General features: G+C 42.2%; 53 protein-coding genes, 4 tRNA genes and 1 pseudogene (1 of these 58 only partly in view). 19 read left to right on the top strand and 39 right to left on the bottom strand.

Annotation, left to right across the window (positions count from 1 at the left end; all coding sequences use genetic code 11):
- On the top strand, positions 1 to 12 hold the final stretch of the coding sequence (panC, locus tag BCU94_RS06450; protein ID WP_102475920.1) for a pantoate--beta-alanine ligase. The gene continues 834 nt to the left of window position 1, outside the view; 12 of the gene's 846 nt are visible here — the last part of the coding sequence; its start codon lies off the left edge, out of view; the stop codon is at positions 10 to 12.
- A 630-nt stretch (positions 13 to 642) separates the two neighbouring features.
- Positions 643 to 1179 (top strand): DUF4124 domain-containing protein, encoded by a 537-nt coding sequence (locus BCU94_RS06445; RefSeq protein WP_102475919.1) that lies wholly within the window; start codon positions 643 to 645, stop codon positions 1177 to 1179.
- Positions 1180 to 1330: 151 nt separating this feature from the next.
- On the opposite strand, the gene BCU94_RS06440 is transcribed toward BCU94_RS06445, so the two are convergent.
- Positions 1331 to 1528, bottom strand: a complete 198-nt coding sequence (locus BCU94_RS06440; RefSeq protein ID WP_198589351.1) for a YheV family putative zinc ribbon protein — start codon at positions 1526 to 1528, stop codon at positions 1331 to 1333.
- Between the two features lie 164 nt (positions 1529 to 1692).
- On the opposite strand from BCU94_RS06440, the gene BCU94_RS06435 reads away from it, so the two are divergent.
- Both BCU94_RS06435 and BCU94_RS06430 read left to right on the top strand, forming a co-directional pair.
- Positions 1693 to 3603 carry an ABC transporter ATP-binding protein gene (locus BCU94_RS06435; RefSeq protein ID WP_102439909.1) on the top strand — a complete coding sequence of 637 codons (1911 nt, stop codon included), beginning with the start codon at positions 1693 to 1695 and terminating at the stop codon, positions 3601 to 3603.
- A gap of 31 nt (positions 3604 to 3634) precedes the next feature.
- Positions 3635 to 4084 (top strand): TIGR02444 family protein, encoded by a 450-nt coding sequence (locus tag BCU94_RS06430; protein ID WP_241901101.1) that lies wholly within the window; start codon positions 3635 to 3637, stop codon positions 4082 to 4084.
- A gap of 31 nt (positions 4085 to 4115) precedes the next feature.
- On the opposite strand, the gene BCU94_RS06425 is transcribed toward BCU94_RS06430, so the two are convergent.
- Together BCU94_RS06425 and BCU94_RS06420 are read right to left on the bottom strand one after the other, a co-directional pair.
- A complete protein-coding gene (locus BCU94_RS06425) occupies positions 4116 to 5711 on the bottom strand; it encodes a GMC family oxidoreductase (protein WP_102475918.1) in 1596 nt (531 codons plus the stop codon).
- Between the two features lie 35 nt (positions 5712 to 5746).
- Positions 5747 to 6247, bottom strand: coding sequence for a TAT leader-containing periplasmic protein (locus BCU94_RS06420; RefSeq protein ID WP_102439912.1), 501 nt, complete (start codon positions 6245 to 6247; stop codon positions 5747 to 5749).
- A gap of 98 nt (positions 6248 to 6345) precedes the next feature.
- Here BCU94_RS06420 and BCU94_RS06415 point away from each other — a divergent pair, with 98 nt between their 5' ends.
- From BCU94_RS06415 to BCU94_RS06405, 3 genes are all read left to right on the top strand, one after another.
- Entirely contained in the window at positions 6346 to 7308 is a 963-nt protein-coding gene (locus tag BCU94_RS06415) for a hydrolase (protein ID WP_102439913.1), read from the top strand.
- 2 nt (positions 7309 to 7310) lie between these two features.
- Positions 7311 to 7577 (top strand): YheU family protein, encoded by a 267-nt coding sequence (locus BCU94_RS06410; protein ID WP_102439914.1) that lies wholly within the window; start codon positions 7311 to 7313, stop codon positions 7575 to 7577.
- Positions 7578 to 7725: 148 nt separating this feature from the next.
- The gene (locus BCU94_RS06405) at positions 7726 to 8634 is read left to right on the top strand and encodes a phosphoribulokinase (protein ID WP_102475917.1); all 909 of its coding nucleotides are present in this window, start codon (positions 7726 to 7728) and stop codon (positions 8632 to 8634) included.
- 275 nt (positions 8635 to 8909) lie between these two features.
- Here BCU94_RS06405 and BCU94_RS06400 read toward each other — a convergent pair whose 3' ends face one another.
- Positions 8910 to 9341 carry a hypothetical protein gene (locus tag BCU94_RS06400; RefSeq protein WP_102475916.1) on the bottom strand — a complete coding sequence of 144 codons (432 nt, stop codon included), beginning with the start codon at positions 9339 to 9341 and terminating at the stop codon, positions 8910 to 8912.
- Between the two features lie 134 nt (positions 9342 to 9475).
- Positions 9476 to 10267 (bottom strand): tetratricopeptide repeat protein, encoded by a 792-nt coding sequence (locus BCU94_RS06395; RefSeq protein ID WP_102439961.1) that lies wholly within the window; start codon positions 10265 to 10267, stop codon positions 9476 to 9478.
- A gap of 375 nt (positions 10268 to 10642) precedes the next feature.
- On the opposite strand from BCU94_RS06395, the gene crp reads away from it, so the two are divergent.
- The 4 genes from crp (at position 10643) to BCU94_RS06375 (ending at position 13719) form a co-directional block, all read left to right on the top strand.
- Positions 10643 to 11278 (top strand): cAMP-activated global transcriptional regulator CRP, encoded by a 636-nt coding sequence (crp, locus tag BCU94_RS06390; protein WP_076538973.1) that lies wholly within the window; start codon positions 10643 to 10645, stop codon positions 11276 to 11278.
- Between the two features lie 86 nt (positions 11279 to 11364).
- Complete coding sequence (locus BCU94_RS06385) at positions 11365 to 11709, top strand: hypothetical protein (protein WP_076538976.1); 345 nt, start codon at positions 11365 to 11367, stop codon at positions 11707 to 11709.
- The gene (locus tag BCU94_RS06380) at positions 11690 to 12364 is read left to right on the top strand and encodes a response regulator transcription factor (protein WP_102439917.1); all 675 of its coding nucleotides are present in this window, start codon (positions 11690 to 11692) and stop codon (positions 12362 to 12364) included. Before BCU94_RS06385 ends, BCU94_RS06380 begins: the two co-directional genes overlap by 20 nt.
- A complete protein-coding gene (locus BCU94_RS06375) occupies positions 12361 to 13719 on the top strand; it encodes an ATP-binding protein (RefSeq protein WP_102475915.1) in 1359 nt (452 codons plus the stop codon). The genes BCU94_RS06380 and BCU94_RS06375 overlap by 4 nt, the downstream gene beginning before the upstream one ends.
- Before the next feature lie 120 nt (positions 13720 to 13839).
- On the opposite strand, the gene BCU94_RS06370 is transcribed toward BCU94_RS06375, so the two are convergent.
- From BCU94_RS06370 to BCU94_RS06340, 7 genes are all read right to left on the bottom strand, one after another.
- The gene (locus BCU94_RS06370) at positions 13840 to 14640 is read right to left on the bottom strand and encodes a DUF1338 domain-containing protein (RefSeq protein WP_102475914.1); all 801 of its coding nucleotides are present in this window, start codon (positions 14638 to 14640) and stop codon (positions 13840 to 13842) included.
- 66 nt (positions 14641 to 14706) lie between these two features.
- Positions 14707 to 16167, bottom strand: coding sequence for a succinylglutamate-semialdehyde dehydrogenase (gene astD, locus BCU94_RS06365; protein ID WP_102475913.1), 1461 nt, complete (start codon positions 16165 to 16167; stop codon positions 14707 to 14709).
- A gap of 10 nt (positions 16168 to 16177) precedes the next feature.
- On the bottom strand, positions 16178 to 17197 hold the full coding sequence (gene astA / locus BCU94_RS06360) for an arginine N-succinyltransferase (RefSeq protein ID WP_102439921.1): 1020 nt from the start codon (positions 17195 to 17197) through the stop codon (positions 16178 to 16180).
- 110 nt (positions 17198 to 17307) lie between these two features.
- A complete protein-coding gene (locus BCU94_RS06355) occupies positions 17308 to 18525 on the bottom strand; it encodes an aspartate aminotransferase family protein (RefSeq protein ID WP_102475912.1) in 1218 nt (405 codons plus the stop codon).
- 338 nt (positions 18526 to 18863) lie between these two features.
- Positions 18864 to 20006 carry an HDOD domain-containing protein gene (locus BCU94_RS06350; protein ID WP_102439923.1) on the bottom strand — a complete coding sequence of 381 codons (1143 nt, stop codon included), beginning with the start codon at positions 20004 to 20006 and terminating at the stop codon, positions 18864 to 18866.
- Between the two features lie 125 nt (positions 20007 to 20131).
- The gene (locus BCU94_RS06345; RefSeq protein ID WP_102439924.1) at positions 20132 to 22618 is read right to left on the bottom strand and encodes a S9 family peptidase; all 2487 of its coding nucleotides are present in this window, start codon (positions 22616 to 22618) and stop codon (positions 20132 to 20134) included.
- Positions 22619 to 22851: 233 nt separating this feature from the next.
- Complete coding sequence (locus BCU94_RS06340; protein ID WP_102475911.1) at positions 22852 to 23421, bottom strand: aminodeoxychorismate/anthranilate synthase component II; 570 nt, start codon at positions 23419 to 23421, stop codon at positions 22852 to 22854.
- 206 nt (positions 23422 to 23627) lie between these two features.
- On the opposite strand from BCU94_RS06340, the gene BCU94_RS06335 reads away from it, so the two are divergent.
- On the top strand, positions 23628 to 24911 hold the full coding sequence (locus BCU94_RS06335) for a hypothetical protein (RefSeq protein ID WP_102475910.1): 1284 nt from the start codon (positions 23628 to 23630) through the stop codon (positions 24909 to 24911).
- 157 nt (positions 24912 to 25068) lie between these two features.
- Here the strand turns inward: BCU94_RS06335 and BCU94_RS06330 are convergent, their stop codons facing one another.
- The 19 genes and pseudogenes from BCU94_RS06330 to orn all read right to left on the bottom strand — a co-directional run bounded on the left by BCU94_RS06330 (position 25069) and on the right by orn (position 40190).
- On the bottom strand, positions 25069 to 25557 hold the full coding sequence (locus BCU94_RS06330) for a ClpXP protease specificity-enhancing factor (RefSeq protein ID WP_102439927.1): 489 nt from the start codon (positions 25555 to 25557) through the stop codon (positions 25069 to 25071).
- Complete coding sequence (gene sspA, locus BCU94_RS06325; protein WP_102475909.1) at positions 25557 to 26186, bottom strand: stringent starvation protein SspA; 630 nt, start codon at positions 26184 to 26186, stop codon at positions 25557 to 25559. Before sspA ends, BCU94_RS06330 begins: the two co-directional genes overlap by 1 nt.
- A gap of 94 nt (positions 26187 to 26280) precedes the next feature.
- Complete coding sequence (locus BCU94_RS06320) at positions 26281 to 26985, bottom strand: cytochrome c1 (RefSeq protein WP_102439928.1); 705 nt, start codon at positions 26983 to 26985, stop codon at positions 26281 to 26283.
- The gene (locus tag BCU94_RS06315; protein ID WP_102439929.1) at positions 26985 to 28199 is read right to left on the bottom strand and encodes a cytochrome bc complex cytochrome b subunit; all 1215 of its coding nucleotides are present in this window, start codon (positions 28197 to 28199) and stop codon (positions 26985 to 26987) included. The genes BCU94_RS06320 and BCU94_RS06315 overlap by 1 nt, the downstream gene beginning before the upstream one ends.
- The gene (petA, locus tag BCU94_RS06310; RefSeq protein ID WP_076539021.1) at positions 28199 to 28789 is read right to left on the bottom strand and encodes a ubiquinol-cytochrome c reductase iron-sulfur subunit; all 591 of its coding nucleotides are present in this window, start codon (positions 28787 to 28789) and stop codon (positions 28199 to 28201) included. Before petA ends, BCU94_RS06315 begins: the two co-directional genes overlap by 1 nt.
- A 415-nt stretch (positions 28790 to 29204) precedes the next feature.
- A complete protein-coding gene (gene hflC / locus BCU94_RS06305) occupies positions 29205 to 30095 on the bottom strand; it encodes a protease modulator HflC (RefSeq protein WP_102439930.1) in 891 nt (296 codons plus the stop codon).
- A gap of 3 nt (positions 30096 to 30098) precedes the next feature.
- The gene (gene hflK, locus BCU94_RS06300) at positions 30099 to 31250 is read right to left on the bottom strand and encodes an FtsH protease activity modulator HflK (protein ID WP_102439931.1); all 1152 of its coding nucleotides are present in this window, start codon (positions 31248 to 31250) and stop codon (positions 30099 to 30101) included.
- Positions 31251 to 31283: 33 nt separating this feature from the next.
- A pseudogene (gene hflX / locus BCU94_RS06295) lies at positions 31284 to 32602 on the bottom strand (ribosome rescue GTPase HflX).
- Between the two features lie 19 nt (positions 32603 to 32621).
- Complete coding sequence (gene hfq, locus BCU94_RS06290; RefSeq protein ID WP_102439933.1) at positions 32622 to 32888, bottom strand: RNA chaperone Hfq; 267 nt, start codon at positions 32886 to 32888, stop codon at positions 32622 to 32624.
- Positions 32889 to 32984: 96 nt separating this feature from the next.
- Positions 32985 to 33911: a tRNA (adenosine(37)-N6)-dimethylallyltransferase MiaA gene (miaA, locus tag BCU94_RS06285; protein ID WP_102475908.1), complete on the bottom strand. Its 927-nt coding sequence runs from the start codon at positions 33909 to 33911 to the stop codon at positions 32985 to 32987.
- 1 nt (position 33912) lies between these two features.
- Positions 33913 to 35838: a DNA mismatch repair endonuclease MutL gene (mutL, locus tag BCU94_RS06280; protein WP_102475907.1), complete on the bottom strand. Its 1926-nt coding sequence runs from the start codon at positions 35836 to 35838 to the stop codon at positions 33913 to 33915.
- 3 nt (positions 35839 to 35841) lie between these two features.
- Positions 35842 to 37146, bottom strand: coding sequence for an N-acetylmuramoyl-L-alanine amidase (locus tag BCU94_RS06275; protein ID WP_102475939.1), 1305 nt, complete (start codon positions 37144 to 37146; stop codon positions 35842 to 35844).
- A 78-nt stretch (positions 37147 to 37224) separates the two neighbouring features.
- Positions 37225 to 37686 carry a tRNA (adenosine(37)-N6)-threonylcarbamoyltransferase complex ATPase subunit type 1 TsaE gene (tsaE, locus tag BCU94_RS06270; protein ID WP_102439936.1) on the bottom strand — a complete coding sequence of 154 codons (462 nt, stop codon included), beginning with the start codon at positions 37684 to 37686 and terminating at the stop codon, positions 37225 to 37227.
- Between the two features lie 168 nt (positions 37687 to 37854).
- Complete coding sequence (locus tag BCU94_RS06265; RefSeq protein ID WP_102439937.1) at positions 37855 to 38310, bottom strand: hypothetical protein; 456 nt, start codon at positions 38308 to 38310, stop codon at positions 37855 to 37857.
- 690 nt (positions 38311 to 39000) lie between these two features.
- Positions 39001 to 39076: transfer RNA gene (locus BCU94_RS06260), tRNA-Gly, on the bottom strand.
- 30 nt (positions 39077 to 39106) lie between these two features.
- Positions 39107 to 39182, bottom strand: a tRNA-Gly gene (locus BCU94_RS06255).
- Between the two features lie 90 nt (positions 39183 to 39272).
- Positions 39273 to 39348, bottom strand: a tRNA-Gly gene (locus BCU94_RS06250).
- A gap of 92 nt (positions 39349 to 39440) precedes the next feature.
- Positions 39441 to 39516, bottom strand: a tRNA-Gly gene (locus BCU94_RS06245).
- A gap of 128 nt (positions 39517 to 39644) precedes the next feature.
- Positions 39645 to 40190, bottom strand: coding sequence for an oligoribonuclease (orn, locus tag BCU94_RS06240; protein WP_102439938.1), 546 nt, complete (start codon positions 40188 to 40190; stop codon positions 39645 to 39647).
- A 113-nt stretch (positions 40191 to 40303) separates the two neighbouring features.
- Here orn and rsgA point away from each other — a divergent pair, with 113 nt between their 5' ends.
- The 5 genes from rsgA to BCU94_RS06215 all read left to right on the top strand — a co-directional run bounded on the left by rsgA (position 40304) and on the right by BCU94_RS06215 (position 47216).
- Positions 40304 to 41359, top strand: coding sequence for a small ribosomal subunit biogenesis GTPase RsgA (gene rsgA / locus BCU94_RS06235; protein ID WP_102439939.1), 1056 nt, complete (start codon positions 40304 to 40306; stop codon positions 41357 to 41359).
- 66 nt (positions 41360 to 41425) lie between these two features.
- Complete coding sequence (gene asd / locus BCU94_RS06230; protein ID WP_102439940.1) at positions 41426 to 42286, top strand: archaetidylserine decarboxylase; 861 nt, start codon at positions 41426 to 41428, stop codon at positions 42284 to 42286.
- Positions 42287 to 42321: 35 nt separating this feature from the next.
- Positions 42322 to 43212 (top strand): DMT family transporter, encoded by an 891-nt coding sequence (locus tag BCU94_RS06225; RefSeq protein ID WP_241904962.1) that lies wholly within the window; start codon positions 42322 to 42324, stop codon positions 43210 to 43212.
- 52 nt (positions 43213 to 43264) lie between these two features.
- Positions 43265 to 46468, top strand: a complete 3204-nt coding sequence (locus BCU94_RS06220; RefSeq protein WP_102475906.1) for a mechanosensitive ion channel domain-containing protein — start codon at positions 43265 to 43267, stop codon at positions 46466 to 46468.
- Positions 46469 to 46472: 4 nt separating this feature from the next.
- Entirely contained in the window at positions 46473 to 47216 is a 744-nt protein-coding gene (locus BCU94_RS06215; RefSeq protein WP_102439942.1) for a glycerophosphodiester phosphodiesterase, read from the top strand.
- Between the two features lie 32 nt (positions 47217 to 47248).
- On the opposite strand, the gene BCU94_RS06210 is transcribed toward BCU94_RS06215, so the two are convergent.
- A complete protein-coding gene (locus BCU94_RS06210; RefSeq protein WP_102475905.1) occupies positions 47249 to 47581 on the bottom strand; it encodes a DUF3392 domain-containing protein in 333 nt (110 codons plus the stop codon).
- Between the two features lie 35 nt (positions 47582 to 47616).
- On the opposite strand from BCU94_RS06210, the gene BCU94_RS06205 reads away from it, so the two are divergent.
- Positions 47617 to 48543 (top strand): D-2-hydroxyacid dehydrogenase, encoded by a 927-nt coding sequence (locus BCU94_RS06205; protein WP_102475904.1) that lies wholly within the window; start codon positions 47617 to 47619, stop codon positions 48541 to 48543.
- A 379-nt stretch (positions 48544 to 48922) separates the two neighbouring features.
- The gene (locus tag BCU94_RS06200; protein WP_076539068.1) at positions 48923 to 49117 is read left to right on the top strand and encodes a bacterioferritin-associated ferredoxin; all 195 of its coding nucleotides are present in this window, start codon (positions 48923 to 48925) and stop codon (positions 49115 to 49117) included.
- Between the two features lie 130 nt (positions 49118 to 49247).
- Here BCU94_RS06200 and parC read toward each other — a convergent pair whose 3' ends face one another.
- From parC to nudF, 7 genes are all read right to left on the bottom strand, one after another.
- Positions 49248 to 51539 (bottom strand): DNA topoisomerase IV subunit A, encoded by a 2292-nt coding sequence (parC, locus tag BCU94_RS06195; RefSeq protein ID WP_102475903.1) that lies wholly within the window; start codon positions 51537 to 51539, stop codon positions 49248 to 49250.
- A gap of 18 nt (positions 51540 to 51557) precedes the next feature.
- A complete protein-coding gene (locus tag BCU94_RS06190) occupies positions 51558 to 52613 on the bottom strand; it encodes a PQQ-dependent sugar dehydrogenase (RefSeq protein ID WP_241901088.1) in 1056 nt (351 codons plus the stop codon).
- Positions 52614 to 52782: 169 nt separating this feature from the next.
- Positions 52783 to 54669: a DNA topoisomerase IV subunit B gene (gene parE, locus BCU94_RS06185; protein ID WP_102439947.1), complete on the bottom strand. Its 1887-nt coding sequence runs from the start codon at positions 54667 to 54669 to the stop codon at positions 52783 to 52785.
- 56 nt (positions 54670 to 54725) lie between these two features.
- Complete coding sequence (locus BCU94_RS06180) at positions 54726 to 55301, bottom strand: YqiA/YcfP family alpha/beta fold hydrolase (RefSeq protein ID WP_102439948.1); 576 nt, start codon at positions 55299 to 55301, stop codon at positions 54726 to 54728.
- 75 nt (positions 55302 to 55376) lie between these two features.
- On the bottom strand, positions 55377 to 56216 hold the full coding sequence (cpdA, locus tag BCU94_RS06175) for a 3',5'-cyclic-AMP phosphodiesterase (protein ID WP_102475902.1): 840 nt from the start codon (positions 56214 to 56216) through the stop codon (positions 55377 to 55379).
- 39 nt (positions 56217 to 56255) lie between these two features.
- The gene (locus BCU94_RS06170; RefSeq protein WP_102439950.1) at positions 56256 to 56690 is read right to left on the bottom strand and encodes a DUF1249 domain-containing protein; all 435 of its coding nucleotides are present in this window, start codon (positions 56688 to 56690) and stop codon (positions 56256 to 56258) included.
- Between the two features lie 78 nt (positions 56691 to 56768).
- A complete protein-coding gene (gene nudF, locus BCU94_RS06165) occupies positions 56769 to 57389 on the bottom strand; it encodes an ADP-ribose diphosphatase (protein WP_102475901.1) in 621 nt (206 codons plus the stop codon).
- Positions 57390 to 57671 lie beyond the last annotated feature (282 nt).

The raw sequence follows: 57671 nt of genomic DNA, 5'->3' as shown, positions 1-57671 counted from the left end.
TTTAGTCGTTAAACCATTGGCTTGTTCGTTAGTAAGACTTAGAAGAGAATTCACTAAGTCTTACTAGTCTAATTGCTGACTCTGATTATGATTATGATTTTTAATCCAAATAGATAGTTATTTTGAAATTCGCTTTACTGCCCTTTTTAGCCAATATTCGCCTAATCGACAACCTGAGTTTTAGCCGTTAAGTCATTCGCTAGTTGGCTTGTTCGATAGTAATACTTAGAAGAGGATTCACTAAGCCTTACGATCGTAATTGCTAAATCAGAAACATATCATCACTTTGTAATACTTATTACTGAATTTTGGCGAAAACCTCACCGAATCAATAACCTTACTTTTAGTCGTTAAGCCATTCGCCATTGACAGTGTAAGACTTAACCCACTGTCCACTAAGTATTACAAATTTATAGTGATTTTTTACTATTACATTATAAAACCAGCGTCAAAAAACTGGCATTCTCACCAAAATTAAGCCATAGTTAAAAAGTATGCTAAAGCATTACAGCAATAACCGACTATAATAATTAACAACCAGCGGAACTCAATGGATATTGAGCCTCCAAGCGGTAACCTTCTGATATAAACCCAACACCTAAGTTGATACGATATCGGTTAGACAAAAGGATCTGTGGCCGCATGCCAAGTAGACTATTACAAACATTCATTTTGCTAGCGTTGATTGCAAGCCCTATCGCATCAGCCAATGGCATTTATAAGTGCATGAAAGATGAACGCGTCGTCTTTAGTCAAACTGTCTGCCCGAAAGAGTATCGTCAGCACAAAATCGAATTTCAATTAGGGATCACTACCGAAATCGACTCTGATAAAGTTGTCCTTAAAGAAGACCCGCTCAAAGCCCTACTGAAGAAAAAAACCATTTCAAAAGAGAAGTTAATTCAGCTGCTTGATAGTGAAGTGTATCGATTGAAGCAAGAAAACAGCTACTTCGAAATTCTGCGCGCCAGTGAAATCCAAAAACTTGATCGTAATCGCTATTGGCATAAAAAAGAAAAAGATGACCCTGATTACATTAAAGATTTGAAAGAAATCAATTCACGCTTTGACGAGCTTATGAGCAATAATCGTCAAGTTATCATCGTATTAACTGATCATAAAAAGAAAATCATCGAAGAAAGTGATGCGCCAACATCACTGGCACAAAAAGAAGGCTAGCCGCGACTAAAAGTGATTTTTAGTCGCTTTCATTTTAGCTAAGTACTGATTATCGACCTCACCAGCTAGCCTCAACTTAAACAGCCAGTATCAACTTAAACACTAGGCCAAACTCAATATTCTTGAGAAGCAAAGCCAGTTACTCCAGCCGCTAATCTGGCTTAAATACTCCGATCATATTGCCATTGGCTTTTTCAGCCACTTTAGCTTCCGTTTGTTGCTCTCGGTAATCACAATCAGTACATTCCACAGTTTCAATACCATTTTCTTTGAATAATACGATACTGTCTTGGGCGTGACATTTAGGACATTTTGCTCCTGCAACGAAGCGCTTTTTAATTTTTGGCATAATGTTGTTATTTTTCTAATGTAATTGTGCAATTCCTGTGACGCTATTTTGCCATGATTTCAGCCAAAGCGTCTCACTATTTCACAGAAATAAAATGTCATTCAGCATTGGGATACGTTATTATCACTGCACTTTACGTATTCACTCCAATCAAGTTGCTATTCATGATCAACATCAGCCAAGCTCAGCTCATTCGCGGAACTAAAACCTTACTCGATGATGCCAACCTTACCGTTTACCCGGGCCATAAAGTGGGACTGGTCGGGGCCAATGGAACCGGAAAATCAACCCTGTTAGCGTTGATTTTGGGGCAGTTACAACTTGACAAGGGTGAGTTTAGCCTTCCTGCTGGTTGGCAAATAGCCACTGTAGCCCAAGAAACGCCTGCGCTAGAGGTGTCTGCACTGGAATATGTGCTTGATGGTGATAGTGAATTTCGAGAGCTTGAAGTTCAATTAAACAAAGCTCAAGATGAAGATGACGGCCATAAAATTGCCCTCATCCACGGTAAAATTGATGCGATTGGCGGCTATGCGATTAAATCTCGCGCCGGCTCATTGTTGGCAGGCCTAGGCTTTAGCGAAGCGGAGCAAAGCAATCCTGTAAAGAGCTTTTCAGGTGGTTGGCGAATGCGACTCAACCTTGCTCAAGCACTGTTGTGCCGCTCAGACTTACTGCTGCTGGATGAGCCCACCAACCATTTAGATTTAGACACCATGTACTGGCTAGAAGGCTGGATTAAGGCCTATCAAGGTACCCTGATCTTAATCAGCCATGACCGCGATTTTATTGATGGTATCGTGGATGAAATTGTTCACGTTGAACATACTAAGCTTAATTACTACAAAGGCAACTACAGCTCCTTTGAGCGGATCCGCGCCGAACGTATGGCGCAGCAGCAAGTGGCCTATGAGCGTCAACAAAAAGAACGGGCACATATGCAGAGCTTTGTTGACCGCTTCCGCTACAAAGCCAGTAAAGCTAAACAAGCCCAAAGCCGCTTAAAAGCGCTGGAGAAAATGGCTAACTTACTGCCATCCCATGCAGACAGTCCATTTCACATGGCATTTCGTGAGCCTGAAGCCTTGCCTAACCCATTAGTGACTATGGAGAAAGTCTCTATTGGCTATGATGATAAAACCATCCTTAGCGAAGTGGAGCTTAACTTAGTACCAGGTGCACGTATTGGCTTGCTGGGCCGAAATGGCGCGGGTAAATCAACCTTAATTAAGTTGCTATCGGGTCAATTACAACCCAAAACGGGTAGATACCAACCTAATCCAGGAATGAATATTGGTTATTTTGCTCAGCATCAAATTGAATTTTTAAGTCTTGATGATACCCCGTTACAGCACATGGTGCGATTAGCGCCTAACGCAAAAGAGCTAGAACTTAGAAACTTTCTCGGCGGTTTTGGTTTTAATGGCGATATGGCACTTGCCCCCGTTAGACCGTTCTCTGGTGGCGAAAAAGCGCGCTTAGTGTTGGCGCTATTAGTTTGGCAGCGTCCTAACGTACTGTTACTCGATGAGCCCACCAACCACTTGGATTTAGAAATGCGTCACGCATTGACCATGGCGCTGCAAACATTTGAAGGTGCGATGGTGATTGTGTCACATGATCGACATCTTTTACGTTTAAGCTGTAGCGATTACTACTTAGTAGACCAAGGCGCTGTTAAACCATTCCAAGGTGATTTAGATGACTATCATCAATGGTTATTAGATGCGGCTAAAGCGGCTCAGTCCAATAGCAGTAAAGATAGCTCGGCAACTCCAAGTATTGATAAAAAGCAGCAAAAACGCATTGAAGCAGAGCTAAGACAAAAAGTATCGCCACTGCGTAAAAAACAAATAAAATTAGAAACTGAGCAACAAAAAATCACTGCCAGATTAGCAGAATTAGAAATAGAGTTAGCTGATGGTTCACTTTATGAAGCTGAAAATAAAGCTAAAATGACCAAAGTACTCAATGAAAGAACCACGCTCACCCAATCAATGGACGAAAGTGAAATGAACTGGTTTGAGCTACAAGAAGAAATTGAAATCATCGAACAAGAGTTTGGTATCGGTTAATTCATAATGCAGATAACAAGGGATAGGATCAGTGCAGCAGTTTAATTCATTACTATGGCGAGAATGTGAAAGCCAATACGCTATTGAACCTAAGCGCTACATCAGCCTTCAGGATGCTTACCAAGTGAATGTTAACATGCTGCTACTGGCGCAATACCTTGATAAAAAAGGCTATCTACTGCCCTTAGTCCAATGGCAAGCGTTAGCGGCTACCATAAACGATTGGGACACCAAGGTCGTTAACCCTTATCGCACCTTGCGCCGTTTAGCGAAAGAGCATATTAAAGCTAATGAATATCAGCAGATGCTCGACATTGAGTTAATGCTGGAACGTAAATCCCAGCAAATGCTACTAACAAAACTCAACACTGTTACCCCAGAGATTAAAGCGAATCAGCATTGCGCAAATGAAAATACCGATAACTACTTATCATTATTCGGGATTAACCATGATGATTTTAAAAATTTACACGCAATTTAATACCGCTGCAGACTAACAAAATCACATAGCATTAAACCTTAACTGACGGCTTTAAACGCTCTGCCAATAAGGTCGCATTTCGGGCTACAATCGCGTAAATCGATAGCTGCGGATTAGCACCTAAACTAGTTGGAAACATGGAGCCATCCATAACTGACAAGTTTTCAAAATAATGGGAGCTCCCCTCACTATTGACCATCGATAGGGTTTTATCTTCTCCCATAGCGCAACCGCCCATTACATGGGCAGAGGCTACAATGGTTTTTAATAAACCAATATCCATAGTGGCAATGGTTTGCTTGGCTTGTTGCCAGTTAAGCTGCTTGCCAACACCATCATTAATGGGCAACACGGCATTAGCACCTGCAGCAAATTGCAGCTCTGCCATAGTGGCAAACGCCCTTCTCGCCGCATCCCAAAAAGGTTTTTGTAGCGGATAATCTAACGCAAAGCCGGTATCAGTTAAGCGTACTTGCCCACCTGGAGACTGAGCCGAATAGCCATCACGCACTAAGGCAATCATCACCTGTAAATTGTTAAACTGGGTCATTAACTCGGCATGACTACGACCATAACCAATGGTTTTTGATGCGATTAATACTGGATGGATCGGGGGCACTTCTAATTTATAACCCAGCTCTCCAGCAGCGCCATCACGCCATACAAATTCATCGGAATATATCGATTGCGGCGCGCCGCTATGGCCATCAATTTGCTTATCAAAAATGCTGCCTGATAACAAAGTAGGATGAAGAAAAGTTTTACCTAAAAGCTGATAAGGATCTGGGGTATTAGCACGCATTAAAATCGTCGGCGTATGAAGAGCACCCGCACTAAGAATATAGTGCTTCGCCTTAAAAGTCAGAGTCGCGCCATGGCCTGAAGCAAGAGGCGCTCTGGCGGTTAAACCAGTCACTTTATCGGCTTTATGCTGTAGATCAGTAATTTTAGCGTTTGATATTAACTGAGCGCCTTGCTTTAAGGCACTCGGTATGGTGGTGACCAGCATAGACTGCTTAGCGTTGACCGGGCACCCCATACCGCAATAACCTGTATTCCAGCAACCTTTAACATTACGTTTGATCACCGTATATTCCCAACCGAGTTTTTCACAGCCTTCTTTTAAGGCCGCATTATTACGGTTAGGTTGAAATTGCCACTCGCTGATATTTAGCCGCGTTTCCATTTTTTCAAACCATGGCAATAAGCTTTCTGACGATAGGCCTTTAACTGACTTTTCTTGGGCCCAAAATGCTAAGGCTTGCTCAGGTGTACGAATTGAGGTGGTCCAATTAACCGTCGTTGAGCCGCCCACACTGCGACCTTGAAAAATACCAATACCTTTGTCAGCGGTTTTCATCGCTGCTGCTTGCTGATATAGATCAGGGTAAGCACGGCGCTCTTCCATATTAAAATCACTGGACGATTTAAGTGGTCCAGCTTCAACCATGATGACCTTAAGACCCGCTTGAGTGAGGATTTCAGCTGCCGTTCCGCCCCCCGCGCCCGTGCCGACAATCACTACGTCTGCTTCAAAATGCTGATCGTTTTCAAGTTTACTCGCATCAATATGTTGCCAGCCGGCTTTTAAACCTTCTGTAATGGGGTCAATAATATTAGCGGCCACGTCTCACTCCTAAACACGGTTTACATCAAAGAAAATTAGGCGGTCAAAAAAGTGGGTTTAGCGTAATGTAACCGTCCCCAATGCTCTGGGCAGGCATAATAACTGGATAGCACTAATTCCCGTAAGCCAAGATAGGCAGTTTGCAGCATTTGCAGAAAATGATGGCGCCACTCTTCTAGCATCAACACTAACTCATCAGCAGAGCGAAGCATCAATGGCGTCAGGCTACTCGTTAGCAGCAATAAACCCATCCGGCTCTCAAGTAGATTTAATAGCTGATTAATCTCGCTTTTTTGATCATCAGGCAGCACACTGATGGTTTGATTAATCGCGACTATGGTACGATTAATAAAGGCTTCGCGATAATTAGCAACTTCTGGCAAAGTGCCATCCATAAAAATAGGGATTAGCACATTAAAAAGTAAACGATGATTTTCATCAGGATGATCGGTAATGTCTGGGGTGTATAAACTCACACCCAAGGCCAGCGCAGCGGTACCGGTAAAGGCGCCAGCCAAAAAGGTTCTTCGTTTCATAGTTATCCCTTGCTGCAAACATCTGTGATAAAGTGGTCGCTAACAACATTTAAACATACGTTTGAACATTCACAAACTATTGCACTATACATACCCTTATGAAAAAGATTTTCACTCCACCATGGTGGGCAGTAAGTCCTCATATTCAAACGATTTTACCTGTTTTATTTAAGGTGGCCAAACCAGACACCCACAGACAGCGCCAAGAGCTGACTGACGGTGATTTTATTGATTTGGATTGGTTAGGCAAGCCGCAAAATGGCCAGCCAATTTTAGTGATCCTCCATGGACTTGAAGGCAGTAGTGAATCACACTACGTCAGGCGTATGCTACAAACCGCCCAAAACCATGGCTTATGCGCTGTTGTCCATCATCACCGTAGTTGCTCAGGCGAGCCAAATCGGTTAGCCAGAAGTTACCATAGTGGCGACACCGAAGATATTCACTTTACCCTAACTCAGTTACATCAGCAGTACCCAGAATCACCACTGTATGCCGTCGGCTACAGCCTAGGCGGCAATGTACTGGCAAAATATCAAGGTGAACAAGGCGAGCAAAGCTTGCTAGAAAAAACCATAATTGTTTCAGCGCCTTTGTGGCTCGCAGCCTGTGCTAAAAAATTAGAAAAGGGCTTTTCAAAAGTTTATCAGCAGCATTTAATAAAGCAACTGCAAGCCAAAATGCACAGCAAAGTACTGCAAAGCAATTTGGTTGAGAAAATGCCCGTCACTGAAGCGCAAATTCAGCAATTAAGCACCTTTTATTTATTCGATGATAAAGTGACGGCTCCTTTACACGGTTTTGCTGACGTTAATGATTACTACCAAAGAGCCAGTGGTAAGCCTTTTTTAAAAAATGTCAGCAAGTCGACCTTAGTTATCCATGCTCAAGACGATCCTTTCATGACCGATGATGTCATTCCTGCGGCAGTAGAATTATCAGAACATGTGGAATACGAGTTACACCCTAAGGGCGGCCATGTTGGCTTTATCAGCGGCGGCGTTCCTTGGAAGCCACGTTTTTACCTTGAATCAAGAATTATCCATTTTTTAAAGAGCTAATTATGCTTATTCCTTATGATGCCTTGCTACAACTGCCACCAGCAACATTAGACAATTTAATTAAAGAGTACTTGTTTACCCAAATTGAAGATGGCTCTTTTGGCCAAACCGATGACGCTCAGTTACAAAATGCCATAAATCAATGTAAACAAGCTTTAAAACAAGGCGAACTCATCGTTGAATTTAGCGAAGAAGATGAATCCATTGCCATTAGACAAAAACAGCAGATCATTCATCCAAACAGTGATGACAAAGAGCCATTCTTTTAATGCAAGATTGACCTAACCCGTTTCAAGCCGTATAAATAGAGTCTGTTTTTCTTCAGGTTGAAACATGTGAATGTGAATGACTAACGGATTATAAAATACTGAATTGTCATCATAATTAACTTCTTCACGTTTGATCTAGGTAGGATAAATGTCTATTAAACACCCCATTATTGCTGTTACTGGCTCATCTGGCGCAGGCACAACAACAACGACCACAGCATTTACTCATATCTTCCGCCAGCTGGGCATTAATGCAGCGTTTATTGAAGGGGATAGTTTCCATAACTTCACCCGTGCAGAGATGGAAGTATTAATTCGAAAATCACAGGCTGAAAATAACAACCTCAGTTACTTTGGCCCTGAAGCCAATAATTTCGTCAAACTTGAAGAGTGCTTTAAAAGCTATGCCGAAACAGGCCAAGGCCAAACCCGTAGCTACTTACATACTTTTGATGAAGCGGTGCCATTTAACCAAATGCCCGGCACATTTACCCAGTGGCACCCATTACCTGAAAAAACCGATATGCTGTATTACGAGGGTTTGCATGGCGGCGTCGTCACTGAAGATGCTGATGTTGCCAAGCACGTAGATTTATTGATTGGTATGGTGCCCATTGTCAATTTAGAGTGGATTCAAAAAATTATTCGCGATACCTCAGACAGAGGCCATAGCCGTGAAAAAGTCATGGGCTCGATTGTGCGCAGTATGGATGATTATATTAAGCATATGACGCCACAATTTTCTCGCACCCATATCAACTTTCAACGAGTTCCTACAGTTGATACCTCCAATCCATTTAGCGCTAAAGACATCCCCAGCTTAGACGAAAGTTTTGTGGTGATCCGCTTTAGAGATATTGACAATGTTGATTTTCCTTATTACTTAAGAATGATTGACGGCTCGTTTATGTCACGCATCAATACTTTAGTCGTGCCTGGTGGCAAGATGTCATTAGCAATGGAGTTAATATTAACCCCACTGATTAAAGATATTATGCAGAAAAAAGCAGCTGCCGATGAAGTACAACAGCTCGATGATGCTAGCCCAGCAGAATAAGCAACGACTAATACAAGTAATACAAGTAAACTTGGCAGGTTAAGCTTAATTTAAGCCTAAACCATTATCATTCTCGCTGTCGGGACTTCAGGCGAAAGAACGATAGTTGATGTGCTCTTGGGTGTTAATTCCCCCTTATTTATCTGTTAGCGCACTTGGGCATATCAGCAAACCTGCTTCTATTATTCGCTGTTCCTGTCACTTGCTCTTTGAAGCGCCCTTATAAGCCGCGTTCAATTAAGACTAAAACCATTTCAACTCGCCCTGTTAAACCGTTAATTTAACGAGACCAGTAAGCGTTTTATCTCAGCCCGAACCAAATCAATTTTAGCGGTAATCTCCATACTTGCAGCTTCGCTCTCTAGCATCTGTTGCCATTGTTCTGACCAAACCAAGGTTAAATTTTGTGCTTTAAGCCTGACTTGATCATTGGTTAATGAACTTAAATCTTCAATTAAGCCCACTTTGACCCATCCCACCCTAGGGTTACCTAATTCAGTATCATTATCGTAATGCGCCGCATAGACCAATTGCTCTAATTGCGCTAGCTCTAGCAGCATTTCAAAACTTGCTGTTCTAACATTGCTATTATGCTCTGTTATCTCCATACGCCAGACGTTATATGAGAATCCCATTAGCGAAAACAGTAAGCTAAATATCACCGTAAGCTGATAGAGCTTTAATTTATTATCTACAATTCCATTCATTGTGATCGCCTAGTCGTGATGAATAAACTGACTCTAATCATCAGCTAATAATAGCTATGATTTGTCCACGCGCACTAAAATTTAGCCACAAAAAAACGGCCTTGTTGGCCGTTTCAATTCAAACAAAACATTGCTTAATTCATTAATGGAATGATTTCACGATAAGCCCTGCCTTGCTGATACTGTTCAAGTCGCATGATAAATTCATCGCTCTGGGCAACTTCTGGGTTTTGCTTTAATGCTTCAATGGCTTTTTGTTGGGTATCAACAGCCAGTTCAAACTCACCCATTTCGGCATAAGCAGCAGCAAGGTTATCTAAGTTGGTCGGATCGTTAGCGTTACTTTCAAGCAATTGCAGTGCAAGCTGCACCGCTTTTGACCCATTACGATACTCTTCTTCAGGGCAGGTCGCTAAAATCCACGCCACATTCCCCAGCGCAATTTCGTCACCTGCTTGGGTGAATTGCTCTAAAGCTTTGCCGCAACTGCGGGTTACACCATCGCCACCAGCAGAGTAAATAAAGCCTAATCGAAAGTGAGCTCGTGGATCGCCATGCTTAGCTAAAGACTGGTACCATTTTTCTGCTACCGCTAAATCCCGCGGTAATAACTTTCCTTCAAAGGTTAAATCTGCCAAAGTTTGCTGCGCTTTAATATGATCTTGTAGCGCCGCTTGCTCGACCCAATAAATGCCTTGATCAATATCTTGGTCGACAAATCGCCCCGCTAAACTCATTAGCCCTAATAAAAATTGTGCGTCGGCATTGCCTTCCGCCGCCCGCAATTGGATATGAACTAATTTACTAGCCGCTTGAGATGCTTTCGATTGAGGAATTGAAAAGGCACTGACTGGCGCACTGACACTCGTCAATAAACCTAATGAGCAGGCTAAGCCAACACTTAATAATTTCTGCGAATATTTCAAACTAACCTCGTACTGCAGCGATTCAACTTTGATAATCAAATTAACAATAACCACCAATGGGGATTTTTACAATAAACCAATCCCTATTAATCATAATAAATCGTTCATCTTCAATCTAAAGCTTGATAAAAATCTGATAAAACAATGCTTTTAAAGAAACATCAACTTGCCAATTAAAACAGACAAGGCTAAATTAGATAATAATGTGGCGTGCAGCTGCAAAAATAAATTTCTAATTTAATAACTTAATACCGTACTTGACTGTTTTTTCATAATGTTAAACTCGATCTTCATCAAAGTTTTACACGATTAACTCAAGTACAATTACTTTATTAGATAGTCCTTACTTTCATTTTATCAATCGAGGAAATACACATGGCTCTGATTGGCAAGCCTAAACCTGATCCAACTTTGGAATGGTTTCTTTCACACTGTCACATCCATAAATACCCAGCGAAAAGCACCTTGATACACGCAGGTGAAGAGTCTGATACCTTGTATTACATCGTTAAAGGTTCAGTCGCTGTATTGATTAAAGATGAAGAAGGGAAAGAAATGATCCTTTCATACCTTAATCAAGGTGACTTTATTGGTGAACTTGGTTTATTCGAAGAACAAGCTGAACGTACAGCTTGGGTTCGTGCCAAACAACCTTGTGAAATCGCAGAAATTTCTTACAAGAAATTCAAGCAACTGATTCAGGTTAATCCTGAAATTCTAATGAAGTTAACTGCGCAAATGGCTTACCGTTTGCACAGCACTAGCCAAAAAGTCGGCGATTTAGCTTTCTTAGACGTTGCTGGACGCATCGCACAAACATTATTACACCTTGCTAAGCAACCAGATGCAATGACTCACCCTGATGGCATGCAAATTAAGATCACTCGTCAAGAGATTGGTCAAATTGTAGGTTGTTCACGTGAGACTGTTGGCCGTATATTAAAAATGCTTGAAGAACAAAATCTTATTCAAGCTCACGGTAAAACTATTGTGGTATATGGCACTCGTTAAGTTAAGCTTCAGCTTGATTTAAGGGTGATTAATTAAAGTGATAATTAGCAATTCTAATTATCACTTTTTTTATGGGAGTCTGTCTGATGAGGCTGCTGACTGCATTACTACTCAGTCTACTTATATCGACTCTAACACCAGCATCACAAGCAATGACTGCAGAGCTACCACATGATGAAGTTCAACGCTTAGTTACATCCGGTAGCATTCGTTCGCTTGATTATTCCCTCACTTTACTTGCACAATACTGTCAGGGTGAATTAATTGATGCCAGCCTCTATCAAGAGGATGACAAATGGCGTTATGATTTACAGTTAAAGATAAAAAAAGGGCATATCATCCATTTATTTCTCGATGCTACAAATGGGATGCCAGAGTCAATTGACCAACTACCAAGTGAATGCCAAATAAATGAAACTGCTACTCGTTGAAGATAACACCCTCTTAGTTGCTGAGCTTGAAAAACAACTAAAACAAGCCGGCTACGTTACTGATGTAACCGATAAAGCTGTTGAAGCAGATTACCTCATCAAAGAAACTCAATACGATTGTGTGATTTTGGATATTGGCTTGCCTGACGGTAATGGCTTAACACTCGTCGAGTCTTGGCGTGAAAAAGGCATTGATACGCCGGTGATTATGCTCACTGCGCGCAGTCAGTGGCACGAGAAGGTCGAAGGCTTTAATGCGGGGGCTGATGACTACCTTGGTAAGCCTTTTCATGCTCAAGAGCTGTTAGCGCGAGTTCAGGCACTTATTCATCGTGCCCATGGCCGTCTTAATACCTCATCAAAGCAGTTGAGTTATGGTGGCATTACCCTTGATGAGTCAGAGCAACGAGTGCATATCGGTGACAAGCATTACGAATTAACCGCCATGGAATTTAGACTATTAAAAATATTTTTAATGTCGCCAAAGAAATTACTCTCAAAAGCACAACTTACCGATAAGCTTTATCAATTTGACGATGAAAAAGAATCAAATGTGGTTGAAGTATACGTTACCCATTTACGTAAAAAACTTGGTAAAACCGCCATTGAAACCCGCCGTGGCCAAGGGTATATTTTTCACGGCATTGTTGAATGATATCAATCCGCAGTAAGCTAAGTTTATGGCTTAGCGGTTTAATCATTATTGCCACCGTCATCGGACTCATATTATTTGAGTCCATGTTAAGACAAGCGTTTCATGACTCTATCATCAATCGTCTCGAAGAAGATTTAGAACACATCATTATCGCCAGCCATATCAATGCTGGTGAAATTATCATCGACCAAAACCAACTCTCCAGCTTTTACAAACCCGCCTATTCAGGTCGATACTTTCAATTTAACTCCGATGATCAAGTGATCCGCTCCCGTTCTCTATGGGATGTGCAATTAGATATCGAATTATTGCAGCATGATCAAACCCGGGTATGGCAAGCCAAAGGGCCAAAAAATAATGACATGCAGTTATTATCGATTGGTATAGGCTCAATCAATGGCGATAAAGTTGCCACCCTTACGGTTGCTCAAGACTTAAGTATTGGCCGGCGGGTCTTTAGTGAAGTGTTTGGCACTAAGTTGGCGATTAATATCGCCATGCTACTGGCAATGATTGGCGGTATTTTTATCATTCTACGCCAATCATTTAAGCCAGTTAAACACATTCAAGATTCACTGGCCAAATTACGCCAAGGTGAAATCGATGCCCTAGAAGTCACCAAGATTCCAGTTGAAATAAAACCTTTAGCTGAAACCTATAACGAATTATTAGATTACACCGCTAATCAAATTGAGCGCAGTAGAAATAATTTAGGTAATTTAAGCCACGGCCTAAAAACCCCATTAGCCGTGATGCAGCAACAAGTTGAAGTATTGGGTTTATCAAACCCGCAAGCGGCTGAAGCCATGCAGCAGCAATTAGACCTGATCCGCAACATGATCGAACGTAAGCTCACTGCAGCTAGAATTACTGGTGATATGCTGCCAGCAGCGCAAATGGTGGTGCCACGTGATTTTGAGGCGCTCATTAGCACTCTAGATAAAGTACATCACCATAAAAACATTCATTGCAGCATTGATGTCAGCGATGACATAAGTCGCCTGCCGATACACCGTGAAGATGGTATGGAGCTGTTTGGTAATTTATTAGATAACGCTTACAAGTGGGCAAATTCAGCGGTCAATTTGACGGTATCTCAGCAGCAACAAACATTAACCCTGTGTATCGAAGATGATGGCCCCGGCGTCAATGACGATCAAATCAGCCAACTGACCAATCGCGGTAAACGTTTAGATGAAGCCGTGTTAGGCCATGGGCTGGGGTTATCCATTGTAAAAGAAATTGTTGAGCAATATGGTTATCAACTCAAGTTCGAGCGTGGTGATGTGTTAAAAGGCTTACATGTTTGCATTATATTTGCCAATACCACCCCAGATGGTAGCGCCGTAACATAATCCCTTAATGGCGTACTAAAACCTTGCAACTTAACAATGAAAAATGCCAGATAAACTGACTTACTTGGCATTTTCATTAGCGGTAAAATTAACGCAATTCTACCGACTTAGCTAGCAGCATTATTTGACAGCATTAGTACTTTCAAAGATTTTGTCAGCAGACGCGGCGACAAAACCAGTATACAGGTCACCGTCAGCCATCGGATAACGACGGGAAAACTCATAGAAACAAGTTGGAATTTCAAGTTCGCCATCTGCAAAGCTGACCGCCATGCGATCTGCCATCGTTGATGACTGCTCTAATAGCACTTCAGCTGAACCTTTAATCTCACCACCAGCGGTGTTTAAGGTAAAGCCAGCAGCTTTTAGGGTTTCATTGACTGATTCAATGGTTTCAAAATCAGGCAGCTCATTAATGGAAACCGTAAAATGGTTAGCGCGATAACCAATGGCCGCAACCCAAGCTGCGTACTCGCTTTCTGCCAATAAGGTTTTGTAAGTGGCGATATCGACACGCCAATGACAGCCTGAATATAAAAAATTATCCGCAGTTGTCGCCGCAGCATCCACTTGATCAACTAAACCATGGATAATGCTTTGCACTTCAGGGCTAAATTCTTCCACTAACAGCTCAGAGATAAACACCTTAGGCTGATGCGGATCGGGATGCTCGAAATGCTTGGCAACCAACTTTTTCTGCTCAAAATGATAATCACCACTGGCAACATAACCAAGCGACTCAAAATGAGCCGCCAATACAGCAAGGTTAACTTTTTCAATATTAAAGGTACGCAGGGCAATATGATCGTTAATGATCGGTTTTCCCTGCCCTAACAGTTGCTGAATGTTTGCCGCCGAGGGCGTCATATTGATGTAGTCTTGCCATAAAGCGGCGAATAAAGTGTTAACGTCGGTATGCATAATAAAATCCTTCTTTAAAAAAAGGCAATGACCCAAAAGTCATTGCCTTCATTGCAATCTAGATCACTAGATAGATAAACCAGGGCTTAATGTCGCAGGCAAGCTAACACTATCCGCTTCCACAGAAGCCACAGGGTAAGCACAGTAATCAGCAGCATAAAATGCACTTGCACGATGATTACCTGATGCACCAACACCACCAAATGGTGCTGCGCCAGATGCACCAGTGATTTGCTTATTCCAGTTAACGATACCTGCACGAATACGGGCTAAGAAGTAATCGTAATCTTCGCGGCTATCCGCCAACAAACCAGCAGAAAGTCCATAACGCGTGTTGTTTGCCATCTCAATGGCATCATCAAAGGCTTGGTATCTAACTAATTGCAGCAATGGACCAAAGTATTCTTCATCAGGCAGCTCTGCAATTGCTGTCACATCAATTAACCCAGGAGACACTAGACCAGTCCCCGCTTCAACGTGAGTAAGCTCAATAAGCGATGTCGCACCTAATGCCAACAAGTTAGCCTGCGCGGCAACCATGCCTTTAGCTGCGGCTGCAGAAATCATCGAACCCATAAATGGCTGCGGCTGTGCATTCCAGCTAGCCACTTTGATTTGCTTAATCGCGGTAATAAGCTCAGCAATTAACGCATCACCTGCAGCGCCTTGCTGGATGTACAAACGACGTGCACAAGTACAACGTTGACCAGATGAGATATAAGCTGATTGAATAATATCGTGAACGGCCGCTTTAGTGTCTGTGACGTCTTTGATAATTAATGGATTATTACCCCCCATTTCAAGGGCTAAAATTTTGCCAGGATGCCCTGCATATTGCTGATGCAACAAGTGACCAGTACGAGAACTACCGGTAAAGAATAGTCCATCAATTTGCGGGTGCGAGGCCAATGCTTTACCGGTTTCAAGCTCGCCTTGAACCAAGTTAATCACACCTTGTGGCAAACCTGCTTTGTCCCAAAGTTTTAGCATTTCTTCAGCGACTTTCGGAGTTAGCTCTGATGGCTTAAACACCACGGTGTTACCCGCAAGTAAGGCTGGAACAATATGACCATTGGGTAAATGACCAGGGAAATTATAAGGGCCAAATACCGCAACAACGCCGTGCGGCTTATGACGTAAAACGGCGCGACCTGCAGGAATGTCATTAGTTTCTGTACCAGTACGCTTATCATGCGCTGCAGCTGATAAGCCAATTTTGCCTATCATAGCGCCCACTTCTGTGGCGGTTTCCCACTGAGGTTTACCGGTTTCTTGGGCTATCACTTCAGCAAGCTCAGCTTTGTGCGCTTCAAGTTCGCTGCGGTACGCTTCAACAATGGCTAAACGCGCCTCATAGCCAAGCATAAACCAGTCAAACTGCGCACTTCTTGCGGCATCAATGGCGCTATTAACTTGGGCTTCTGTCGCCGTTTTACCGCTCCAGATCACCTCACCATTTGCTGGGTTGAGTGATGTAATTTCATGACCTTCGCCATTAGACCATTGGCCTTTGATAAATTGTGTCATTTGCTGTTTCCTACAGTTCTAATACGCGAATTTGCTGGCCTTGCTCAACCATTAGCGCTTCAGCTAATTGTGGGCTTAAGGTGACGTTATCATGCTCTTGTGAAACTAAAATTCTTGCCGCTGTTGCGCGGTAATCCGCTAACAAGGTATTGGCGACAAGATATTGATGATCGGCATGAGGCATCTTTCCAATAGTGACCGTAAGTAGACGGCTTTGACTCACGGCGCGGATGTCGCTTAGCGCACACTCCACTGTTGGACCACCATCGAAAATATCGACGTAATTTCTAAATTTAAAGCCTTCAGCCTGCAATAACTTCAGCGCAGGTTTAGTATTTCTATGCACCTCGCCAATCACTTTTTGTGCTTTTTTTGGCAATAGGCATACATGTATCGGGCTTCTTGGCATCATTTCAGCCATAAAGGCCTTTTTACCTAACCCCGATAAATAATCGGCTTCGACAAAATCAATGCCTAAGAAATGATCTTGTAACCACTCATAAAAAGGTGAATCACCCTTTTCATCGCTTACGCCGCGCATTTCAGCAATTACAGTGCTGCCAAAACGTTGCTCATGTTGAGCGAGGAATAAAAAACGCGAGCGAGAAAGCATGCGGCCGTTATAGCCTCTGCGATATTCTTTATTTAAAAACAGCGTACATAACTCTGCAGCGCCAGTGTAGTCATGGCAAAGCGTCAGTGTTTCCACTTCGTTACGAACTGAGATTTGTTTAGAATGATAGACTTCAGTGCCTAAACGGTAATGATAAAAGGCATCTTCCATCCCGACAGCGGCTTCAATACCGCAGGTACCGACAACTTGATTGGTTTTTAAATCTTCAAGCACCATCAAATAACCTTCATCGAAAGGTTTCTCAACTTGCTTGGAAAAAGAAGCTTCAGCTCTAGCGATTTTAGAGCGTAATAGCTCTTCGTTGACTGGCAGGGAAGTGAACCCATGACCCGATTCAACGGCGACCTTGTAAAGTGCTTCGTAATCACTGCCACGAATCGGTCGTATGATTAGCATCTGACTCTCCTTGATAATCCAGTAATAAAAAGTCACCAACAAACAGACTTTTCATTACCGATAACCCAATAAAAAAGCGCAAGGTTTTACCCTTACGCTTTACTTATCTATTAACCTGCAACCACTTTAGCTACAGCACGTTCGAAACGTGCTAAACCTTCAGCGATATCAGCTTCTGGGATAACAAGAGATGGAGCAAAACGCACGACGTTAGCGCCAGCAATCAAGCTCATTAAGCCTTCTGCAACCGATGCAACTAAGAAGTCACGGCTACGGCCTGCATATTGCTCGTTAAGTACTGCGCCTAATAACATGCCTTTACCACGCACTTCTGAGAACACATTATATTTGGCATTGATTGCCGCTAAACCATCACGGAATAACTGTTCGCGATGCTTAACACCATTCAGTACTTCAGGCGTATTCACCACATCCATAACAGCATTACCAATAGCGCACGCTAATGGGTTGCCGCCATAAGTCGAACCATGAGTACCAATTTTAAGATGTACGGCAATTTTAGCAGTGGTTAGCATTGCAGCAATTGGGAAACCGCCGCCTAGGGCTTTGGCGCTGGTTAAAATATCAGGCACAATATCGGTGCCCATGTAGGCAAATAACTCACCGGTACGGCCAACACCTGTTTGCACTTCATCAAAAATAACTAATGCGTCATGCTTATCAGCAAGTGCGCGCACAGCTTTTAAGAATTCTGGGTCACCATTGATAATACCGCCTTCACCTTGAAGTGGTTCAAGCATGATGGCACAAGTGTTATCAGAAATTACCGCTTCTAGAGCGGCAATATCATTAAATGGTACATGAGTAACGCTTTGTGGTTTAGGCCCGAAACCATCAGAGTAAGCCGCTTGACCACCCACAGTAACAGTAAAGAAGGTACGACCATGGAATGCTTTATCAAAGGCGATGATTTGATCTTTTTGTGGGCCGTGATTATCTAATGCGTAACGACGGGCAAGTTTTAGTGCAGCTTCATTGGCTTCAGCACCTGAGTTAGCAAAGTAAACACGCTCAGCAAACGTGGCGTTAACCAGTTTCGTCGCCAGCTCTAATGCTGGCTCATTGGTCATTACGTTTGATAAATGCCACAGCTTTTCACCTTGTTCTTTTAGGGCGCCAACAAGTGCTGGGTGACAATGACCTAAACAATTCACTGCAATACCACCAGCAAAGTCAATAAACTCATTACCTTGTTGATCCCAAACTCGACTGCCTTCTCCGCGAACTGGGATTACGGCTGCTGGCGCATAGTTAGGCACCATGACTTCATCAAATTGGGCACGTGTTAAGTTCATTTCAACGCTCATTGCTTTTCGTTCCTTAAAGTTATTAGCGACACTTAAGTCACTCTATTCCGCTTGCTGTATTGATTTTGGTTTAAGTTGACTGCGGATGTTTGTATAGCTTGCAGGTCATTATTAGCTAAAACGTGATCAAAATACCAGTTTTTAGCGGTTAACTATTCATAACTTAAATGAATAATGCATAAAGAGTTAACAAACTTCACATACAAAGTGCTATTACAGCTTATTTTTAGCATAAATAGTCATAAAAAAAGTTATTTGGCCTCAAATAAGCTAGCTATTCATCATAAATGCATAACTAAACAAGATTTAGTCATACTTAAGGGGGATAAAGCCTGACTTTAAACTAAATTAAGCTTGCGGTAATTTTGCGATTTTAAACGGATCAGCTCTTGCTCGGTAAATTCATAATAATCAAATAACACTCGCTTCTCTTGCGGCTCAATTAAACGCGATTGCTCTAATATTAATACCTTGGCATAACAACTGGCTTTGGCAACGATAGCGCTTTCTGTGGAAAACTCGCTAAAGTGATAATTTAAATCGAGCTCTTTTAGCACTTGGGTTAGCTGGCTCTGGTTAAAATCCATTAAGTCCAATAATTGCCAATTAAGCTGCTCACCATAGGACATCACTTGCTCAAACACTTCCTCAGCTGGAAATGCTGAGGCCATTACCGCATCGTATAAGGTTTTATCCCCTTTGGCGCTGGTCTCACGTAGCCAGGTTCCCCATGTGTTTTCAAATTGTCTGGCGCTGGCATTTAATATAGTCGCTGCGCCTAATTGCTTCATCAAAGCTGCGCTATAAACCAATGCCACATCCTTTTGATGCAGCGCTGCCAATGCTTTGGCCGCTATGGCGGTGATCATGCTGTAACGCCATAACTTACGACTAGCCCAAATCAGGTTAGTATTGCCCGATGGCAGCCAATGCCGTAAACAAAAGTAAGGGATCACAGCTTGCAAATTTTCAATGCCAATATAATTAAGCACTAACTTGATGTCGGTTACTTTGACTTCTGATCGCTGCGGTCTGCGGTGACTCGAGGCTGGGCTATTGATTAAATTGATAAGATCGGTCGATAGCCAGCTGATATTTTCAACAAGCGATCGCACTCGGCGCAGATCAGGTTCTTTGTTAAGCAGTAAATCCAATAATAAAATATGGGACTCTTTTAAACCCGATTGCGCTAACATCTGCTGAGGTGAATTGAGCTGATGCTCAAGGGAGCTTATGACAGTGTTAGTCAATTGCTCTGATATGCGCTGTAACACCAACTGAGCCCGCGCTTGCTCTTCTAAACGTGCTTTAATGGCTAAACGTTCAACTTCAAGTTTATTGGCGTCATCTTCTAACTGCTTATCTAAGTCATCAAGCTGCGAGGGTAACTTTTCCTTACCCATAATCAGTTGCTTATACAGCCTGCGCTCAACTTCAATGACTTTTCCTGGCCTTACGCCACCTGCTACCGACACTGCCACAAATAAACTGCCTTTAATTCTGTGTTAGTTATATGAAAATTATATTTCAACTGCTGCTTATCGTTACAAATAAGGCCTCCAAATGGAAGCCTTATGGTTTAAATCAGCTTAAGTAAAACGCATCATTACTTTAGCTCTTGCTCAAACAATTTGTAGATACGACGATATTCATCTAACCAGCTTGATGCCTGTCTAAAGCCATGTGGCTCAACAGGGTAAATCGCGGTTTCAAACATCGGCTTTTCTAACTCAATCAAGCGTTGTACTAAGCGCACACTATCTTGGAAGAACACATTGTCATCGAGCACACCGCTCATGATCAGCAATGGTTTTTGTAAACCCTGTGCGTGTTCAATTGGTGAACTCTTTTCATAGGCAATGGGGTCAACATCTGGGGTATTTAAGATGTTAGAGGTATATGGCGCATTATAATGCGCCCAATCGGTGACCGGACGAAGTGCTGCGCCCGCTTGGAATAACTCAGGCTCATTAAATAACGCCATGAACGTTAAGAAGCCGCCATAAGAGCCGCCATAGGTACCTACTTTAGCGCCGTCAACATGACTGTTAGCCGCCATCCAGCTAACGCCGTCTTTTAAATCTTCAACTTCAGGATGACCCATATTGCGATACACAGCGGTGCGCCAATCGCGGCCATAACCTTTAGAACCACGGTAATCCATATCCATGACGACATAACCCTGTTGTGTTAATAAGTTATGGAACATGAACTCTCTGAAATAGCCAGAAAAACCATTATGGGCATTTTGCAGGTAACCCGCACCATGGTTAAAAATTACTGCAGGATATTTTTCAGCATTATTAGCATCATAGCCCTGAGGTAAATAGACTCTAGCGTAAATGTCTTTCGCACCATGAGTTGATGGTACTTTTACTACTTGAGGGGCTTGCCATGCATAATCTGCAAACGCTTTACTGGTGTAATGAGTTAACTGCTTAAGCTCGCCGCCAATTGGCTGCACATACAGCTCATTAGGTTGGGTGGCTGTTGATGCCGTTAATAGCAACGATTGACCATTAGGGCTTAACTCATAATCAAGGGTACCTGTCCACTGGGTCAGCTGCTCAGTTTTACCGCTAGCAATCTCAACCCGATAAACATTATAAGTTCCAGGGTGGTCTTTGTTAGCACGATAATAAAGATGCGTCGCATCGGGTGATAAGGTCACTTGATCAACCACATATTCGCCATTGGTAAGTGCGCTGGTCTTGCCATTTTCACCTTTAACATAAAGCTGTGAATAACCAGACTCTTCAGATAAGTAATAGAATGACTCAGATGTTCCCACCCAACCAAATTGATTAAAGGTGTAGTTAACCCAAGCATCATCATGTAAACGGTGCTCTGTTTTTAGCTTGCCGGTTTCAAGGTTGACACTGGCGATCCAGCGATCTTTATTATCAACCGCTTCAATCATAACCAGCAATTTATTTTCAGATTCATGCCACTGCATCGGACTTTGACTCCAAGTCCAATCTTGCATCAGTTGCAATACCCGTGGCGATTTTTCGCTGTTATAACGCTCGCCTTTGGCTTTGGCATTTTCAGCTTTTACACTGGCTAACACGTCGGCATCGTAACCATCAAGACCTTCAATAGTGATATCTTTCTTAACGTGATCGACCAAGTCTAGGACCACCAATCGTTCACCTGGGTAACTGTCTTCAGCCACACGCGCCCTTGCAGGTACTGCATCAACATAGCCATCTTTACCTAGATAATTTGGCATGATGTCGTGCTCGCTGCGCCAGCTATAGTCTTTATCAACTAAGTTAACCACTAAGTAACGGCCATCAGCGGAAAGACTCATATCAGAGACTTTTTCATCATCGCCTAAATACCAAGTTTTAGCCGCAAAAGTCGGGTCTTGCGCCGCTAACTCCTCGGCATATTCAGCGCGGGTTTTACTCTTGTTATGCTGCAAAGCAACATAGGCAATCAAACGATGCTGTTGTTTGGCAATGTAAGATTCTGGATCGCTAACCCCTTTAGGGGCATTGGCCATTTGCACATCTGCTAGCTGCTCAGTTAACCCAGTCTGCAGATGTATCTTGAAGACACTATTACCTTGAAAATAGGCTAAGTCGCCGCTACTAAGAAACTTAACCTCATCAATTGCAGTATTCACGCGGGTAAGCTGTTTTACGTCCCCTGACGCTAATTGCTTAACGAATATATTACCCTGATAGATATAGGCTTTTTGCGATTTATCTGCACTCAACACACCGTGCTTTTGATCAGTTAAATGCAACTGATTCAAGCTAATAAGACTTGCCTGAGTTTGACTCACGCCTTGCTGATAAACCTCAGCAATTGGCGCCTGATGTGCTTGTCGATTAAAATAAATTGACTGACTATCATCGCCCCAATAAGCATTTTTAGCTAACACACCCATCCAATCAGGGTTGGCCATGATCTGATTTAAGGTTAAAGGCTGTTCAACTTGAGGAGGTGTCGCAAGCGGCACTGTGTAACTTGAAGCTGCGTTAGAAATGCTTGGGGTGTTATTGCTAGTTGCGGTCGCGCTGCAACCAGAAATGATCGCTAAAGAAAGCGCACTAAGCGCAGTATTGCGCAGTAGCCTTGTCATATTGAATCCTTTGTCATCAAAGATGTTTGGTATATTCTCGCCTAAACGTTAACCACTGTTTGGCAAGTGCTTTTATTATTGCTCTTTTATATCATAAAAAAGGAGTAAACTTGTGAGCTTTTTTGGTCAAAGTTGTAACGGAAATTATTGATTATTGGAGAGGAAAGTAAGGTTAGCCGTTTAGAAGATGATAAAGGGATCCAAATGCGACTCATTGGCCCCAAATGAGCAAGTTAATAATTTAAAAAATTCTGTAGTAACTCAAGACCTTGTTCGGTCAAAATAGCTTCTGGATGAAATTGCACCCCAAATATAGGCAAACTATTATGGCGCATCGCCATGATCTCACGGCCATGAATTGGATCATCAAACCATGCATCAAGTTGAAAACCATCAGGTAAACTTTCAACTAGTAAAGAATGATAACGGGTAACTGTAAGTGGCTGATTAAGCTGTTTAAACAAGCCAGCTTCATGGTGATTTATCTTGCTGGTTTTACCATGCATCACTCTTTTAGCACGAACAACATTAGCGCCGAACACCTGTGCAATGGCTTGATGACCTAGACATACCCCTAAAATTGGCAGTTTACCGGCAAAGTATTCGATTGCTTGTAATGAGATCCCCGCTTCATTAGGCGAGCAAGGGCCTGGAGAAATAACCAAATGAGTTGGATTTAAGGCTTGGATTTCTGCAATGCTGATCTCGTCATTACGCTTTACCATAATCTCAAAACCTAGCTGCTGAAAATATTGCACTAAGTTAAAAGTAAACGAATCGTAGTTATCAATCATTAACAGCATTAAGGACCCTAAGTACAAGATTGCTTTATAAGAATAATTAATCAGGAAAGCTAAAATACCTGAATGGTGGCGGATAATAGCATAGCTTTGCTCAGTGCTTAAGCGTTTAGACCTATCGCTGGTTTTGTTGACTGTAACGTTTAATTGCTAGGTTATACTATAGCTCTATATCAGTGGCTCCTACCGCCATCTTAGGAAGGTAAACTATGGGAATGCAATTTTTAAATACACAAGTTTCAGGAACACAAGTCACACAGGTGGGAAATGTCAGTCTTTATTTTATTGGTGATATTTATGGTCGCTTAGACAAGTTAACCGATTTATTAGCCGAAATTGATTTTGATATCGATGATCCACAATCGAGTATTCAATTTGTTAAGTTAGTTTTTTGTGGCAACTTAATTGCGTCACACCAGCCTGCTCAAACCGATGCAGCCGCTATTGAGCACATCGCCTTACTCAACTTTATAAAACGGCTGGTTGATGAAGGTTATGCTTATTGTTTGCTTGGCATAAATGAGTTTAACGCCATAGGTTGGAGTAAACACCACCCGATCACAGACGAGCCTTTAGTTAGCGCGAGCAAGCTAGCACTCAATTCAGATAGCCTAAGCCAACAAGGCCCCTTTTTCCTATCGTTATTTGATCCCGCTGACGAATCAATTTATCAATGGATAGATTGGTTTATGTCATTGCCACTGTTTTTGGATTTTGGTCATATTCGCGCAGTGCATGCTTGTTGGGATCCACAAACAATCACAGCGTTAGCGCCGTATATAGAGCCAAGTCATGCTTTATCACAGCAATATTGGCCCTGCGCGTTTGATAAAGATCACTCGCTCAATCATGCACTAAATATTATTTTGAATTACCCAACATTTGAGTTAACCGAGCAACACCCTCACTATCTGTTAACAGTTCCGGTAATAGTGGCTCATTATCCCTTAGACAGTTTCCCAGATATTCAAAATGAATACCTGGCTTGTGTTAATTACAACGCAGCGGTTGCCAACTACCCACTCGTGAGTTTTGCTTGGCATCAAGGTCGCAAAAAACAGCTTGAGGACGCCTGCGTATCTGATAATGCACAACTCAGCCTTGGCGAGTTTTGTTTTATTGACCAACCCACCCCAGAAGAACAGATTGCCAGTGGTGTTGAAGCATTGTTAGCGATGATGATAAAGCAACTGCCTAAGGTGGATATAAGCCCTGAAGCCTTATGCCAATTTCAACAGCAAGTGGATCTTTGCCTATGGCAAGACTGGGACCCTAGTGAGCAATTTCCTAATGCTCGCTATCGAAATCAGTACCAAACCTTTATCGAACCAATCGCCCAATTAGCATTAGCCATGGATAGCGAGCAGCTCTGTGCTTATCTGGCTATTTTGGCGCGATACCAGCTAGAAATTGAAAATGATAATTTGGAAAACCGTTGTTTAAAAGTCGCTTTCAAACTAACAAGATTAGCAGCCCATGCGCTTAAGCACTAGGACAGTTCAGTGGAGTGGAAGTAAAACTAGCAAGATAAGTTTAAGATGTTACTGAGACTTCAATAGCTGCACACTATGCCACTCAGTAAATAACAGACAATAAAAAACCAGTTACTAATCTAGGACTAATAACTGGTTTTTTTATGATTTGAGCCGACTATTTAACAACCGTTAAATGAGCACGTCCTTTAGTTTTTTCAGAATCACCAGTTGGCTTTTCTTCAGTTGATACAGCAGTGTCAACAGTAGCATCTACGGTCGATTCTACTGTAGAAAATGCTCTTGTAGCAGGTGATAAATCTTCAGATTCATCTTCTGCCATATAAGCATCTTCCATATCAAACACGGTACCAGCACCATTTTCACGGGCATAAATTGCCACGATAGCAGCCATCGGTAAAACGACTTGCTGCGGTACACCACCAAAACGAGCATTAAACTCGACAAATTCATTGGTCATTTGCAAATTTCCCACAGCACCGCCAGCTATGTTAAGTACGATTTGACCGTCTTTAACAAACTCTTGAGGTACTTGAGTCCCTTTCACAAATGCATCCACGACAACATGTGGGGTAAAGTGATTATCCATCAACCACTCATAGTAAGCCCGCAACAAATATGGACGATTAGGGGTAATTGCTTTCATTACATGCCCATGCGCATTTCGCGCTCAACCTCAGTTAACGATGCTTTAAATGATTCACGTTCAAAAATACGTGTCATGTAAGCATGGATATCTTTAGAAGTACGGGCATCAAGGTTAATACCTAGTTCAGGTAAACGCCATAATAGCGGCCCTAAGTAACAATCAGAAAGACCAAATTCTTCGCTCATAAAGTATGGCATTTCAGCAAATACTGGCGCTAAAGCAACCAAGCTATCAGTTAACTCTTTACGAGCAGCATCAGCTTTGTCGCCACGGCGAATACGGGCAACCAAATCATACCAGTCAGTATCAATACGGTGCATCATTAGACGACTTTGTCCGCGAGCAACTGGATATACTGGCATCAATGGTGGATGTGGAAAGCGTTCATCCAGGTATTCCATGATAATGCGAGACTCATACAATACTAATTCACGATCAACTAAAGTCGGAACTGAGTTGTAAGGATTTACGTCAAGTAACTCCTGAGGCTTCTCGCTAGGGTCTACCTGTAATACATCAACAGTTACCCCTTTCTCAGCCAGTACGATACGTACTTGGTGGCTATATAAATCATCGGCACCTGAAAACAGTGTCATGATAGAGCGTTTGTTGGCAGCTACAGCCATTGATATCCTCCAGAAACGGAAAAAACAAAACAAACGAGGGGCTAAGCCCCTCGTTTAGAGTATGCGAATAATGTATTTTACCCGTTATTCGTGTCTAGTGCACATCTTTCCAGTATTCTTTCTTCAACAAATAGGCAATGATAAAGAAAAAGAATAGAAATCCGAGTACCCACCAGCCTAAAGCTTCACGTTCAAGCTTCACTGGATCGGCTGAATATACAAGGAAACCGGTGATATCTCGCACCGCTTGATCGTACTCTTCTGCGTTCATAGAGCCACCAGTCGCAACTAGCGTTCCATCTTCTTGTTTTACAGAAATACCTTGTAAATCTTCAAGAACATGGGGCATACCCACCAATGGGAAAACAGTATTGTTTACCCCAAATGGACGACTTTCATCTTTATAAAAGCCTTTAAGGTATGAATAAACCCAATCGGCACCACGCACGCGAGCCACTAAAGTTAAGTCTGGTGGCGCTGCACCAAACCACTTAGCTGCGTCAGCTTCAGGGATAGAGTTTTCCATTAGCTCACCCACTTTAGCATCGGTGAACATATACTTGTTACGCATGTCATCAACTGAAATACCTAAATCTTCAGCAACACGGCCATAGCGTTGGTACTGGGTACTATGACAACCTGAACAGTATTGTTGAAATAAGTCTAAACCACGCTCTAATGACTCATTGTCATGTAGGTTGATTTCCGGATCAGGACTCTTAACAAATTCATTGTTGCCACCAGCCGCTATTGCTAGCGTTGGTAACAATGTAACTAATGCGATTAATAGCTTTTTCATTAGTGCGTCACCCTCGTAGGAACTGGTTTTGTCTTTTCGTTTTTACTGTAAACCCACAGCGCCACGAAGAAGGCAAAATAAGTAAGTGTAAAGATACGCGCTGCAATAGTTAATGTAGGCGTAGCTGGAACCGCACCTAAATAACCTAGGATCAAGAATGAAACGGTAAACTGCGCAATGTTAATCTTATGAACAAGTCCACGATAACGAATCGACTTCACTTTACAGCGATCTAACCAAGGTAATACGAACAGTACCGCAATCGCGAGCCCCATACCGACAACACCTAAAAGCTTGTCAGGAATAGCACGCAAAATTGCATAGAATGGCGTGAAATACCATACTGGAGCGATATGCTCAGGGGTTTTCATTGGGTTAGCCGCTTCAAAGTTTGGCTTTTCAAGGAAGTAACCGCCACCTTCAGGCATAAAGAACAACACGTAACAGAAGACGATTAAGAAACCGGCGACGCCCATGATATCTTTTACTGTGTAATAAGGGTGGAAAGGGATAGCATCAACTGGCCAGCCATTTTCATCTTTATTCTTTTTAACTTCGACACCGTCAGGGTTGTTTGAGCCTACTTCGTGTAAAGCAATCAAGTGAAGGAAAACTAATACAACTAAAACTAGAGGCAGTGCAATAACATGTAATGCAAAGAAACGGTTTAGTGTCGCACCAGAAACAACATAGTCACCACGGATCCACAATGTGAGGTCATCACCAATAAATGGAATCGCACCAAATAATGAGATAATAACCTGTGCACCCCAGTAAGACATTTGTCCCCAAGGTAGCAAGTAACCCATGAAGGCTTCAGCCATTAGCACGAGGAAAATCAACATACCAAATAACCAAAGTAGCTCTCTAGGTTTTTGATAAGAACCGTAGATTAAGCCACGGAACATATGCAGATAAACCACCACGAAGAATGCCGATGCGCCCGTGGAGTGCATATAACGAAGTAACCAGCCGTACTCTACATCACGCATGATGTATTCAACTGAAGCAAAAGCGCCTTCAGCTGTTGGTACGTAGTTCATGGTTAACCAAATGCCCGTTAATAGCTGGTTAACTAAAACAAGTAATGCTAATGAACCAAAGAAATACCAAAAGTTAAAGTTCTTTGGTGTTGGATATTGACCAACATGGCGATTATAGGTCGCCGTCATTGGGATGCGAGCATCAATCCAATCAACGATATTCTTAACCATTATGCAGCTCCTGTGTCGACACCAATGAGTACAGTTCCATCATCGACATATTGATGCGGAGGTACAACTAGGTTCAATGGTGCTGGTACGCCCTGGAATACACGTCCAGCCATATCAAACTTAGAGCCATGACATGGACAGAAGAAACCAGCAGATACACCTTCTACTTGCTCACCAAAGCTATCTGGTAAATAAGTTGGTGAACAACCTAAATGTGTACAAATCCCGACAGCAATAAAGAACTCAGGCTTAATTGAACGTGCAGGATTAGCTGCATACGCGGGCTGTTGTAATTCTTCTGAAGCAGGATCGCGTAATTGACCATCTAATGAACTTAACTCATTTAAAATGGTTTCGGTACGACGAACAACCCATACAGGTTTACCACGCCATTCAACTCGAATTAATTGACCTGGTTCTACTTTACTAATGTTAACTTCTACCGGTGCACCTGCAGCTTTCGCTTTAGCGCTCGGATTCCATGACTTAATAAAAGGCACCGCTACAGCGACGGCACCAGCTCCACCAACTACGGCGGTTGCGGCTGTCAGGAATCTGCGGCGTCCGGTATCGACTGGCGCTTTGCTCATCCACTTATCTCCCAGAGGGTGTTGGAATTCTTATATTTTAATAACTTAGCAACATTAGAATCACTAACGGCTAAATCTATACTTTGAGGCGGGGCTCATTATAGCGAAAAATTAGAACCAGATCATAGTAATTCACACAACTAAGTTACGGGATTTGCGTGTTTTTTTTGCGATGAGCAAAAAATAAGCTACCGATTTGTTCAGTTGTTATGAAGATAAGAACAAACAAAATAGTTAAATTGCTGTAAATAAACAATATTTAATGAAACATACGCTATCTAAATTAGTCACAGCTGATTAATGGTATCAACTGGCAGAAATTCAATTTATTTCGCTGCACAATCTCAAAACGCAAAAAACCCGGTATAAACCGGGTTTTTAATTAACGCTAAATTTCAATTAATGAAATGTTGGCTTATTTACCATCGATAGATTTCATGTATTTGAAGAAATCACTGTCAGGTTCTAAAACCATAACATCACTATTGCCAGCGAAACTCGCCTTGTAAGCTTCAAGACTTCTTAAGAAACCATAAAACTCAGCATCTTTGTTATAAGCATCAGCATAAATCTTCGCAGATAATGCATCACCTTCACCACGAACCGTTAATGCTTTACGTTCTGCTTCAGCCACTTTAACTGTCACGTTAGCATCAATAGTTGCACGGATGATTTCAGATTGCTCTTTACCCTGTGCACGATGCTCTTTTGCTACAGCTTGACGTTCAGCACGCATACGCTGGAAGATACTGCTACTTACGTTGGCAGGTAAGTTGATTTGCTTAACGCGCACATCAACCACATCGATACCAAGATCTTGTGAGCTTTCAGATGCGTTTTCAAGTGCATTAATCTGCAACTCATCACGTTCACCTGAAACAATTTCTTTAATAGTACGACGACCAAACTCTGTGCGTAAGTCATTGTTGATTTTACGCTGTAACAGGCTTTCAGCTGTTGCAACATTACCGCCACCAGTGGACAGGTAAAACTTTTCAAAATCGCTAATACGCCACTTAACATAAGAGTCAACCATAAGGTCTTTTTTCTCTGAAGTAACAAAACGATCTGCAGCGCCATCTAAGGTCTGAATTCGCGCATCTAGATATTTTACTTTATCTATTGCTGGAATTTTAAAGTGTAAACCTGGTGCAAATACACGCGTGACAGGTTGACCTTCAACGTTATCTTTTAAGATCTCACCAAAGCGAGAAACGATAGCACGTTCACCTTCGTTAACGACCATAACAGATGAAAAACCAACACCTAAAATGATTACCAGAACAATCAGTCCTATTCTACCCATGAGTTAGTCCCTCCCTTGGCGTGAACGAGACTCACGAGTCTGACGTCCATCAACTGGCATAGAAGACGTAAGCGAATTATTTGAAGGCGTGTTCACATGCGTTTCAACAACTGGCTCTGCAGGCATAGTTTTAGCTTGATTACCCATCATTTTGTCTAATGGTAAATACATTAAATTACCATTGTTTTTAGTATCAATTAGTACCTTGTTAGTATCTGCCATGACCTCTTGCATCGCATTAAGGTATAAACGTTTACGGGTCACTTCTGGTGCCATTTGATACTCAGGCAAAAGTTTTTCGAAACGAGCAACCTTACCTTGAGCTTCTAAGACTTCACGTTGCTTATACGCGCTAGCCTGTTGCGCCATACGCTCAACCTGACCACGTGCTTTAGGCTCAATTTCACGCGCATAAGCTTCTGCTTCGCGAATGAAACGCTGTTCATCTTCTTGTGCAGAAATAGCATCATCAAATGCATCTTTCACTTCTTCAGGCGGACGCGCTGGTAAGAAGTTGACATCTTGAATTGATAAACCAAGCTTATACGGCTCAAGAATACGCTCAAGTTCAGCCCAAGTATCACGACGAATAGCATCACGACCAGTAGTCAAAATGTCATCCATAGTGTTATGCCCAATCACATAACGAAGCGCACTGTCTGTTGCTTCACTCAAACTCTCATTTGCATCAACTGCACTAAACAAGTAAGAATAAGCATCATCCACTCGATACTGAACATCAAGTTCCACTTTCACTAAGTTTTCATCAGCCGTTAACATGCTGCCTGATGCAGGAATAGAGCGCACTGCTTTAATGTTTACCGGAAACACTTCATCAATAAAAGTTGCTTTCCAATGTAAACCAGGACCAACTTCACCAGAATGCTGACCAAAACGTAAGGTTACGCCTCGCTCTGCCTCTTTAATGGTATAAAAGCCTGAACCACCCCAAATAATTAAACCAATCACCAAAACTACAATAAGGCTCATTGGGTTAAAAGAAGGGCTAGAAGATCCACCTGAACCACCTTTACCACCGCCGAAGCGCTTTGAAAGGTTACGAAATACTTCGTCTAGATCTGGTGGGCCTTTGTCGTTACTGTTTTTGTTTCCCCAAGGGTCTTTTCCCTTGTTACCGGGCTCATTCCAAGCCATTTAGCACTCCATAAGTGGATGAAATAAATGATATTAGCAAATAACGTCTACGTCTGATTCTTCAGAAGAATCCTCAAATATAAACGTCTCTAATTCGCCTTGACTCTGTTTTGTTAATCGGCGCCAATTGGCATCCGATAAACGAACAGACAAAATACAGTTCCCCAGATCGTCGTACTCTTTCTGCTGTATCGCGTCCAGTCGATAAAACTGGCCAAGATAATGTCCAGCCGTAGCTGGAATTTTCAATGTCTGCTCTATAATGACTTCACCGATTAACTCGTTGATAGCCTGCAAGAGCAATTCAAATCCAATTTGTTTTTGTGCAGATACCCAGACTCGCTCTGGCTTACCTTCATCGTCGTAATCGATGCGAGGCACAAAATCTTCCAATAAGTCGATTTTATTACAAACGACCAATTGTGGAATAGTATCTGCTTCAATTTCTTCAAGCACATTTTGAACTTGATCGAAATTCTCCGTCATATTCTCATCAGCACAATCAACAATATGCAATAACAGATCAGCTTGACGTGTTTCTTGCAAGGTTGCTTTAAATGCTGCGACTAAGTCGTGAGGTAAATGACGAATAAACCCAACTGTATCAGCTAAAATAACTGCTCCGTCAGGTAAATTCAATTTACGCAGAGTAGGATCAAGTGTGGCGAACAATTGATCTGCGGCATAAACTTCTGAGGCGGTTAACGCATTAAACAAGGTCGATTTTCCCGCATTGGTGTAACCCACCAATGACACAGTGGATAAGTCACTGCGCTTTCGTGAACGTCGACTTTGTTCACGTTGTTTGTCTACTTTATCAAGTCGGCGATTAATACTTTTAATCCGTCCACGAAGTAAACGTCTATCGGTTTCGAGCTGGGTTTCACCCGGGCCACGCATACCAATACCACCTTTTTGTCTCTCCAAGTGAGTCCAACCACGAATAAGGCGCGTCGACATGTGGCGCAATTGCGCTAGCTCCACTTGCAACTTACCTTCGTGTGTTCTCGCTCTTTGAGCAAAAATATCTAAAATCAGCGTTGTTCTGTCTAACACTCGGCATTGACAGATCTGTTCTAAATTTCTTTCCTGAGCTGGACTCAGTGCATGATTAAAAATCACCACTTTAGCTTCTGTAGCTGCAACCATAGCTGCAAGCTCTTCTACTTTCCCGACCCAACAAAAAACTTTCGATCTGGTGAACGCCGACTTCCAGTAATAACACCAACAGAGCGTACTCCTGCTGATTCGACTAATAATTGTAACTCTGTAATGTCTTCTCTACGCTCGTCGTCAGAAAAGTCAATGTGAACAAGTACTGCGGTTTCACCCGCTTCATAGCGATCAAACAAGTAGTAAACTCCTTAAATATTATTCTGATGCAGGTGCTTCATCATTTGGGGTATAGCTCTGAGTACCTTGTGCAGCCACATTAAATGGGCGTGCTGGTACAACAGTTGAAATAGCGTGCTTGTAAACCATTTGGCTTACTGTATTTTTTAACAAGATAACGAATTGGTCGAATGACTCAACTTGACCTTGTAGTTTAATACCATTCACTAAATAGATAGAGACTGGTACACGTTCACGACGCAAAGCGTTTAAAAATGGGTCTTGTAAAGATTGCCCCTTAGCCATTTCAATTTCCTTTTTTTATTTTCAAAATAAATTTTTTGAATTTTTGAAGAATGTTTTATTGTTTAGTTTTAGTATTATACAGCAACAGCTAATTAGCTAGCTAGAATGTTGCATAAGTGTAACTAAATTTCCTTCGGCGCCACTTTCAAGCCAATGTAACTCGGGCCAACTTCTTAACCATGTTAATTGACGTTTGGCTAATTGCCTAGTGGCAGCGGTGCCTTTTTCTATTAAAGTCTCGTAGTCAAATTCACCATCGAGGTACTGCCAACACTGTCGGTAGCCGACACAACGCATAGATGGCATATCTAAATGTAAGTCTTTGCGATCTTTTAATCGTTGAACTTCGTCGATAAAACCATTTTGCATCATTAGTTTAAATCTTTTTGCGATCAATTCATGTAATACTTTTCTCTCATGTGGCGCTATCGCAAATTGCATCACATCATAGGGTAACGGCGCTGACTTTGTTGCCGTTAGCTCAGTCATCGATTTACCCGTAATTCTGTATACTTCTAGAGCGCGAGATAGCCGCTGGGGATCATTAGGATGAATTCTTGCCCCTGCTGTGGCATCAACTTGGCAAAGTTGTTGATGTAATGCATCCCAACCTTGCTCTTCTGCCTCTTGCATAATTTGCGCTCTGATCTGCTCATCTGCAGCAGGTAACGGTGACAAGCCTTCAAGCAATGCCTTAAAGTACATCATAGTCCCCCCTACCAATAAAGGGGTCTTACCACGATTAATTATATCTTCTATTTCAATTAATGCATCGCGACGAAAATCTGCCGCAGAGTAACTTTCACTGGGGTCGAGAATGTCAATTAAACGATGAGGCGCTAAGGCTAGCTCATCGGCATCAGGTTTGGCTGAGCCAATATCCATTTGACGATAGATTAATGCCGAATCAACAGAGATAATTTCACAATTATGCTGCTGGGCCATTTCAATTGCTAAAGCCGTTTTTCCTGAAGCGGTTGGCCCCATTAAAAACAATACTTTGGGCTGTTTGAGTTGGTTCACATTAATTCTCTTCTAACCAGGATTGCCATGGCAATGATTTCGCCTTTGATAACTGCATTTGCTGCTGCTCTGCGGTTAATTGGCTATATTGAAGCCACACTTCAGCTGCGGCTGAAAAATGATTTGCTTGCTGTTTTGCCATCCACAACGCCAACGCTTCATCCGATGGCTGCTCTAATTTAATCCAATCTAATAATTCTGGGATCAACACAGCTAATTGGGTATCTCTGAGATATGGGGGCACATTCTTAATTATCAACTGTTGGTAGCGGATTGAAAGGGTTAATCCTAACCTACGTAATAACTGCTCTCGCTCTTCAAGGATAATTTTCCAGTCAACATCGGCTTCAATTGAAACCGGCATTAATAATGGCTGACCCACAAGCCCTGTTGTTATTTTAGCCTGTATCTCTAATTTTGTAACAAAAATAGAAACTTGCGCGATATCAACTAATAAAATCTGCTGACCTGTAACCATCACCCAGAAGCGACCATCAACAATAGACGGCATAGTGATATGCGCAGACAGATTTGTCTCATTAATTTGCGTTAATGAAGAATTTCCAGCTTGGGTTTGCAGTAATTGTCCATAATTAGCGATAGCCGTTGGGGTTACTTCTACCGTGTCAGCTGTTCTACCACCGCTATAGGGATTATTGCCACTGCTTGTAGCTCCTGTGCTTCCGGTAGCTGCATTATGCTGTGGTTGATGGCTTTGGTGTTGATAGCCCTGCGCTGGCACCGACATGCTGCCAAAGCGGCTGCTCGATAACTCTCTAGGTTGATGTAATTGAGTGGCAGATCCCCGACTTTGCGGCATGTCTTGACTTACTTGCTGCCAATTGCTTATTTCTGCCTCTGATGAATGACCAATTTCCTCGCCAATACCAGTTTGCGCGCCTGTAGGTTTGTTAGCTATACCGAGATCTAATTCAGGTATTTGCGCTAAAACAGACTGCAATGCCTGTAAAATAAAGTCATGCACTAATCGGCTTTGATGAAAACGCACTTCATGCTTTGCTGGATGTACATTGACATCAACCTGATGCGGATCCAGCTCAAGCATCAACACATAACCCGGTTGATGCTGAACTTGAAACTGACCAAATGCCTGCTTTACCGCATGGTTAACTAATCGGTCTCGCACTAAACGGCCATTGACATAAAAATAGCAGCTATCAGTCGGTTGTAAGTCATTTGGTGACTGCAAATAACCCGATAATATCAAGCCATCATGCTGGCATTCTAGGTGCAGAGCATGCTCGGCAAAAGCCCGACCACAAATTTGCCCAAGACGCTGTTTGTATTGAATTTCAGTATTGGCCGCTCGATATTGACGCGCCAACTTACCATTATGGGTTAAGGTAAAATGCACATCGGTTCTGGCGATGGCAATGCGTTTTAACCATTCATCAATATGGGTGAATTCGGTTTTATCACTTTTCAAAAAGCGTCGTCTGGCAGGGGTATTAAAGAATAAATCCACCACTTCAATGGTAGTGCCCTTAGGGTGCGCAGCGGGCGTCACTTTAACGTCCATTTGCGAGCCTGCAGCGTAGGCTTGCCACGCTTCAGTTTGCTCAGCAGGTTTTGATGTTAGGCTTAAACGGGAGACAGAGCTAATACTGGCTAAGGCCTCGCCTCTAAAACCAAAACTTAAAATGGCTTCTAAGTCATCAAGGGAGTGTACTTTTGAGGTCGCGTGACGAGATAAGGCTAAGGCTAACTCTTCCTTTGAAATGCCTTTACCATTGTCCCTAATTTTAATGAGCTTACTGCCACCTTTGTCGATTTCGATATCCACCCGGGTTGCGCCAGCATCAAGGCTATTTTCAACCAACTCTTTAACTACAGATGCAGGACGCTCAACCACTTCGCCGGCAGCAATTTGGTTAGCAAGCTGTGGTGGTAAAATTTGAATAGCCATAATTTACGCTCTTGGAATAACCAGCTTTTGGCCTATCCGTAGGACATCTGATTTAAGGTTGTTGGTTTTTCGAATACTGGCTATGCTGACTTTATATCGCTGGGCAATAACCGATAAAGATTCGCCACTTCTTACTGTATGCTTAGTGTTACTCTGTTTCGCCAATAAGGTGCCTGAAGGTGGGTTAGCGGCAAAATATTTCAGCACACCTTTATGGATCGCATTAGCTAACTTTTGTTGATGGTTACCATTTAACAATAACCCTTCTTCTCTAGGGTTAGAGATAAAACCAGTTTCCACCAAAATAGAGGGAATATCAGTCGACTTTAAAACAGCAAAGCTCGCATGCTCTGGTTTACTCTTATGTAGTTTAGTCACTTTACCTAAACCTGATAATACATCACTGGCAATATGATGACTTTCAGCCAAAGAATGGTCCATCGACATATCGATTAGGGTCATCACAAGATACTGTTCACTATCGGAGTTTTGAATTATGTCTCCAACGCCACCTAATAGCTCGGAATGCTTTTCTTTATCCTCAAATACGCGACCAATCTCGGTATTGGCACGGCGCTTTGATAATACCCATACCGATGCCCCATTAGGTTGTGGTGACGTAAATGCATCTGCATGAATAGAAATCAGTAAATCAGCTCGACTATTTCTAGCCAGTTCCGAGCGTTGATTTAAATTGACAAAATAATCGCCAGTGCGGGTCATCACCGCTTTCATTCCTGGTGTTTTATTAATTTCTCGTGCAAGACGTTTGGAGATCTCAAGTACAATCTTTTTCTCATAGGTGCCTTTGGGGCCGATTGAACCAGGATCTTCGCCGCCATGGCCTGCATCGATAGCGACAATCACATCGGTAGAGCGCTTGCTAGTGTGCACCACCGACTGTACCGCTGCACTTTTACTGGCAGAGTTATCTAAATCGACCACTAAACGATTACCGTAAGGGGCTGTCGGTGTCAGGGCAAACAAATTCGGCTTTGCTGGTGAGTTTAAATCAAGCACCACACGTAAAGTGCCTTTTTTGGGAGGGGAACTAATACGCACTTTTTTGATCAACTTGCTGTCTTTAGCAATATCAGCAAGCTTCACATTGGTTGAAGCTTGTTTTAAGTCGATAACCAAACGCTGGGGGTTTGTTAGCACAAAATAGCTATAATCAGGTGCCGAAGACAAATCAAATACCACTCGGGTTGATTGCGGGGCATCCCAAATTCGCACACTTTCAAGTTTATTAGCTGCAACCTGTAAGGAGCAGAATAATAAAAATATGAAGATTATAAATCGTGTCATTTTTTCTAGGGTCATTATTATTTTAGTTAATTGACTTATGCTTACTAGCGTTTGTTTTTAAAGCTTATTATGAACTAATTAGTTATAAAGCTTAGCGACAAGCTGATTACCAGCTCCTGTCATGCCAGTGAGCTCCACCTGTCGTTGCTCTCCGTCATAGCTTAAATGAATGGCAACATCGGCTTCAGGTAATAAGCCATGCCCTCTATCTGGCCACTCGATAATACTAATAGTGTTATCAGTAAAGTAATCGCGGATCCCCATAAATTCAAGCTCTTCAGGATCAAGCAAACGATATAAGTCAAAATGATAAATTTGCATTCCCTTGAGCTCATAGGGCTCAACTAGGGTATAGGTTGGACTCTTTACATTGCCATCATGACCTAAACTTTGGATCAAACCACGGCTTAAGGTGGTTTTACCTGCACCGAGATCACCAGTTAAATAAATCACTAATGGGGCTGAAACCCACAAAGATAATTCAACACCAAGATCAATCGTTGCTTGCTCATCTTTAAGATATTTTTTAATCGAAGTCATGTTAACTTACCAGCACTTGGGAGATTAATCATATAAAACTGCAATATAGCTGAGAATACTAACCTCTTAGCCTATTGCGCTATTTGATGGCCTAAAAAAATAAAGCCAGCTTGATAGCTGGCTCTATATATAAATATTAACATAAAATTGACGCTGGAAAACCGGATTTTAGATATCTTCCATCCGTAATGCGCTATGTACCATACGTTTCTGCTGGGTTTTCTCCACTCGAACTAAATCTAATAAAGCATCTTTGATTTCAGTGACCTCAGTGCTGTTAGCGGTTTTTTCTAAAAAACCAATCAAACGGTTTTCTAAATCAAGATGCATCTCGAGTACATCATCTTCACTCATATTGGCTGCTAGAGTCGAGTCTTGGCAGCGTTTTTCAAAGTCTTCGAAGGTGATGTCTTTATACCAAGTTTCAAGCATACGCTTTGGTGCTTCATCAATATAATTTTCAATACTGTCATGCACATGCTGTTGGTGTTGCTGTAGATATTCCAACATCATTTTTACTCTTGTAGAGTCTGCATTGCGGTGTAGTCGGCCATAAAGCTGACCCATGTCTAAGCGTGACTTGGCAATGAACTCAAGCACTTCACTTAATTGTTGGATACGCATAATAAACACTCCATCTGTCACCGCCCTTTGGCGGTCAGTAAAAATAAGATTGTAAAAGCTTGTATTTATTATGGTTGAAAAAAAGTTGAGAATATTTGAGCGAGTTCATATTTTGCATATAAAAAACAAGTAATTTAGCAACAATGAAACAACACCCAGCTACAGCACCCTAAACAATGCATAAATATTGTGCAAGCGGGGGGGGGGTAAACCGAGACATTTTGAACGCAGGGAGAAACTGCAGCGACCTGTCTGTTCATAAAAAGTGGTTCGAACTGATGACCTATACCTTGCCAATTAAAAAGGTATCACTATTTCTAAAAGCACAACTGAGCTAAGAGTGGGTTTATTTTTATTTGAAAGGAATGATTTTCTTAAGATGAGAAATTGGAGCGACCTGTCTGTTCATAAAAAGTGGTTCGAACTGATGACCTATACCTTGGCAATAAAAAAGGTATCACTATTTCTAAAAGCACAACTGAGCTAAGAGTGGGTTTATTTTTTTATTTGAAAGGAATGATTTTCTTAAGATGAGAAATTGGAGCGACCTGTCTGTTCATCAAAAGTGGTTCGAACTGATGACCTATACCTTGGCAATAAAAAAGGTATCACTATTTCTAAAAGCACAACTGAGCTAAGAGTGGGTTTATTTTTTTATTTGAAAGGAATGATTTTCTTAAGATGAGAAATTGGAGCGACATATCAGGTTCGAACTGATGACCTATACCTTGGCAAGGTATCGCTCTACCAACTGAGCTAATGTCGCATATCAATTTTATTTTGAAGCTTTTGAAATTGGAGCGACATATCAGGTTCGAACTGATGACCTATACCTTGGCAAGGTATCGCTCTACCAACTGAGCTAATGTCGCATCTATTTGCTTTTTTAATTCACTTAGCAAGGTATCGTCTTTCAACCTGCCAACTGAGCTAATGTCGCATATCAAATCAATTTTAAAATTTGGAGCGACATATCAGGTTCGAACTGATGACCTATACCTTGGCAAGGTATCGCTCTACCAACTGAGCTAATGTCGCATCACTTAATGCTTTATCAAAACATTTGGCAAGGTATCGTTTGAACCAGAGCCAACTGAGCTAATGTCGCACATAAATTTTAATTTGAAAATTGGAGCGACATATCAGGTTCGAACTGATGACCTATACCTTGGCAAGGTATCGCTCTACCAACTGAGCTAATGTCGCATTTTGGTGTTTCAACTTTCAAACTTCAACCTCTTGCAGTAATGACTCTTACTGTAAAAAGTTGAGGCCGCATTATATGTAATATTCACTACACTGCAACCCTTATTTCAAAAAAAAAGTCTGATCGGTTAAATTTTAAATACTTCGCGGCGATAAAACTGCAATTCTTCGATAGATTCTTTGATATCTTCTAAAGCTTGGTGGGTATTCTTCTTAGTCAGCCCATCCATCACTTCCGGTTTCCAGCGCTTGGTAAGCTCTTTAATCGTACTGACATCAATATTGCGATAATGGAAGAACTCTTCCAGCTCCAACATGTACTTGTTCAAAAAGCGGCGATCTTGGCCAATGGTATTGCCACACATAGGTGACGCACCTTTTGGCACATACTGCTCTAAAAAGGCAATCGTCTGTCTAATGGCATCTTCTTCAGTGTATGAACTCGCCTTTACGCGATCAATTAAACCTGATTGTCCATGGTGAGTTTGATTCCATTCATCCATACCGGCTAACACTTCATCTGATTGATGAATCGCAACCACAGGGCCTTGGGCTAATACGTTTAACTCTTGATCTGTCACAATAGTGGCAATTTCAATTACACGATCGACGCTAGGTTCTAGACCCGTCATTTCTAAATCAACCCAAATTAGATTGCTTGAGTTTACAGCCATAATATCTGCCTTATTCTGTCAAAAGCCCATAATTCAGGCTTTTTTATTAAAGAGGGTGTATCATACTGTTTTTTTAAGCGACACAAAAACACCAAATTAATGAAGATTAGCCTGTGAGTAAAAAGAAACCACTTAGCCAAGGTCAAAAGCGCAGAATGCGCGACAATCAGAGTAAGCGCCTAAAACGCAAAGACACACAAGATTCTGCTAACGAGTTACAGGATAGTCTACTAGGGCCTGAACAGCAGGGTATTGTTATTTCACGTTTCGGTCAGCATGCTGATATTGAAACCGAAGATGGCACTGTCGCCCGTTGTAATATTCGCCGTAATATCACTAGCCTTGTAACCGGTGATAAAGTGCTAGTGCGCCTTGCCAATGAAACCGATCGTGGTATTGGGGGCATTGTTGAAGCGGTTCATCCACGGATTTCGTCGCTAACTCGTCCAGATTTATATGATGGCGTAAAAATCATTGCTGCCAATATTGATCAAATTTTGATTGTATCGTCGATTTTACCCAGCTTTACCACCCAAATTATTGACCGCTACTTGGTTGCCGCTGAAGACACCGATATTCCACCAGTCATCATTCTTAATAAAATGGATTTATTAACCGATGACAATCGTGAAGAAGTCGAAGTGGCATTAGAGCGTTACCGCCAGATTGGTTACCCCGTCTATATGGTCAGTAGCCATACTGGTGAAGGTGTTGATCAAATAAAAGCCTTACTTGCTGATAAAATTAGCGTATTTGCAGGGCAATCAGGTGTAGGTAAATCATCGCTGATTAATGCACTGATGCCTGATGCAGAGCTAGCAATTGGCGATGTATCCAATAACTCAGGCCTAGGTCAGCACACTACAACGACGGCAAAGTTACTTCACTTTCAAAGTGGCGGCGACTTAATTGACTCTCCAGGTGTACGAGAGTTTGCGCTATGGCACTTACCTGCCCCGCGCGTAGGCTGGTGCTTTATTGAATTTAGAGATTACATCGGTACCTGTAAGTTTAGAGACTGCAAACATGGTGATGATCCAGGTTGCGCCTTGCAAGCGGCGCTAGCTGATGGGAAAATAACCCAAGATAGATTTAGTAATTACCAGCGCATTATTGCCAGCCTAGATGAACAGCGACATGCTCGCCACTTCCGCGCCGCTGACGAGTAACGTCGCTGACGTACAAATATTAACTGTTATATTATAACAACCTCAACAACTCAAAAGGGTATTCAATTGGACTCTGTTAAAATTGCTTTGCAATACATCTTACCTAAACACTTACTTTCACGTCTTGTGGGTAAACTTGCTGCCGCTGAAGCTGGCGCAATCACCACTGCAGGTATTCGATGGTTCATCAAGCAGTATAAAATAGATATGTCTGAAGCGGCTCAAAGTGAACCTGAAGCCTATAAAACATTTAATGCCTTTTTTACCCGCGCATTAAAACCGGGTCTTCGCCCAATTGTTGAAGATGCGAAAACAGTCGCTCACCCTGTTGATGGCGCAGTAAGTCAATGTGGTCCAGTACAAGCTGGCAAAATTGTCCAAGCAAAAGGCCATGACTACACCACCTTAGCCCTGTTAGGCGGTCAGATTAAAGATGCTGAACGTTTTAATGATGGCGAGTTTGCAACGATTTATTTAGCACCCAAAGATTATCACCGAATTCACATGCCAATCACTGGCACCTTGTCGAAAATGACTTATATTCCTGGTGATTTGTTTTCGGTTAACCCGTTAACTGCGCAAAATGTACCAGGGCTATTTGCCCGTAACGAACGTGTTGTCGCTATTTTTGAAACTGAAGTAGGCCCACTTGCCATGGTATTAGTTGGCGCAACGATTGTGGCAAGTATTGAAACTGTTTGGGCAGGCACAGTGACCCCGCCTTGTGGTAAGCAAGTCTTCACATGGGATTACCCAACTGAAGGTCCTGAAGCACTGACGTTAGAAAAAGGCGCCGAAATGGGCCGCTTTAAGTTAGGCTCTACCGTAGTAATGTTATTTGCTCAAGACGCTATTGAAAGCTTTGCCGAAGGCGTTGAGCCAACGCAAACCACACGCATGGGTCAAGCCTTCGCTCATTTAAAGTAATCGTTATTGCCCACAACATGGTTAGTTGAACGAGTATGATGCCAACAGGCGCTTTCAAAGGATCGAATCCAAACTCAGGGTTAATTCAATTGCATATCGCAGTACTGCTATTTGGCGGTACTGCACTATTTTCTAAAATTATCCCCCTCAATGCGCTAGACATCACAGTACTGCGTTGTGTTATCGCCTTTTTTGCACTTGGCTGTATCGTCAAATTAAGCAAGAAAAAGCTACAATTACAGCAATTCAAACATTACTTAGTCGCCCTAGGCCTCGGTATTCTTGTTAGCTTGCATTGGGTGACCTATTTCGCCTCAATGCAACTGTCATCAGTTGCCATTGGCATGATTGCTTTTTTCACCTACCCCGTCATGACTGTGCTTATAGAGCCGCTAGTCAATAACACACGGCTTAAATTAGTGGATGTTATTTCAGGTTTAGTGGTATTAATCGGAGTGATGTTACTTATTCCCGAGGCCAACCTCGAAAATGATGTCACCTTAGGCATTGCTACAGGTATTTTATCTGCTGCGTTATTCACTGGCCGCAATTTGCTCCATAAACGCTACTTCAGTGGTTATAGCGGCCCTCAGGCTATGTTTTATCAAACATTCGTAGCTGTAGTCGTGTTAAGCCCGTGGTTAGAAGTGGAATTAGATACTATCAAGTCTGAAATGTGGACAACAATTGTCATTTTAGGGGTATTTTTTACCGCTGCCCCCCACGCCTTATTTGCCTCAGCGCTGCGTCAATTAAGCGCTAAAACTGTCGGACTCGTCTCATGTCTGCAGCCCTTTTATGGCACGGTATTAGCCTTGCTATTGTTAAATGAGCAAGTCAATGTCACTACCACTGTGGGAGGGTTGATTATCTTAGCCACCGCAATTTTCGAAACTCAGCAAAATCATAAAAAAAATAAAGCGTAAACTCAGGTTTTTGTTACCATTGTATTAGTCCCTCTTAAGTAATCATCCAACTATGATACGTATTGCGGTTTTATTGTTCTGTATTATTTCTTTTACTGCCTCTGCAACCTCTCCGCTGCAGTTAGACAAGCGCTTGGGCTTTGCTAAAAATACCAATACAATCGCGGTTGTGGACATTCCAACTCAAATAGACAATGTCCAGCAAAGTATCACAAGGCTGCGTAATGAAGCCCAAAGCTATGATGATCTTGAGTCGACAAGTGCTGGCACAATCAACAGCATTACTGCAAAAATCAATCAGCCCGCAGCGCCAATCATCATCAATGACGATGTTGATATTAGCCAACAAGCCTCAATGGCTTACTACCATTTATCAGAGCAAAAACAATCCGAAAATGATTTAAGCTTGCAGTTAGTTGAGCTTAATAAAAGACAAACAGCCTTACCCACCTTAATACGCCAAGCCAAAGAAGCCTTAAATCAGCATAAGCGTGCCCGACAAGCGCCTTTGGATACCCCTTTAGGCAAGCTGCAAAGCTTACAAGCTGAGTTACTTGAGCAACATATCGCAACCTTATCTTCTGAGCTCTCCAGTGGTCCTAAACAAAAACAAATCGTGCAACTGCAATTACAGCTTTTGCGCTTAGAGCATGCCCAGCAAGAGCGATTAATTGAGCAGTTAAACCAAAAAAACAATCAATATCGCCAACAAAAAGCCGCCAATACCATTGCCAACAACCTGATTGATGAGCAACAACTTGCCGATGAAGCCTCGCAAGAGATAAGCGCACAAAATCAGCAGTATGCTGACGAATTAATCCGTATAAATAATGCCATTTCAGACACCATCGAGTTGCAAGAAAAAGCAGAGAAACAATACCAATCCCATGCGCTACAGCTGGCTAATGTTGAGGAGCAAATCACCTGGGTAGAAACTAACTCTGCATTTGGCGACCGTTTTTTACAGATGCTGCAGTCCTTACCTAAGCCGACAAACCAAGATAAATTACTGGCATCCGTTGCTGACTCACGCCTAAAGCGTTATCAGGCTGAGCAACAAAAAGCGTTAAATAAGCAACAATTGAGCAATCAGAAGTATCTTAATAATACCCAAGTAAAATTACTTACCTCTCAGCAAAGCCTAATCGAACAAGTAGTACAAAGCTATGATGTATACCTCAATGAGCAAGCTAAACTGCGCAATAGTTATGAGCAGCTAACACAGATTTATCTTGATCTTAAAAACACCCTCAATGAACATTTATTTTGGGTTCCCAATGCGGCGGCAATATCCGGTTTGTGGCTTATTGACTTAAAGAATGCCACCGTATGGATGATGCAAACCCAACAAGGGCAACTGCTTAAACAAGCGTGGGCAGAGCAAAATATATATTGGGCTTGGTGGGTGATCACCTTGATATTGTGCTTAATGGCCCAGGATTTATTGACGCCTAAATTTAATAGAACCATTGAACATTATGGTCAATATGTGGGTAACGTAACCCAAGATAAATTCAAATACACCGCTAAAACCTTAGCGCTAAGTTTATGTTATTCGCTAGTAAAACCATTACCGGTACTACTTGCTGGATGGATTTTATTTGCCTCAGAACTGAACTTGGTGCATGCAATTGGGGTTGGCGTGTTATCTGTGGGTGGCAGCTACTTGGTGTACCGAGTCTTTGCATTACTTGCCTGTGATAATGGCATTTTAGTCTGTCACTTTAGAAGACCTGAAACCTTAATTAGGCGCCTTCAAGAAAAAACCCTGCGCTTTATTGTCTTAAGCTGGCCATTAATTGGCATTATCGGTTTTACTGAAGCCCTTGATAGCTCGCTTATTCGTAACAGTATTGGTCGTTTGGCATTTTTCTTATTCACCATCTCGCTATTGATGCTATATAAAGATTTATATGCCTTTATTAATGATTTTCGTGCCAACGCCAATGATGGCAAGAACATGAAATTACTCCATAAAGTCATTTGGGCATTTTTAATCACAGTGCCTTGCGCCAGCATTGTTTTCGCCCTAATAGGTTACTATTTTAGTGCCTTTCAAGTATTACTGCAGCTGCAATTAGCCTTATTGCTAGGCTTAGGCTTTTTATTGTTGTACCAACTACTAAAGCGTTGGATGCTAATCGAGCGCCGTTTAATTGCCTTTGATCGCGCTAAAACCAAACGAGCAGAAAGACTGGCGCAACGTGAGCGTGGCGAACTAAATAATACCCCCGATGTCTCTGAAAACTATGAAGAGCCCAAAGTCGACCTGGAAACTATCTCGAGTCAGTCGCTGGGGTTAGTACGTTCGCTACTGATTTTAGCCTTTTTTGCTAGTTTACTTGGGCTTATTTCTCAAACCCATACTGCACTGTTTTCTTTCCTTGATGGCATTACCTTATGGAGCACCCATTCGGTAGTTAACGGTATAGAGCAGCAAATTCCGATCACCTTAAAGTCAATTCTGTTTGCCTTTATCACCGTTGGCTTTTCCGCCATGATTGCTAAAAATCTGCCGGGTTTACTAGAGCTGACCATTTTACAACGATTAGAGCTATCGCCAGGTACAGGGTTTGCTATCACCACCGTAAGTAGTTACGTGGTGGTATTTCTTGGCATGTTAATCGGGTTTTCCACCGTCGGGGTTGAATGGTCGAAATTACAATGGCTTGTTGCAGCGCTATCGGTGGGCCTTGGTTTTGGCTTACAAGAAATTTTTGCTAACTTTATTTCTGGTTTGATTATCTTATTTGAAAAACCGATTCGAATAGGCGATACGGTGACCATTCGCGACTTAACCGGCACCGTCAGCAAAATTGAAATTCGAGCCACAACCATTGTCGATTGGGACAGAAAAGAGATTATTGTCCCCAATAAAGCCTTTATTACAGAACAACTGGTCAACTGGTCGTTATCTGATCCTATTACCCGAGTTATCGTTTATGTGTCAGTGCAGCGTGATGCAGATCCATCAAAAGTTGAAGCCTTACTCCATCAAGCAGTAAGAGAATGTGACTTATCATTGACCTTCCCTGAGCCTGAAGTCTGGTTTGCAGGTTTTGGCCAGCACACCCAAGATTATGAAGTCAGATCCTATGCTAAAGACATGAACGATCGTTGGCCCTTAAGGCATAACCTTCACAAACGTATTTGTAAAAAACTAAAAGAAAACCAAGTTGAATTGGCGTACCCACAAATGGAAATCCATATCAATAATGGTCAGAGTCGTGAATTTAATAAAATTATCAAAGGTTAAATAAATGCTGATTTTTGCTCACCGCGGTGCGAGTGGTTATGAAGTAGAAAACACCCTTGCGGCAATGGAAAAAGCACTGGCGTTAAAGGTTAGTGCCATTGAACTTGATGTTTATAATGTGGAAGGGCAACTGATTGTATTTCATGATCGCCGCCTAGAAACCAAAACCTCAGGACAAGGGTTAGTGCATCTAAGTAGCTTAGACACTATCAATAATGTGACTATTAAGCAGCATAAACTACCGACGCTATGGCAAGTCATGGGCCTGATTAAAGGTCGCTGTATTGTCAATATTGAGCTTAAAGGCTATCACACCGCCGCGCCTCTTATTGCTTGCTATAACGACATGATTGAGCAGCTTGGCTTTAGCCCAGATCAGCTACTGATCTCATCATTTAATCAGCCTTACTTACTCGAGGTTAAACAACATCTCCCCCATGCTAGAGTGGCACCCATTTTAGCGGGCGTGCCGCTAAACTATGCTGAATCAGTATCAGCCCTTGATGCCTATTCTATCCATGTTGATATACATTTTGTCACCCATAAAATGGTCAATGATGCCCATCAACGCGGCGCTAAAATTTATGTCTACACCGTCGATAATGCCGAAGACATTCAAGCTTTGAACGCCATTGGCGTAGATGGGATATTCAGTAACTATCCCGATAAAGCCGCCGCTGTAATCCAGCAATTAAATCAACAAGACACTGATTCTCAAGCAACTGACCACCATTTATGCTTTGGCTAAATACCCCCTAAAGCAACAGGCAAGTGACACCGTTAAACTTGCCTGTTTCGTTGCGCCCAAGCGCCAACAGCAAAAAATGCCACCAGTAGCAGTAACAGCATCCACTGCGAGGGCATCGATTTAAGTTGCCTCGCTAACCACGGGCTAACGCTGACAATCGCTAAGCCGTAACCAAAAGCATTCACCAGTACAAATACCCAAGTTCGGACAAAAAAGCCCTGACCCGATAACGCCTTGCGTAATACCCGATTAATATCGGTGGCAAACACCACAATACAACAGGCCACTAACGCAGTGGCAATTTCACTCATCCACGGATGAAGCATTGCGCCAAGTTTGGCGATAAATGCTATGATTTGACTCATTAACAACCTCAATTTAATCAGCTTACGGGGATTTTATGGCGCACAAGTTATTATTGTTAACCCAAGATAACGATAAATTTCGTCAATTATTAGCAGCTCATCACCTCAGGGATCTTACCATTCTTGGGGATGCACCCAGCAGTATCACTGAGGCTAACATCTGGTTTGCAGAGCCACATCTTGCGGCGCCATTACTTAACTTAGCTGGCAACTTAACTTGGATGCAATCCACTTTTGCTGGTGTTGATCGCCTAACAGGATCAAGACAAAGACGGGATTACGTCCTAACCAATATCAAAGGGATTTTTGGCCCTTTGATGAGTGAATATTTATTTGGTTATTTACTTGCCCACCAGCGAGAGCATGCAAAATATAAACAACAGCAGCAACATAAGCAATGGATCCCTGGTAGCTACAGAACCTTACAAGGCCAAGGCTTACTGTTACTCGGTACCGGCTCGATTGCCCAGCATATTGCTAAAACGGCGAAGCATTTCGGCATGACGGTTACCGGCCTGAGTCGTAGCGGCGAGCCAAAGGCGCATTTTGACCATGTTGATACTATTGAGCACTTAGCTAACTATTTGCCTAGTGCACACACCATCGCCAGTACGCTACCTAGCACCTTAGAAACTGAGAATCTATTAAGCAAAACCATGCTGGCATTACTACCTGATGAATGTGTGCTGTTCAACCTTGGCCGCGGAAATGTGCTCGATTTAGATGCCTTAGCTGCGCAATTACTTAATAAGTCACAACAAAACGCAATCCTTGATGTCTTTAATCAAGAGCCATTGCCCGCAGACCACCCTATTTGGCATTGCCCTAATGCCATTATCACCCCCCATATTGCCGCCCCAAGCTTTCCTGAACAAGTGGTAGAAGTGTTCGTTGAAAACTTCCATTTATGGACAACACAGCAACCTTTAAAGCATCTGGTCGATTTTTTTAAGGGCTATTAATCTTTATTATTAACCGCCAGCATAATGCCTAACAATTAAGTCATACTGTAATTTAAATCTCATGGATGAGCTGATATTGAATAAAAGTAACCCCCTCTGGAGTCTATATCCTCCCGACTTGAAAACCCTAAGACCTCTTCCTTTTAATCCAATTGATAACGCCGATATTGGCATTAAACTCCCATTGCAGCAGTAATTGTGAGCAAGTTAGCAATTTTTAATAACTAATATTCTTGGCACCAATTAAGAAATTGATAAAAAGTTATTAGCAATGAGAACGGTTTTCATTTAGAATTGCATTATGGTCAACGAGCGATCATCTCTTAGCCTTATGAATTGTCTAAGTTAAGATATGAATCAGATTAATTGAAGAGGCTTTATGTACGTTTGTCTTTGTCACGGAATTACTGATACCCAAATTAAAGAAGCGGTAAGCAAACATGGCGATAGCTCTTTAGCTGACGTTAAAAAACGCTTAGGTGTTGCTGATCAATGTGGTAAATGTGCACGTATGGCGAGCAACATTATTCAGGCTCAAGTTGACGTAGAACCTAAATTTTACGAAGTGGCGTAAGCTGTTGCTAAAAAGCAAGGCTAACTCAAGCCTTAAGTTCATCCTCAGGTTAAAATCAAATTCTCATAAAAAATGCTGCCCATTGGCAGCATTTTTTATGTCTTTCTTTTATGGCTATTCTGCTGCGCGATTAATAGCTTGATGGCTCAATGTCAGCATCCGTTTGCGCACCGAGCTCGATATCAACACTATCGACCCGTTGTAAACCACGAGGTAGTTTCGCGCCTCTACGGCCTCTCTCACCACGATAATGCTCAAGATCAGATGGTTTTAAAGTTAGCTTACGTTTACCAGCCCACAGGGTAACTGACGCCTCTTGTGGAATAACATCAAGATGGATCAATAGCTCTTCTCTGCTCTTAGCGCGATCCGTTGGGATACCAATGATCTTGTTACCCTTACCTTTCGATAACTGCGGCAAGGCATCAACATCAAAGATAAGCATTCGGCCTTCATTGGTTATCGCCATAATTGACTGAGGCACGCCTTTTTTAACCAATTTAGGCACTAAGGACTGCGCATTCGCAGGCAGGCTTAATAATGCTTTACCAGCCTTATTACGACTCACCATATCTGCATAAGAGCCGATAAAACCGTAACCGGCATCACTGGCTAATAAATAGCATTGTGAATCAACGCCCATCAACACATGGCGCATTACCGCCCCTGGCGCTAAATTAAAGCGTGTCGTGATTGGCTCACCCTGACTTCTAGCAGAAGGTAGCGTATGTGTATCGGTTGCAAACGCCCGCCCTGTCGAGTCGATAAACACTGATGGCTGATTACTCTTACCGCTGGCACTACATAAGAAGCTATCACCGGCTTTATAATTTAACCCTTCGCCATCAATATCATGACCTTTCGCGCAGCGTACCCAACCTTTGTCAGATAACACTACGGTCACTGACTCTGCTGGGGTCAACTCTTGCTCAGTTAAGGCTTTTGATTCAATACGCTCAATGATAGGCGAGCGGCGATCATCGCCATAGGTTTCACCATCTTGTATGAGCTCTTTTTTAACTAAGGTTTTTAAGCGGCGCTCAGAACCCAAAATAAGTTGCAGCTTATCGCGCTCTGCAGCTAACTCTTCTTGCTCACCTTTAATTTTAAATTCTTCAAGCTTGGCCAAATGACGTAACTTAAGCTCTAAAATCGCTTCGGCTTGCTTATCTGATAAATCAAACCGTGACATTAACTCTTTTTTCGGCTCATCATTGAAGCGAATGATCTCGATGACTTCATCAATATTTAAGAAGGCAATCATCAAAGCATCAAGAATATGCAGCCTTGCAAGTACCTTATCAAGACGGTATTGCAAACGACGGGTCACGGTTGAGATGCGGTAACTGAGCCACTCAGTTAGCATCTCTTTCAGGCCTTTAACCCTTGGGCGACCATCAAGGCCGAGCACATTTAAGTTAACTCGAAAGCTCTTTTCTAAATCCGTAGTGGCAAACAAATGCGCCATTAACTGATCGCAATCAACACGATTTGAGCGAGGCACAATGATTAATCGTACTGGGTTTTCGTGATCAGATTCATCACGTAAATCTGCCACCATCGGCAACTTTTTAGCCTGCATTTGGTTAGCAATTTGCTCTAAAATCTTGCCGCTACCAGCTTGATGTGGCAAACAAGTAATGACAATTTCGCCGCTATCAATCTCGTAAACCGCGCGCATTTTAATCGAGCCACGACCTGTTTCATAAATCTTGGCAATGTCTTTACTTGGGGTAATAATTTCAGCTTGGGTCGGATAATCTGGCCCTGGTACCAGCTCCATTAGGCGCTCAAGTTCCGCTTTAGGATTATCCAATAACTCCACACACGCAGACACTAATTCACGCACATTGTGTGGTGGGATATCGGTTGCCATACCCACGGCAATACCGGTAATACCGTTTAATAAAATATGCGGTAAGCGTGCAGGCAATGATTTCGGCTCTTTTAAAGTTCCGTCAAAGTTAACGCCCCATTCAACCGTGCCTTGGCCTAATTCAGATAAAAGCACTTCTGAAAATTTTGATAAGGTCGCTTCGGTATAACGCATGGCTGCGAATGACTTAGGGTCGTCTGGCGCCCCCCAGTTACCTTGACCTTTGACTAAGGGGTAACGATAGGAAAATGGCTGCGCCATTAATACCATAGCTTCATAACACGCACTGTCACCATGGGGATGGTATTTACCTAATACGTCACCCACGGTTCTAGCAGACTTTTTAGGCTTAGATTGAGCTGATAATCCAAGCTCGCTCATAGCGTAAATAATACGACGTTGAACAGGCTTTAAACCATCGCCAATATGTGGCAAAGCACGATCCATGATTACGTACATTGAATAGTTTAAATAAGCCTCTTCTGTAAAACGGCGTAGGGGCATTTGCTCTACACCATCAAGGCTTAATTCAATCGCATCACTCATTAGTTAATATTCCTGTGATTATTCTGGCGCTTTATAAAACAAGCGATATACATTGCCTTTTAGGTCATCAGAGATGAACACTGCACCATCGGGTGCATTTATCAGGTCATAAGGTCTAGCAACGGGAAACTCACCGTCTAAAAAGCTGACGACTCTTTCGCGCTTGATAATTTGGTCATCTTCAAGGGCTAACATCACCACCTGATAACCAATTTTACTTGAGCGATTCCACGAGCCATTTTCAGCAACAAATAATTGATGATGGTAACGCTCAGGAAAATTATCACCTTGATAAAAAAGTAGGCTGGTTGGTTTCACATGCGCTGGTAATTCAAATTCTGGTGTTGAAACATTGAGGTTGTCTGGTTTCTTAAAAGAAGGCTCAACAACATTGGTTCCATGAATATAGGGAAAACCAAAATGGCTACCCTTTACGTCTATGCGGTTTATTTCATCGGCTGGCATGGTATCACCCATCCAATTTCGGCCTTGATCAGCAAACCATAATTTAGCGCTGCTCGGCGACCAGTCAAAACCAATAACCCGCCTTAATCCTGATGCCACTTGTTCGGTGTCACCCGTCTTAATATCAATGGCTAACATGCTGCTAAATGGCGCTTCTGCTTCACACACATTACACGGAGAACCAATAGAGATATACAGTCGGCCATCGGGCCCAAACTTCATCCCACGAGCATGTTTGCGCTCAACACTTGGCAGCCCTGAGTACACCTCTTTGGGTCTACCAGGACGCCTAAGGCGGTCTTCAATATCTTGATAACGTAAAATACGGTCTTGATCAGCGACATACAAATCACCGTCATGAAACGCGATAGCTTCTGGGTACTCTAAGCCTTTACCAATTAGGTAGCGTTTGTTTACCTGACCATCGTTATCAGAGTCGACTAAAGCATAAATGGTGCCGCTCTTTTTTGAGCCGACAAACAAGGTGCCGTTAGTGCCCATTGCCATTTGTTTGGCATCACCTAAATCTGAGGCATACAGTGTCAGCCCAAATCCTTTAGTCACAGTAATCATCATGGTGTCGGCTGCAAAAGCTTTAACCACAGTCATTTGTGTTAAAGCAAGCACGGACAACGCCTTTAACGCTGTCTTCGCTTGCTTAAAGTCCATTTTAAATTTTATGTTCGACATCTTAGTAATTTTTGCCTTCATTGTTGTTATAAGCAATTGCTATCAGCAATCGTTATGGGCAATTGTTATGGGCATAAAACTGAGTAAATTACAGCTGAGCTAGATCACCTTTAGACTCTAACCAGATTTTACGATCTGGCGAGCGCTTTTTCGCAAGTAACATATCCATGAGTGCGACTGTGTCTTCATTATCATCAATGGTTAATTGCACCAAACGGCGGGTATTAGGATCCATTGTGGTTTCTCGCAGTTGCAATGGGTTCATCTCACCTAGACCTTTGAAACGAGTGACTTGCACTTTGCCTTTTTTCTTTTCTGCCACAATTCGGTCTAATATACCGTTTTTTTCATCTTCATCTAAAGCATAAAAAACTTCTTTGCCTAAATCGATACGAAACAGCGGTGGCATTGCAATATACACATGGCCTTTCTCGACCAACACACGATAATGCTTCATAAATAAAGCACATAATAGGGTCGCAATATGCAGACCGTCGGAGTCGGCATCAGCAAGAATACAAATTTTGCCGTAGCGTAACTCTGAAATATCAGCACTGTCTGGATCGCAGCCTATAGCGACTGAGATATCATGTACTTCTTGCGAGGCTAATACCTGTGACGCGTCCACTTCCCAGGTATTTAAAATCTTACCTCTAAGGGGCATAATCGCTTGAAACTCACGATCGCGCGCCTGTTTAGCACTACCACCCGCAGAGTCACCCTCCACTAGAAATAGCTCACCGCGCATTGGGTCTTGGCCACTACAATCAGTTAATTTACCCGGTAAAGCCGGCCCTGAAGTAACTTTTTTACGGGCTACTTTTTTAGCCGCTTTTAAGCGTTTTTGAGCATTGTTAATACAAAGTTCAGCTAATTGTTCAGCTTGCTCGGTATTAGAGTTAAGCCATAGCGAGAAAGCATCACGAACAATACCAGAAACAAAGGCAGAGCTTTGACGGCTTGAAAGCTTCTCTTTAGTTTGACCGGAAAATTGTGGGTCCTGCATTTTGATAGATAAAATAAATGAGGCTTTATCCCAAATATCTTCAGGTGAGAGCTTAATGCCTCGAGGCACCAGATTACGAAACTCGCAGAACTCGCGCATCGACTCCAATAAGCCTTGTCTGAAACCATTAACGTGAGTCCCGCCAAGTGGCGTAGGGATCAAGTTAACGTAACTTTCATACAAACTATCTCCACCTTCAGGTAGCCAAGTAATGGCCCACTCTGCCGCGTCCATTTTACCGGTAAAACTACCAATGAATGGCTCTTCAGGTAACAAGACCGAATCTTTTACCGCTTCTTTTAAGTAATCAGTTAAGCCACTTTCGTAAAACCACTCATGTACTTCACCGTTTTGCTTATTGCTAAACTTAATCCGTAAACCAGGGCAAAGCACAGCTTTAGCCCGCAATAAATAAAGTAGCTTAGTAAGCGAGAAGTTACCTGAGTCAAAATAACTGGCATCTGGCCAAAAATGAACTCGGGTACCGGTATTACGACGACCACAGGTGCCGGTAACACGTAAGTCTTCGACCTTGTCACCATTTTCAAATGCCATATCATACACTTGAGCATCACGACGAACGGTAATTTCAACCCGAGTCGATAAGGCATTCACCACCGAAATACCTACCCCGTGCAAACCACCAGAGAATTGATAATTTTTATTCGAGAACTTACCACCGGCGTGCAATTTAGTGAGGATCAATTCAACCCCAGGAATACCTTCTTCAGGGTGAATATCCACAGGCATACCACGGCCATCATCAGTCACTTCCAATGAATTATCGGCGTGCAATACTACTTCAATTTTTGAGGCGTGACCGGCGAGCGCTTCATCGACACTGTTGTCGATAACTTCTTGACCTAAATGATTCGGCCTGGTGGTGTCGGTGTACATACCAGGACGGCGTTTAACAGGGTCGAGTCCATTAAGAACCTCGATAGCGTCAGAAGTATATTGATTGCTCATAGTCCACACATTTGGTCAATTATTGGCCCAATATTACAGGCCGAAAAGAATACTTGTTATTTAATTTGTAAAAAATCACATATCTTATCTAGCTGATTTTTGTAGCCAATAAAACTGTGGTCACCGTTGGCCTCTAAATGAAGCTGACAACAATGATATTTCGATAATGCTTGACGATAATCTAACACTTCATCGCCAGTTTGCAAAAAAACTAAAAATCTATCTGGGCGACGAATGACTTCAGTATTATATTCAGCAACATCAAGTTTATGTTGCGGTAATACTTGGTAATGTTCATCGGTATAGGGGTTATATTGCGGCCCTAAAAACCCATCAAACAATTCAAAGGGTTTTACTGCAGGGTTTATCAACACTGCTTTACCGCCATATTGTTCAGCTAAATAGCTAGCAAAGTACCCACCTAAAGACGATCCAATGTAGGTTAACGGTTCACCTTCGGCTTTCGCTTGTTCCACAATACCACATAACAAGGTCATCGCCGCTTTAGGTGATGAAGGAAGTTGAGGTTGGTGAAAAGGGTAATCCGGAAAACGTTGTTTTATATAGTCAGCCGTTTCCTTGGCTTTATCTGAAAGAGGTGAACTATTAAATCCATGTATATAGAGCAGCATATTTCCTCTCGCTAAGGTGATATTGAAATTCCAACAGCAGAATGAATATCAAGTTAACCAATAACGAAAAAACGTCTAATAACCGCTCGCATCATTATCTGGAGAGAAGTTTTCGCCAGGCACCCGATAAACATTAGTATGAATGCTACCATTGCTAGCTAGCTCCAGCAAACGATAGCCGGGTTGAAGTCCATCTAGGGCAAAATAAGAAGATTTTGGCTTAAATTGTATACAAGTTGACGGGGTCGCCATTAAGTGAATAGCACCATTGGCGCCTTGATGTTCACTATCAATAGCTTGATGCACATGGCCCCATAGCGCGGCTTTCACTTGAGGGTATTCCCCCATGCGCTGTAAAAAGTTATCGCCATTAATCATGCAATGCTGATCAAGCCAGCTGCACTGCACTAAAATCGGATTATGGTGCATAACCAGTAACACGTGTTTCTCAGGATCAGCTTTGATAGCAGCATCAATCAATTTAAATTGATCTTCAGCCATAAAGCCACCCGGTTTACCACGCACTGTTGAGTCCAACATCAATATTTGCCAGTTACCAATGATAATGCGCTGCTGACCAAACAATTGTTTGCCCTGCATATGCAAGCTCATCAAGCGTGGGTCATCATGATTACCCGGTAAATAATGACAAGGCATATCGAGTTTTGTAACTGCATTTGAAAAATGCTGGTATGACTGAGGAGAGTAGTCTTGGCTGATATCGCCAGAGGCCAACATGATGTCAGCTTGCTGATCTGATGCTAAAAAAGTGTCTAGTACCGCCTGAAAACTGGCAGCCGTATTCACCCCTAAAAGCTGCGCTTCTGGATCGGCAAATAGATGAGGATCAGTGACTTGAATCAGCCTGACGACATCCGTTTCAGCGATGGGGTAACTCACTGGCTCTTTTAGCACTAATTAATCCTAGACATAAATTAATTCAATGTAGCAGAACTATGTCGAACATAGATGCTGGGGACGGCATCCAATCTTAAGTAGCTCTTCCAAAAATGCATTAACTTGATATTTCTCATCCGTTTGATGCATATGTACATTTGGATAATCATACACTGCTTTTAATCGATAAATCTGTTGACTAGTTAACACTTCTGCTAATTGAGCATCATGATAGACTCGCACACATGCTTTAGGTGTGGTAAGGAAATCTCCCAAAGGAAAATGCCGCTTTATTTCAATTAGTTGTGTATATTTAGTATTTTCAATAATCGTGATATCTAATAGCCCAAATTGGCCTTTAACAGTCCAAGGCTCATTAATTTCACCATCTTCAGGTAACCATTTCAAAATCAGCGCATAATTACGGCCGCACAATGCTAAAAAAGCACTCACGTTTGGCTGGTACTTATTTTTGGTTACTTGCTGACTCAATTCAAACCTCTTTAATTAGCTTTACATTACGCTTAAATATTGATGATAAGCCGCTTAGCCAGTGTGCTGATTGAACGGCTATGAGGTCACTTTATCTAAGTTTAATGCCAACCATTGTAGACCAATCACGGTAGAGGCATTATCAATACGGCCATTGTTGACCATATCCATGGCGACATCAAAATCGACCACATGCACTTTTATATCTTCATGCTCATATTCAAGGCCGTGTATGCCTTGGGCTTTACTGGCATCAACTTTAGCCCAGTAAAAATAAAATCGTTCAGATGAACCACCTGGTGTCGCCAGAAAGCTATTAACGAAATGCATTTCAGTGGCACTAAGCCCTGTCTCTTCCATTAACTCTCGATGGGCAACCTCTTCGGCCACCTCGTCAGCGGCGATCATACCTGCAACCAATTCAAGTAGCCAAACAGAATTGGTGGTCCCTATTGCAGGTAAGCGTATTTGCTCGATAAGGACGACTTGATGAGTGACTGGATCATAGGGCAGTACCACAACCGCATTACCCCTTTCAAATACTTCACGAGAGACAACCTCACTCCAACCACCGTCAAAAAGTTTATGCTTAAATTGATATTCATCCACTTGAAAAAAGCCTTTAAAAACGGTTTTAGTGTCAATGATTTCAACATCTGTTTCAGCGTTAAACTGTGCAAGTATTTCATTATTTTTCATATTTTTTTCTTACAATTTGTAAGCCCTTTAAAATATTTCATACACTATTATACGGTGGTTATATTTAAGCAGGGGATTTTAATAAAGTCTGTTACAACTTGAAAGTTGATATTTGCCTTAGAAATGATAACCTTTTTCACGATATACAGCAGAGTCTGTTGATCTTTCATGGTTATTTTTGCAACAACAGCTAAAATCTATCTAGGTAATTGAGCAATAAATGTAACATTGGCATTTTTCATACCAATTAATGCATTATCCGTAGCAATAAATGTTACTGAA

The sequence above is a fragment of the Shewanella sp. 10N.286.52.C2 genome (assembly GCF_002874545.1).
In the GTDB taxonomy this organism is placed as follows: domain Bacteria; phylum Pseudomonadota; class Gammaproteobacteria; order Enterobacterales; family Shewanellaceae; genus Shewanella.
Note: the sequence above shows the minus strand (reverse complement) of the source record. Positions and strands in the feature narration are given on the sequence as shown.

Bases quoted from the DNA above. Each gene is read 5' to 3' on its own strand.
- BCU94_RS06445 (WP_102475919.1), top strand. From the start codon at position 643: ATGCCAAGTAGACTATTACAAACATTCATTTTGCTAGCGTTGATTGCA.
- BCU94_RS06440 (WP_198589351.1), bottom strand. From the start codon at position 1,528: ATGCCAAAAATTAAAAAGCGCTTCGTTGCAGGAGCAAAATGTCCTAAA.
- BCU94_RS06435 (WP_102439909.1), top strand. From the start codon at position 1,693: ATGATCAACATCAGCCAAGCTCAGCTCATTCGCGGAACTAAAACCTTA.
- BCU94_RS06420 (WP_102439912.1), bottom strand. From the start codon at position 6,247: ATGAAACGAAGAACCTTTTTGGCTGGCGCCTTTACCGGTACCGCTGCG.
- BCU94_RS06415 (WP_102439913.1), top strand. From the start codon at position 6,346: ATGAAAAAGATTTTCACTCCACCATGGTGGGCAGTAAGTCCTCATATT.
- BCU94_RS06410 (WP_102439914.1), top strand. From the start codon at position 7,311: ATGCTTATTCCTTATGATGCCTTGCTACAACTGCCACCAGCAACATTA.
- BCU94_RS06405 (WP_102475917.1), top strand. From the start codon at position 7,726: ATGTCTATTAAACACCCCATTATTGCTGTTACTGGCTCATCTGGCGCA.
- BCU94_RS06400 (WP_102475916.1), bottom strand. From the start codon at position 9,341: ATGAATGGAATTGTAGATAATAAATTAAAGCTCTATCAGCTTACGGTG.
- crp (WP_076538973.1), top strand. From the start codon at position 10,643: ATGGCTCTGATTGGCAAGCCTAAACCTGATCCAACTTTGGAATGGTTT.
- BCU94_RS06385 (WP_076538976.1), top strand. From the start codon at position 11,365: ATGAGGCTGCTGACTGCATTACTACTCAGTCTACTTATATCGACTCTA.
- BCU94_RS06380 (WP_102439917.1), top strand. From the start codon at position 11,690: ATGAAACTGCTACTCGTTGAAGATAACACCCTCTTAGTTGCTGAGCTT.
- BCU94_RS06375 (WP_102475915.1), top strand. From the start codon at position 12,361: ATGATATCAATCCGCAGTAAGCTAAGTTTATGGCTTAGCGGTTTAATC.
- BCU94_RS06370 (WP_102475914.1), bottom strand. From the start codon at position 14,640: ATGCATACCGACGTTAACACTTTATTCGCCGCTTTATGGCAAGACTAC.
- astD (WP_102475913.1), bottom strand. From the start codon at position 16,167: ATGACACAATTTATCAAAGGCCAATGGTCTAATGGCGAAGGTCATGAA.
- astA (WP_102439921.1), bottom strand. From the start codon at position 17,197: ATGCTAATCATACGACCGATTCGTGGCAGTGATTACGAAGCACTTTAC.
- BCU94_RS06355 (WP_102475912.1), bottom strand. From the start codon at position 18,525: ATGAGCGTTGAAATGAACTTAACACGTGCCCAATTTGATGAAGTCATG.
- BCU94_RS06345 (WP_102439924.1), bottom strand. From the start codon at position 22,618: ATGACAAGGCTACTGCGCAATACTGCGCTTAGTGCGCTTTCTTTAGCG.
- BCU94_RS06340 (WP_102475911.1), bottom strand. From the start codon at position 23,421: ATGCTGTTAATGATTGATAACTACGATTCGTTTACTTTTAACTTAGTG.
- BCU94_RS06335 (WP_102475910.1), top strand. From the start codon at position 23,628: ATGGGAATGCAATTTTTAAATACACAAGTTTCAGGAACACAAGTCACA.
- BCU94_RS06330 (WP_102439927.1), bottom strand. From the start codon at position 25,557: ATGAAAGCAATTACCCCTAATCGTCCATATTTGTTGCGGGCTTACTAT.
- sspA (WP_102475909.1), bottom strand. From the start codon at position 26,186: ATGGCTGTAGCTGCCAACAAACGCTCTATCATGACACTGTTTTCAGGT.
- BCU94_RS06320 (WP_102439928.1), bottom strand. From the start codon at position 26,985: ATGAAAAAGCTATTAATCGCATTAGTTACATTGTTACCAACGCTAGCA.
- BCU94_RS06315 (WP_102439929.1), bottom strand. From the start codon at position 28,199: ATGGTTAAGAATATCGTTGATTGGATTGATGCTCGCATCCCAATGACG.
- petA (WP_076539021.1), bottom strand. From the start codon at position 28,789: ATGAGCAAAGCGCCAGTCGATACCGGACGCCGCAGATTCCTGACAGCC.
- hflC (WP_102439930.1), bottom strand. From the start codon at position 30,095: ATGGGTAGAATAGGACTGATTGTTCTGGTAATCATTTTAGGTGTTGGT.
- hflK (WP_102439931.1), bottom strand. From the start codon at position 31,250: ATGGCTTGGAATGAGCCCGGTAACAAGGGAAAAGACCCTTGGGGAAAC.
- hfq (WP_102439933.1), bottom strand. From the start codon at position 32,888: ATGGCTAAGGGGCAATCTTTACAAGACCCATTTTTAAACGCTTTGCGT.
- mutL (WP_102475907.1), bottom strand. From the start codon at position 35,838: ATGGCTATTCAAATTTTACCACCACAGCTTGCTAACCAAATTGCTGCC.
- BCU94_RS06275 (WP_102475939.1), bottom strand. From the start codon at position 37,146: ATGACACGATTTATAATCTTCATATTTTTATTATTCTGCTCCTTACAG.
- tsaE (WP_102439936.1), bottom strand. From the start codon at position 37,686: ATGACTTCGATTAAAAAATATCTTAAAGATGAGCAAGCAACGATTGAT.
- BCU94_RS06265 (WP_102439937.1), bottom strand. From the start codon at position 38,310: ATGCGTATCCAACAATTAAGTGAAGTGCTTGAGTTCATTGCCAAGTCA.
- orn (WP_102439938.1), bottom strand. From the start codon at position 40,190: ATGGCTGTAAACTCAAGCAATCTAATTTGGGTTGATTTAGAAATGACG.
- BCU94_RS06225 (WP_241904962.1), top strand. From the start codon at position 42,322: ATGATGCCAACAGGCGCTTTCAAAGGATCGAATCCAAACTCAGGGTTA.
- BCU94_RS06220 (WP_102475906.1), top strand. From the start codon at position 43,265: ATGATACGTATTGCGGTTTTATTGTTCTGTATTATTTCTTTTACTGCC.
- BCU94_RS06215 (WP_102439942.1), top strand. From the start codon at position 46,473: ATGCTGATTTTTGCTCACCGCGGTGCGAGTGGTTATGAAGTAGAAAAC.
- BCU94_RS06210 (WP_102475905.1), bottom strand. From the start codon at position 47,581: ATGAGTCAAATCATAGCATTTATCGCCAAACTTGGCGCAATGCTTCAT.
- BCU94_RS06205 (WP_102475904.1), top strand. From the start codon at position 47,617: ATGGCGCACAAGTTATTATTGTTAACCCAAGATAACGATAAATTTCGT.
- BCU94_RS06200 (WP_076539068.1), top strand. From the start codon at position 48,923: ATGTACGTTTGTCTTTGTCACGGAATTACTGATACCCAAATTAAAGAA.
- parC (WP_102475903.1), bottom strand. From the start codon at position 51,539: ATGAGTGATGCGATTGAATTAAGCCTTGATGGTGTAGAGCAAATGCCC.
- BCU94_RS06190 (WP_241901088.1), bottom strand. From the start codon at position 52,613: ATGACTGTGGTTAAAGCTTTTGCAGCCGACACCATGATGATTACTGTG.
- parE (WP_102439947.1), bottom strand. From the start codon at position 54,669: ATGAGCAATCAATATACTTCTGACGCTATCGAGGTTCTTAATGGACTC.
- BCU94_RS06180 (WP_102439948.1), bottom strand. From the start codon at position 55,301: ATGCTGCTCTATATACATGGATTTAATAGTTCACCTCTTTCAGATAAA.
- nudF (WP_102475901.1), bottom strand. From the start codon at position 57,389: ATGAAAAATAATGAAATACTTGCACAGTTTAACGCTGAAACAGATGTT.